This is a genomic window from Bartonella sp. AA74HLJMH (assembly GCF_042197045.1).
Classification (GTDB): Bacteria; Pseudomonadota; Alphaproteobacteria; order Rhizobiales; family Rhizobiaceae; genus Bartonella.
The window spans coordinates 115343-173013 of record NZ_JBHIRJ010000003.1 but is presented as its reverse complement, the minus strand read 5'-3'; the positions used below and the strand labels follow the sequence as shown (position 1 = coordinate 173013).

Sequence of the window (57671 nt, the reverse complement as noted above, 5' to 3'; positions counted from 1 at the left end):
ACCTGGCTTGATTATGGCGGCACAAAGAAATGCTGATCGTGGTTTTTCCGATCTTGCTTTGTTTGAAGTTTCAAGTATTTATGAGGGCGACACCCCTGATAAACAACACCGTGTTGTTAGTGGAATTCGTCGCGGAACAGAGCAATTTAAAGGGGCTGGGCGTTTTTGGAATGGAAATGCAACCGTCGTTGATATTTTTGATGCCAAAGCAGATGCTTTAGCTATTTTAGAAGCATGCGATATGGATGTTGGGAAAGTGCAGATTGAAGTTGGAGCACCGGATTGGTATCATCCTGGTCGTTCAGGTGTCATAAAACTTGGATCAAAGATTATTCTTGGTTTTTTTGGTGTTTTTCATCCTGCTACATTAGAAAAGTTAGATGTCAGTGGACCTTTATGCGGCTTTGAAATTTTTCTAGATCGAATTCCAGAATCAAAGAAAAAAACGACCAAAAGCCGTCCTCCTTTGAAACTCTTACCTTTTCAAATGGTGCGGCGTGATTTTGCCTTTATAGCGGATAAAACTGTTGCCTCTTCTCTTATTATTCGGGCGGCAAGTGGAGCCGATAAAAAACTTATTCATTCAGTGCAGGTTTTTGATATTTTTGAAGATATAAGCTTTGGTGAAGATAAAAAATCTGTTGCAATTGAAGTAACTATTCAGCCCATAGAACGGACTCTAACAGATGAAGATTTAGAAAAGCTTGCCTCAAAGATCGTGGATAATGTTACCAAAATGACAGGTGCATATTTGCGCTACTGAGTATACTCATTTTTTATGAGATATTTTACATGAAGTGGGAGCATCTTTGCGTGCTCCCTTTTTGTTTGGCATTCAAGAGCTATAGAACTTCTTGAAAGGGGACCTCCTTACCAAAACAAGCTGCTTAAATCATCAATTTTTTCAATATGAAAAAACTGTTTTTAAACATCTTGAAAAGTTATTTTTTCTCTTAATCCTTCATTGCAAATGTAAAAGATAACTGCTATTGCTAAATGATAATGCAAATTATTTGCAATAAAAAGAAGGCATATAAAGGAAAGAGAGAATCAATGAACGTAAGAACGTTTTTCACCATAGTTTTTGGAAGTGTTATTTTTTTTACACCCAATTTTGCTTTGTGTGCTGGTAAATTTAAAGCTGTTACGACATTCACTATCATTGCTGATATGGCACGCAATGTAGCAGGAGATGCCGCTGATGTTGAATCCATTACAAAACCAGGTGCGGAAATTCATGAATACCAACCCACCCCACGCGATCTTATGCGTGCTCAGGGAGCTAACCTTGTATTGTGGAATGGTTTAGAGTTAGAGCTTTGGTTTGAAAAGTTTTTTCAAAATATCAAGGATGTTCCAAGTGTTGTTGTTTCAAAAGGTATTGTACCCATTAAAATTGGTGAGGGCCCCTTTAGCGGTAAACCCAATCCTCATGCGTGGATGTCACCGACCTCTGCTTTGATTTACGTTGATAATATTCGCGATGCTTTTGTAAAATATGATCCTGAACATGCTGAAATTTATAAACAGAATGCTGAAATTTATAAACAGAAAATTCGTGCAACGATTGATCCAATTAGGGCTGAATTAGAAGCTGTACCGCAAGATAAACGTTGGCTTGTGACCAGTGAGGGGGCTTTTAGTTATTTGGCGCGTGATTTTGATCTAAAAGAACTTTATTTATGGCCCATCAATGCTGACCAACAAGGAACACCACAGCAGGTCAAGCATGTTATTGATATGGTTCGCAAATACAATATTCATGCAGTTTTTTCTGAAAGCACTATTTCCCCTGCGCCTGCTAAGCAGGTTGCCAGAGAAACAGGAGCTAAATACGGTGGTGTTCTTTATGTTGATTCTTTAAGTGAGAAAAATGGTGAGGTACCCACTTATATTGATTTATTACGTGTCACGAGTGGGCGTATTAGCAATGCTTTAGTAGAGGGAGTAAAAAACCAATGACGGAATGTGGAATTTTTGCCCAAGGAGTAACGGTAACATATCGTAATGGACATACAGCTTTACACGAAGTGAATTTTGAAAGTCCAAAGGGTTCTATTACGGCATTGGTTGGTGTTAATGGATCCGGTAAGTCAACGTTATTTAAAGCGATTATGGGGTTTGTACGCCCCTCAAAGGGAAAAATTCGCATGTTTGATTTGCCCGTTGATGTAGCTTTGAAAAAAAATCTTATTGCTTATGTTCCTCAAAGTGAAGATGTTGATTGGAATTTTCCTGTCTTGGTTGAAGATGTTGTATTGATGGGGCGGTACGGTCATATGAATTTCTTTCGCTATGCCCGTACACAAGATTATGAAGCCGTTCGTATTGCCTTAGAACGTGTTGATATGCTGGCTTTTGCCAAGCGCCAAATTGGAGAACTTTCTGGTGGACAGAAAAAGCGTGTTTTTCTAGCACGCGCTCTTGCACAGAAAGCAAAAGCTATTTTATTAGATGAGCCGTTTACAGGGGTTGACGTTACAACAGAAGATAAAATCATTGCTTTGTTACAAGATCTTCGTAAAGAAGGAGCTGTGATCTTGGTTTCAACTCACAATTTGGGTTCTGTTCGTGAATTTTGTGATCATACGGTTTTAATAAAAGGAACAGTGTTAGCTTCCGGATTAACTGAAAAAATCTTTACAAAGCAAAATCTGGAAAAAACTTTTGGAGGATCTTTGCATCACCATATTTTTGATCTTCAAACCACAAAAAAAAATGATGTTTTCATGGGAAGAAAGCAGTCTGCAGTTTGTGAAGATATTGAAAGAGTGGAGCACGTTGCATGATTTCTTGGTTGCTTGAGCCACTGAGCTATCAATATATGGTGAATGCAATGTGGGTTTCTGGGTTAGTTGGGTGTGTTTGTGCCTTTCTTTCAGCTTTTTTGATGTTAAAAGGTTGGTCATTGATTGGTGATGCACTTTCCCATTCGATTGTTCCTGGTGTAGCAGGAGCTTACCTTTTAGGGTTACCTTTTTCACTCGGCGCTTTTTTTTCTGGTGGTCTTGCAGCAGCAGCAATGCTCTTTTTTAACCACCGGACAAAGCTTAAAGAAGATACCATTATTGGGCTCATTTTTTCTTCCTTTTTTGCCTTTGGGTTGTTTCTCAAATCATTAAAACCAATGGCTGTTAATATTGATACGATTGTTTTGGGAAATATTTTAGCAGTGAGTTCAACAGATATTCTACAATTGGCTTTTATCGGCTTTGTTTCGTTGCTTATATTGCTTTTGAAATGGAAAGATCTTCTTGTTTCGTTATTTGATGAAACGCATGCGCATGCCATTGGATTAAACGTAAAATTTTTAAAGATTCTCTTTTTCACATTGCTTGCCGCTTGTACCGTTGCTGCGATGCAAACCGTTGGAGCGTTCTTAGTCATTTGTCTTGTTGTGACACCTGGGGCAACGGCCTATCTTTTAAGTGATCGTTTCGTAAACATCTTGGTTATTGCAGTTGTAATTGGAACCTTCACAAGTGTCTTGGGTGTTTATGTGAGTTATTTTTTGAATGCACAAACGGGGGGGGTTGTAGTGCTTTTTCAAGCATCTTTATTTGTTTTGGTTTTTATTTTTGCTCCTAAACATGGGTTTATTGCTGCGCGCTTACGCATAAATGCGGCAAAAAAGGGTGTAATATTATCATGATCGATCAATTACTGCTTCCGTTTCAGTTTTCTTTTATGCTTAAGGGTATGCTTATTGTCATGATTCTTTCTATTCCCATGGCGATGCTTTCCTGTTTTCTTATTTTGAAAGGATGGGCGCTGTTAGGCGATGCCATTTCTCATGCAGTTTTTCCAGGTGTTGTTGTTGGTTATATGACAACACCATGGGTAATCGCATTTTTAACTTCTTTGCCATTTGCTTGGTTTCAGCATATGCGTCCAGAGAATATTACAATGACTTTGATTACTTGCGGTGCTTTTGTTGCAGGAATGGTGTGTGCACTATTAACGGGTTTTTTAGGGAGCAATAGCCGTATCAAACAGGACACGGTGATGGGTGTGGTCTTTTCTTCAATGTTTGGTTTGGGGCTTGTTTTAGCCACGTCTATTTATAGTAGCTTAGATTTGAATCATATTCTATTTGGTAATCTCTTGGGTGTTAACTGGCTTGATATAACGCAGACGGCAATCATTTCTGCTGTTGTCACTTTTATTTTAGCAGCAAAATGGCGCGACTTTATGCTGTATATTTTTGACACAGTTCAAGGACGTGCAATGGGGTTACCAATATCTCTACTCCACTATACCCTGCTAACGATGATTTCTCTTACAATTGTTGCGGCTTTGAAAGCTGTAGGTATCGTACTCGTTATTTCTTTACTGATAGCACCAGGAGCAATTGCCTATCTTGTCACAAAGCGGTTTTCTTTTATGTTAATGATCGCGATACTTGTTGCAGCTTTTTCTGGTTTTTTAGGGATTTATCTCAGCTTATTTATCGGCTCTGATTCTGCTTCCACAATTGTGTTGATCTTGACGTTGATTTTTATGGCTATTTTCATGATGATTTTCTTTCGTCGAAACACAGTTCAAGAGACTTGAAAGTGTTAAAATTCATGCATATCAGCCATGCATTTTTATATATTGTTTCTCATTTTTATTTTAATTAGAGTTCGGGGTGCTAGATTATTTTTCCTCCTAATATCTAGCAGGTGAATGCAGTAAATTTTCTCCCCCCCAACACTGCATTTTAATTAAGAGGCTGCATTGATTTATTCTGCAGCCTTTTTATTTTTTTCTAAAACTTTTTCTCATTTCTTGAAATCATTTAAAATGATTATAATATTGTATAAGCTATTCGGTATTTTCAAGGAACTTATAACAGCAAAGACACTTACGCATGAAGGGATAGAGCGTAATTGTACACTCAGACATGTAAACAGAAAAAAACAGATACAATGTTTTTGTATAGGGTTTTGCGTAGAGGAAAATAGTACGAGAAAATGAAAAAAGATTTGAAGATATCGCACCCTTTACGTATCTGCTATTATATAGCAGGGTGGACGATGGTTATATTAGGTATTATCGGTGTCGTATTACCTATTATGCCAACTGTGCCTTTTTTATTGGTTGCCTCATGGTGTTTTACGCGTTCTTCTCCACGTTTTCATCAATGGTTGAATAATCATCGTATTTTTGGTCCCCCTATTAAGCGATGGGAAGAAAAAAAAGCAATCTCTCCATTCGTTAAAGTTTTTGCAATGATGAGTATGACAGGAGGATTTTTATCCTTTTTTGTAATGCTACACCCTCCTTTGTGGATTTCTTTACTTGTTGCGGTTATATTATTGCTGATTGCCATTTATATTGTAACACGTCCATCTTCCTAATGATAAAAAAGGCTTTATGGGATACTCTTTTTAGCTTCAACTTATTTGTAAAAACTATGAGAACTTTTAAGTTTTGAATATAAGCTCTCCATTTCCAAAATGCATATGAAATAGCAAGCTTTTTGAACGCAATTAATTAATAATATGTTTGTGAAATAATTTTTATGAACACTCAAAATGTTCTCACTTGGTAAACAATGATAAATCACATTCATGGAAGAGAGTCATTATTTTTGTAAAGCATGTTTGTATGAATCTCTACATATACATCATTAAAAAGTCATTGATATGATAGTTATTTCTTTCTAAAAGACATTTCGTTTGTTTTCATATCTCTTAATGAGGATATAATACACAGCTTACTAAACACCATCATTTTTATACTTATACAGTTAAGAAGCCGGTCTATTATATCAATCTTTAATGTTACATCTGTTATTAACTTAAGAATAATTCATAAGAAACAACAGAGTTTTTCAAATGGTTTTATATATACACGCATTCTTATTATAATATGCGAATAAATAATTTCTCTGTCTTTGTATAAAGCTTATTCGAAATAAAAATATTATTGCATTCTCTGTTTTTTAATAAAGTCATGCCCCTCACGTAAAACAAAAGGTCTCCCAAATCATGTTATTTACACATTTATTTTAATGAAACATCTCTCAACGCTTTACTCATTTCATAATAGCAGACCATACATGGATAAAGTAAAATCTCCTGTAAAGTGTATAAAATTCATTTGAGCACCATCATCCTTGCCTTACAAAATGCACACCGATAGTCACCGTGCTATTTGCCATCCTCCAATGTTGCCTTAGCAATTCCTAATGTTACAACTGTAGCTTTTCATTGGGTTTTGTATATTTTTACACTAGATTTTGTACCAATTTATTTTTTTTCAAAGAGTTTTAAAGATGTTCTCAAAGGGGGGAAAAGCCTTTTCTCATTTTTACTATGGAAACGCATTTTTTTCTGATTTTCGGTAATTTTTGCAATTTTAGGCGTCAAAATCTATTTTGATAAAACGCGCATTTAATGGTCAAAATTGTACATAAAAACAACAAATTACCACGTATTCCTACTTAATCCTATCTCTTCCCACTTAGTACAAACCTACTGTCGAGCTACAACAATAACCCTTAAAACTTGAAAACCTTCATACATGTAAGGAGATGAGTGTGCTTGATTTAAAAGGGTTGAAATGAAAAAAATTTATGATATTCACGCACGCTCTTTCAACATGCAAAACAACAGTATCTTGTTGTGCCGTATAACACCGTTATTTATGACAATGATATAAGGAAGCCTCCTTGGCTAAACTTCCCTAGCAAGTTAAGTATTTTTTTAATGCGTAGTGAATATTTTTAAGTCTGATCTGTCGAATCCTTATGTAAGTGAAGCGTATGCGTGGTAGGCCAAGTAGAATCTGCTCAAAAAACAACCGAACTATTTACAGACCAGCAAAGGTTAAGAACCCTCATCCTTAGGGCAGGACAAAAATCAATCTTATAAACAATATGATGAGTCAATATACTCGTTTAAAGAACCGGAAACTACGTCTTTATAGGTCTAGCAATTCGCTTTTTATTACCAAAAAAATTGAGATAACGTTGTACTTCTTTTGAATCACCGATCGTTTTTTCAGGATTATCTGAAAGCTTTACGGCTGGTCGACCATTGGCATAGGTCACCTTACAAACAAGGGAAAGAGCATCAAGAGTTTCGATTTCCTGAGGTGCACAGCCTGTAAAGTCATTGGTAAGATCCGTGCCCCATCCAAAACTCATGCGCACTCTGCCATGGAAATGATGATAGGTTTTTTCAATTGTATTGACATCAAGAGCATCAGAAAAAATTAAAAGTTTTTCGCGTGGATCTTTTCCTTTTTCTTTCCACCATTGAATAATACGTTCGCCACCTTCAATAGGGGGCGCACTATCGGGTCTGAAACCTGTCCAATCAGCGACCCAATCTGGTGCATTGCGTAAAAATGCTTCTGTACCAAAGGTATCAGGTAAAACAATGAGAAGATTTCCACCATAATAACGGTTCCAATCTTGCAAGACTTGATATGGAGCTCTGCGTAATTCATCATCGTTGTTGCTGAGAGCCGCAATAACCATGGGCAATTCGTGTGCATTGGTTCCAAGAGCTTCTAAATCCGTATCCATGGCAAGAAGAACATTAGAAGTTCCAGTAAAAGAATTACCAATGCCTTCTTTTAATGCTTCCACACACCAGCGCTGCCATAAAAAAGAATGGCGACGCCTTGTCCCAAAGTCAGATATTTTAATATCAGGCAATTTTTTGAGACGTTCAACTTTACTCCACATTTTTGCTTTAGCACGCGCATAAAGTACATCAAGAGCAAAACGATCTAGTTTTTTGAGAGCTGCACGTGAACGTAATTCACTGATAATAGCAAGGGCTGGAATTTCCCACATAGAGCTATGAGCCCACGAACCATAAAAATGAAGCATATATTGGCCATCTTTGCGGGTTAGTTCATATTCTGGGAGTTGAAAATTCTCAAGCCACTGAAGAAAATCCGGTTCAAAAATTTGTTTGCGTCCATAAAATGTATTACCAGCAAGCCAGATCATTTCTTTTTTTGTAAAGCGCAAACTAAGAGCATGATCAAGTTGAGCACGTAATTCACTCTCATCAATATCATCGGCAAGACGTATTGTTTTAGAGCGATTTATGAGGGAAAAAGTAACATTAACATTAGGATACAACCCCCAAATCATCTGCACCATTAGAAGCTTATAAAAATCCGTATCAAGAAGTGACCGAATAATGGGATCAAGTTTCCAAGTGTGATTGTAAACACGTCTAGCAATATCCGGATGATTCATAACCTTTTTCTTTCATTTTCATAAAATCTAAAATATTATGCACCAACACGGCTAATATAGGCGGTGCAATATAACAACTCTACAGTTTTGGACAAGAATAAAAAGTCTGCTCTCTTTTTTCATCTTTAATCTTTAAGATTTGACAATACGTATAATTTCATGCTGACCTGTTTTTTGTAACTTTATCCCTATATGAACTTCGGTATATTCTTTGCTATTAATATAGAGCATATTTTTAGGTCCCCATTTTACTTTAATGCAATAAACGGCATCATAAAACTTCATTGTTGCTTCATATTTTGGCCAAATAGAGGGTAAATGTGGCTGCAAAAACAATAGGTCTCCCTGACGCTGTATTCCAAGAATAGCTTGTGTTGCGGCGCGATAAAACCAACCGGCTGAACCTGTATACCAAGTCCAACCGCCTTGACCACATCGTGGTTCAACAGCATAAATATCTGCGACCATTACATAAGGTTCAACACGATAAATTTCAGGATCTTGTCCATGGGTAATTGGGTTTATCATAGAAAATAAAGCATAAGCTTTATCGTTTTGTTCCATTTCAGCCAACGCAAAAATACTCCAAATGGCACCATGCGTATATTGACCACCATTTTCTCGAATTCCTGGAGGATAACCTTTTATATAACCAGGCTCGAGCGTACTTTTATCAAAAGGCGGCCAAAAAAGGCGAATGAGTCCGCCTTTTTTATCATAGAGATGTTCCAACATTGATGTCATTGCTTGTTTTTGACGTTCAGGCGATGCCATTTGAGAAATGATAGCCCAAGATTGAGCAATGGTATCAATTTGACATTCATCATTGATTTTAGAGCCAAGAGGTGTTCCATCATCAAAATAACCACGTCGATACCAAGCACCATCCCAACCATTTTTCTCTAGGCATTTTGTTAAATGTTCAAGGTACGTACTCCATATTTGCATATGGCTATTGTCACCACGTTTTTTGGCTAAAGAGATAAATGCTTGTAATGTGTACCCAAGAAACCATCCTAACCAAATGCTTTCGCCTTTTCCTTCCACACCGACCAAATTCATGCCATCATTCCAATCCCCACCTAAAATAAGAGGGAGACCATGTGGTCCGCAGCGTTTAATGGCAAGGTCTAAAGCTAAAACACAATGTTCATAAACTGTTGCAACCTTTGGGGATTGGGTGGGTTGAAAATAAGCATCCTGTTGCCCACTTTTGAGAACATCACCTTCAATAAAAGGAATGAGCGTATCAAGAAAAGCGTCATCACCAGTGGTAGTGACATAAAGAGCTGTTGCATATGCAAGCCAAACGATATCATCAGAAATGTATGTACGAACACCAGCATTTGTGTCAGGCAACCACCAATGTTGCACATCACCTTCAAGAAATTGGTGCGCTGCTGCATTTAACAATTGTTCACGTGCTAATTGTGGTTCCAGCAATAACAAAGACAAGCTATCTTGTAACTGGTCACGAAAACCAAATGCACCACTCGCTTGGTAAAAGCCTGCGCGTGCCATGATGCGGCATGCGTAGATTTGATAAGGAAGCCAATGGTTGACCATAAGATTAAAAGAAGCATCAGGTGTTTTGACTTGGAAAGGAGAAACAAAATCACTCCATTGCTGTTTTTGTTTTGTGAGCTGAATTTCAAAATCACTTGCACGTACTTGATTGAGTAATTTTTCAGCTTCTTGCCTATTTTCAGCACTGCCAAGATAGAAGATGATTTCTTTTGTTTGCCCTGGTTGAAGATCAATATCATAGGCGAATGCTGAACAAGGATCACATCCTGCTTCAATGGTATTTGAAAGAGCAGCGGCTTTACGGATCGCATTTGGACGTGTTACGGTTCCCGTTGCACCAATAAATTCAGCGCGATTGGTCGTCGTGCTGGTTGGCATTTCGGATGCTGATAAAAATGTAACTTGTTGAGATTTCTCGATGTGATAGGGATTTTGAATAAAATGTGCACCCCATCTGGTCTCATAAGAGGAAACAATAAAGGGGGCATATTTTGTACGGACATTTCCCAAAACCCATTCAACATAATTATAAAGGCGTAAACTGCGTGGTTTTTTCCCTTCATTCGTAAGGATAAGACGTGAAAAGCGAATAGGTTTTTCGGGATCAAGTGTATGAGTCAGTTCTAATGCGATTTCTGAATGTGTTGATTTAAAAGTTGAGAATCCAAACCCATGACACGCCTCATAGACAATATTTTCGTCACATTCAACAGTAGAAACGGGTGAGAAACGTTTTAAAGACTGGCGATCAACCAGATAAAGAGCTTCTCCTGGTCGGTTAGACGTTGGATCATTCGCCCAAGGAGTTAGTTGATAATCGCGGCTATTGTTAGCCCAAGTAAAAATTGCACCTTCAGCAGAGACATGAAAACCAAATCTGTGATTAGCAATGACATTAATCCACGGATGCGGTGTAGTGGTACGTCCATGAAGACGTATTACATAATGATTGTGCTGATTAAAACCACCGTAACCATTCCAATATCTTAGATCTTCTCCATTTGGGAGAAAAGAGGATGGTTTTTGTTGGCTAATAAGACCAATGGAAGAAAAAAGATTTTGTTCAGTTTGTGTTGTAAATTGCTGTCCTTCGTTATATCTTGGCAAGTCTAATTGATCATAAGGTTCTTGATAATTTTTACGAACTGTGAGATTAAAATCATTCTCATCAAGTCGTTTAAGTTGTTCAGATAAAGAGCCATTTTGGGCATCAAGAACGATACGCGCTGATGCAAGAAGCGTTTTAAAACTCTGTTCACTCATTTGATCGCGTCGAAGCATGAAAATATGTTGGCGTTCATCTGCTTTTTGCGTGTGGTGATAATAAGATTCACAGACCCACTCAAGAGCGCGTTGTGTACTTTGTATATAAGAAAATGTTTGTTCATTAAGAATGACCAAATCAACAATGAGTCCACGCATACGCCAATATTCATGTGCTTTAAGGAGCTCGCGCAGTACAGTTATATTTCCCTCGTTATTTAATCTAAGAAGACAGAGTGGATTGTCTCCTGAGATAGACATGGGCCAAAGATTAGACTGTTTTCCTAGCGTTTTTGCTAATATTTCAGAAGGAAGACGCCACGTTCTTTCTGGATAAATAAGCGGTGTTGCATATTTTTGATAGACAATAGCTTCTTTAAGCTGGGTTCCGCTCTGATACAGTGCGACTTGTGAGCGCGTCCATGCCATTGAAAGTTCTTTTTGAAACATATCAGGTTGTCGATAATGTTTAATATGATTATTTAGCGCTTCTTTTGTATGAGCAGCAAAAGTCCAAAAAATAAGTTCTGCTTTTTCATGGGCTGAAATTTTTATACGGCATCGCAATGACATAACAGGGTCAAGAACACAACCTTGACTGTTACTGAAACGAGCATTTTGGTCAAATGCAGCGGGTCGATGAATGGATCGCCCCCGACCAATAAACAGAGAGCGATCTGTTTCAGCTTCTGTCTCTTGGAGAATATCTGTTGTACTAGAAACAAAATGGGTAACATAGATTTCAGGATCACTAGGCGAGCGTTTGCGCCTTTTGGCAAAAATTGTTTTACCTTCTTCAGTAATTTCTGTCTCTATAAACATACGGGAAAAAACAGGATGAACTTGGTCTGTATCCATCGTGGCAAGCGCTAATTCACCATAAGAAGTCACTTCAATGAGTCGGTCTTTATTTGTCGTATTCATCAGTTGAATACGTCTCCCTTCGCCACATCCTTCAGATGTAATAAGACATTCAAGTGTTGATTTAATACCATCAACCATTTTTGTATATTCAGCCTTTTCATCTGTAAAAATGCTGACAGCTTCTTCTTCAATAACACGTGTTGGCTCACCAGTAACAGACCACCACCGTCCACTATGCGTATCACGTAAGAAGAATAAAGTACCTTGTTGATCTTCTGTTGCATCAGGAATAAAGCGCGTAATCGCATAATCGTGCCAACGGCTGTAACCAGAACCGTTCGCTGTTAACATGGTAGAATAAAAGCCATTAGACAAAAGTAAAGTTGCTCGTGGTTTGAGTAACGGGTTTGTAATAATGCGCAAAGGGGCTGCGTCAAATGCTTGAGACTTATTGCGCATACGATTAACAGCTTTGGTATGAATAATAGGAATGAGATGAGGCGCTCTTTCCTGTAAGAGCAATTGTGTTGCTTCAATAACGGGATCACGGTGAAAACGATCACGCATTCGCCCTTGAAAAATAACATTGTTAAGAGCAAGGATAGACATGCCATGATGGTGCGCATAATAATTGCGTATAATGGCGTATTTTTCCCCTGTTTTCACGCGTGTTGGAGTAAAATCAACAGAGTCATAATAACCATATGTTCCTAAAGCTCCAAGATCACGGAGTCGTTTTAAATTAGCGACAGCGCAAGCAGGAGCATATTGTGCCGCTAGAAGGCTGGCATAGGGAGCAATGACAGCATTGCGTGAAAGACCACGTTGGAGTCCGAGGTTTGGAACACCAAAATGAGCGTATTGGTAATTCATTAAATGATCGCGAGCATTAAATGCGGCTTCTGAAATACCCCATGGCAATTCCCGTTTATGGGCATATTGTATTTGACAACGAATAATCAATCGATTTGTTTGATCTAGGAGAGATCCTAAAGGTTCATGCATTACGAGAGATGGCATAAGATATTCGAACATTGATCCAGACCATGATAGGAGTGCACCTTTCCCACCTATGGGTACGAGAAGTCGACCAAGACGAAACCAATGTTTAAGTTTTATATCTCCTTTTGCGATGGCAAAAAAGCTTGCAAGACGTGCTTCTGAAGCAAGCAGGTCATAACAATTTTCATCGAGTTTGTTTTCTTGAACACGATATCCAATGGATAAGAGATGCCGTTTAGGCTGTTCTAAAAAGTCAAATTTCATATCAAAGGCTATTTGCCTTGCCATTATAGCCAGCCTGTTTAGTTTTTTACGTAATTTTTCAGTATCACAATGAGCAGTCGCATCATTATGATGAGCGTTACAGGTGTCGATAAGGCATTTAGCCCAAGAAAGCGCACGAGCAGATTCTATCGTTTGAATTTTGTGGTCAAGTTCACCGACTAAGTGCACAATATCATGGGCTGCAAGTGAAAGATCTATGATGTGAGAAGGAATCGTATTTTCTTGTTCTATAAAAGTGAAGATAGAATCATGAAAACGAGTGATGTTTTCTTCGATTTTTTGGCGTAAAGAGCGTAAACTGGGTTGATGATCTGGAATTTCTCTGACAGTTTCTTCAAGAATAGCAAGAACATCCGATAAGCCTTCTCGATCACTTTGAAAAAAAACATGAGGTTTTTCAGCCCATTCACTTAAGGCAGAAGAGAGTGTTACCAAATGACCGGCAAGATTTCCTGAATCAACGGTTGATACATAAGTAGGCAAAAGAGGCCTGAGTGTATCCGTTTCATACCAATTATAGAGATGACCGCGGAACTTTTCCATTTTTGCAAGAGAGCGTAATGTACATTCAATACGGGTAATGGTCTCTTCAAAACCAATCCAACCAAAATCACGTGCAGCAATAATAGAAAGGAGATAAACCCCAATATTCGTAGGCGATGTACGTTGAGCAACAAGAGGTTCAGGATCTTCTTGAAAATTATCGGGAGGCAAATAGTTGTTTTGTGCATTGACAAAGGTTGCATAATAAAGCCATGTCCGCCGTGCAATAGAACGGAGTTTTTTTTCATCTTTTGAAGAAAGATAAAGGCTATCTTGAAAGGTTGAAGGTTGACTCACAATCCAAGCAATGAAGGGTGAAAAAAACCATGCTATCCCAAAAGGCAAAGCAACCAAGCTTGCAAAACTATCAGAAAAAAGAGGGAGTGCTATAGTAAGAATACCAATAAGCGATGCTGGTGCCATTGTAAAAACATAGAAACGCAAACTATTGGGTATTGATTTTGTTGCGGCAGAAGTTTTCCATTCAAGAAGATGCTGTTTTGAAATCGTCATACGATAGAGTGTACGAATAATCGCATCGGTCATAAAATACGCCGAATAAGCAAGAAACGTCGTTTTAAGAAATATATCAGCGCTTGTAAAAGCAATTTTGTTCCAAATTAATTGAAAATGTCCACGCAAAGAATGATCTATATTGGATGAGACAAGCGTTTTTAATACACATAGAATGGGTGAAATGAAGGAGCTAAACAACAAGAATAGTTGCCAGACGATTGCACTCTTTAAAGACAAAAAAGCCCATCCTGCAAATGCTGCGATTAACCACATAAGTGGAGTGAGAGAACGACGTAAATTATCCTGCATTTTCCAACGCGTCACGGAACTTATTTGACGGTGGGGAAAAAGATAAGGCAAAAGCTGCCAATCACCGCGGACCCAACGATGATAACGCATAACATCAATATTATAAGCAGTTGGATAGTCTTCAATGACTTCTATGCTACTTACCAGAGCAGTACGAGCATAACCTCCCTCTAAGAGATCATGGCTAAGAATAGTATTTTCTTTAATTTTGCCATCAAGCGCTTGTTCAAATGCATCAATATTATAAAGACCTTTACCGATAAAGGTGCCTTCTCCTAAAAGATCTTGATAAGTATCAGAAACAGCAAAAACATAAGGATCAATGCCACGGTTTATAGAAAAAACCCGTTGGAGAATTGATGTTTTTTTTCCTGTTGTAAGAGAAGGAATAATGCGTGGTTGTAAAATGCTATAGCCCTTTACAACCTTTCCACTTTGTGGATCAAAAACGGGATAATTGAGTGGATGGTTAAGCTTTCCAACAAGTTTCGCGACGCTCTCTGGAGTAAGACGTGTATCACAATCCAGCGTCATAACAAAACGGCAATCCATGGGAAGATGTGGATTGGGAGGATAAAAGCTTGTATTTTTATCGCCTCTTAAGAGCCGATTAAGTTCATGAAGTTTTCCTCGCTTTCGTTCCCATCCCATCCAACATTTTTCGCTTGTATTATAAAGGCGTCGGCGATGTAAAAGGAAGAAAAGCGGAAGTTCATCACGATGATAACGACTATTGAGTTTATCAATACTCTTTTGCGCATAGTGCAATAAATCAAGATCATCTTGCGTTTCTCTCAATGGAGCATCCACCCAATCTGTAATGAGTGCAAAATGAATGGCACCTTTAGGATTGGAAAGATAGTGCACTTCAAGATTGCGCACTTGTTCATCAATGTCAGCGCGTGATGTCATCAAAGTAGGTACAACAACCATTGTCCGTGCATGTTTTGGAATACCTTCTTTATATTCATAACCAATGAGTTGTTTTGATGGGACAAACCACGAAACAACAGTGTTAAATAAAGCAAAAGCAGCATCGATAGCAGGAAAAAGCGCCAATCCAGTAAAGCAAAAAGACATCCATTGTGTCATGCCAGATAGCTGTAAAAGGGCGTAAATTACCAGCAAAAGAGCAAGCGTCAGAAGAGAGACAGGAACGGCGATGACTCTCAATTTTGAGCAACAGGAAGCGCGTGTCCATTTTATGAGAAAGGGCGGAATATACCCACAAGCCTTTTCAAATATGCCACGACCATCATCAACAAGGTACCACCCCACACAAGAATGATGAGGCATATCTTTAGAAGTGGAATTTGCCATTTCTACAACTTTATGTGCAACTTCCAGTTCACTAAGAGGCGAAAAGCGAGAAACTTTTTCAATGACTTGTCGATAAATATTGCGTGAGTGAGCATCAATTTCAGAAAAATCACTATTTTTACGCAAAATAGAATCGACACAACTCACTGTTTCAAACCATGCTGTCCAATCAACATCATCTATAGCTTTAAGAGAACAGATAATATTTCCCATGGTCACACCATCTGCTGCTTGTCGGGTATGTTCATCAGCTGTTGCAATCTCTAAGCTACTGCCTTGGCTTTTCAATTGCTTTTCAAGCCAAGTTAATGCTACGGTTGAATCGACAGATGCACTGCGCAGGCGATAGAATAAATGTGCTGAAAAAGTTGGATCAACAGTAAATGGTTTATACTGCGTAAAAAGAGAGTGTAGATTTGTTTTATTTTCTACAAGAGAAATTTTATCAGCTACTTGACTAGCAAGATGGCGCATATGTCGCGCTTTTTCGATACGTACTGAAAGACGACGGACATTTTCAATGAGCAGCATTTGCATAACTGAAGGAAGAGCCCACAATTCACCAATTGTGAGCGCACAAATTTCTTGAAATCCGTTGGTCATAGCAGTGAGTGTTTCTTGTGAAAAGCTGCTATCGGTATGCGCAATATAAAGCCAAGTTAAAGCAAAAATTCGTGGTATTCCGGCTTTGTGTGTAGAAAGAGGAAGTTGCTTTATGAAGGACTTGGGTAGATTACGACGTAGCTTTTGTATGGTTTTATCAATGGTGTAATGATTATCAATGAGCCATTGAGCAGATGGTGCGATGGTTTCATCATTTCGGGCAGCAAAATCACTGGTATGAAAGGCATGAAGAATAAGTTTAGCATTTTCATTCAATCTCTTGCGAAAATCTCCTACTCCTTCATATTCAGGGAGTAAAATTTCTTTACCAGAAGCTATATCATGCCCTAAGTTATAAAGATCTTCCTGTACCTTATAAATTGCACGAAGAGGAAAATCCGTATTAATAAAATGATCTTTTTTCTCTTTTTGAGAAAAAAAGCACTTTATGAAAGGTATTATGCACGTCATAGTGTCCCATTGTTATTCAATTACATTGTTTTTTATTTAAATTTTAAGCATTTTATCTGAATAGTGAACCGTTGTTAGACAAAAAACAAACTTTTTGTTTTTATTTGCAAGCATTTATAATTTTTGTTTCAATAATTTAAAAATAAGCAGACAATTTTTTTATAAAATAAAAAGGTCACTCCTAATGAGTGACCTTAATAATAAAACCAACTTTAATGATTGATGATTAATCTTGTTCTTGTTTTTTCAAAGCTGCACCCAGAATATCACCAAGAGAAGCACCTGAATCTGTAGAACCATATTGTGCAACAGCTTCTTTTTCCTCTGCAATTTCTAAAGCTTTAATCGATACTGAAATTTTACGTGTTTTTTTATCAAATGCTGTGATGCGAGCATCAACCTTTTGCCCAATTGCGAAACGCTCAGGACGTTGCTCATCACGATCACGCGCAAGATCAGCACGCCGAATGGTTGTCTCAAGGTTGTGGTCAATCAATTTCACACCAATGTCATTGTCGTTAACAGCAATCACTTCGCATGTTACAACTGCACCTTTTCGCAATTCGCCAGAAGCAGCTGCTTCTCCAACTTTATCGCTGGAAAGCTGCTTAATTCCAAGAGAAATGCGCTCTTTTTCAATGTCAACATCAAGGACCACAGCCTTAACGATATCGCCTTTATTATAAGTATCAATAACTTGTTCACCAGGACGGTTCCAATCAAGATCAGACAAATGAACCATACCGTCAACATCGCCTTCAAGCCCAATAAACAGACCAAATTCTGTTTTATTTTTAACCTCTCCTTCAATTTGCGAATTGACAGGAAATTTATTGGCAAAAGCTTCCCATGGATTTTCAAATGTTTGTTTTAAGCCAAGAGAAATACGCCGTTTAGAAGGATCAATCTCAAGAACAACCACTTCTACTTCTTGTGATGTAGACAGAATTTTTCCAGGATGAACATTTTTCTTTGTCCAGCTCATTTCAGAAACATGGATCAGCCCTTCGATTCCTGGTTCAATTTCAACAAAACCACCGTAATCAGTAATGTTGGTAACAGCACCCGTAATTTTTTTACCAATCGGATACCGGACACTGATGCTTTCCCAAGGATCACTTTCAAGCTGTTTCATTCCAAGAGAAATACGGTGCGTATCTTGATTAATGCGAATAATCTGCACTTTAATCGTTTGGCCAATTGTGAGCACTTCAGATGGGTGATTAACACGCCGCCATGCCATATCTGTAACGTGCAAGAGACCATCAATCCCACCAAGATCAACAAAGGCACCATAATCTGTAATATTTTTCACCACACCTTCAACGATTTGATTTTCTTCAAGATTTTGTACGATTTCTGAACGTTGCTCAGCGCGACTTTCTTCTAAAACAGTGCGGCGTGAGACCACAATATTGCCACGACGACGATCCATCTTCAAAATTTCAAAGGACTGTGAATTATGCATGAGGGGTGAAACATCACGAATGGGACGAATATCAACTTGGCTGCGAGGCAAGAAAGCAACGGCACCATCAAGATCAACTGTAAAACCACCTTTTACTTGGCTAAAGATCACTCCATCAACGCGTGCACCAGCATTGAATTTTTCCTCCAAACGGACCCAACTTTCTTCGCGCCGTGCTTTTTCACGCGATAAAACAGCTTCACCCATCGCATTTTCAATGCGTTCAATGTAAACCTCAACTTCATCGCCAACTTGCAAAGAACCATCTTTTGCTTTAGCTCCAAATTCTTTGAGAGGAATACGTCCTTCGACTTTAAGACCAGCATCAATAATGGCCATGTCTTTTTCGATTGCAATAACACGACCTTTAACAACAGATCCTTCATTAAGATCATTAGTTTGAAAAGATTCTGTTAAAAGGGCTTCAAAATCCGCTGTTGTGGGATTGTATTGTGACATAAGAACTCCTAATATATACCTTGTATTATAAGGTATGAGCGCTAGGTTAGTGTTAACATAAGTAACTCCCTAGCCTTTTCCTTGAATAAAGGAAAAAAGTTAGCGCTAGGCTGGAAGTTACCTTAACGAATTTATCCAATTATATGCATTTTTATGATTGGATCAACAAAACTGCATGCAATTTCAAATGTTGCTTCTATACTCAATTCTGACGTATCAAGCAAGTGGGCGTTTTTTGCTGGTTTTAGTGGACTTTGTTTGCGCGTTATATCGCGACTGTCGCGCTGTTCAAGTTGAGCTAGGATTTCATGATAATTTGCTTGAACACCTTTTTTTAAAATCTCTTGGTAGCGGCGTTTGGCGCGTGTTTGAACATTGGCTAGAATATAAAACTTGATATCGGCATCAGGACAAACAATCGTTCCGATATCACGCCCATCAAGCACACAGCCGGGCAAAACTTTAGCAAAGTTGCGTTGTTTTTCGACAAGAATTTTGCGTACAGCAGGGTTAATTGCTATTTTTGAAGCCGCTTCACCAAGTTCATGAGAAGAAAGAAGAGAAGGATTTAAGGTATTAAAATCAAGTTCTTTAGCATAAATAATAGCATTTTTTTCATCATTAAGAGCTAAATTTTGTTGTAAAAGCGTATGAGCAACACTACGATAAGTAAGACCAGTATCGAGATGACGAAGGCGATAATGTGCAGCAATTTTGCGTGCTAAGGTTCCTTTGCCTGAGGCTGCAGGTCCATCAATGGCGATAACAAAAGGCTTCAAGCGATTTTTCCCCCAAGTTGTTTTATAAAAGGAATAAATTCTGGAAAGCTCGTAGCGATCATTCGTTTATCATCAATGGTAACAGGTTTTTCTGACACAAGCCCAAAAATGAGAAAACACATAGCAATTCGATGATCAAGATGTGTGGCAACATACCCACCCCCCAAACCTTTGGCAGAACCTTTTCCATAAACAATAAGAAAATCTTGACCTTCTTCACAGTCTACGCAATTAATTTTTAATCCTTGAGCAACAGCAGACAATCGATCCGATTCTTTTACACGCAATTCTTCAATTCCTAGCATAACTGTTTTGCCTTCTGCAAAGGCAGCTGCTACTGCCAAAGCAGGATATTCATCTATCATCGATGGAGCACGTTCTTTGGGCACCGTAACGCCTCTAAGGACCGATGATTTTATCCGTAGATCAGCAACATCCTCTCCACCTGTTTGACGTCGGTTCAAAAATTCAATTTGAGCACCCATTTCCCACAATGTTTCGATAAGTCCTATTCGAGAGTTATTTATCAAAACATTTTCAATGGTGATATCAGAGTCTTCTATAAGAAGGGCTGCGATAATTGGAAAAGCAGCAGAAGAAGGATCACCCGGAATATGAATCGTTTGTCCAGTAAGATGGGGTTGACCATTAAGATGAATCAAACGCGCACCTTCGTTATCTTTTTCTATTTCAAGTTGCGCACCGAATGCTTTTAACATTTTTTCCGTATGATCTCGTGTCAGAACTGGTTCAATAACAGTTGTAGTGCCGGCGGTATTGAGTCCAGCAAGCAGGATTGCTGATTTAATTTGGGAGGAAGCTATTGGAACACGGTAACGAATCGGATTAGCCATTTTCGGACCATAAAGCGTTAAAGGAAGGTGATCGTCGCGCGTTGCCTCAATTTCAACCCCCATGAGACGCAGTGGATCAAGGATACGTCCCATTGGACGTTTAGAGAGAGAAGCATCACCAATAAAGGTTGTTTTCATATGATACGGACCAACCATTCCCATAACCAAACGAGCACCTGTTCCAGCGTTTCCAAAGTCTAAAGGTTTTTGTGCAGCTAAAAGGCAACCATTCCCTGTTCCTCGTATGATCCAGAAGTCTTCTTTTTTAATAATACAGGCACCCATAGCTTGCATAGCAGCAGCTGTATTGAGTACATCAGCGCTTTCAAGTAATCCATGAATATATGTCTCACCACTTGCTAATCCTCCCAATATAAGAGAGCGATGAGAGATTGATTTATCTCCTGGTATTTGAATTTTTCCAGAGAGACTACTCGATTTATAGGTGGTTATAGGGATTGCTTTTTGCATGGAAATTCTATTTAATTCTATCTAACTTTTATGAAATTGTGCATCCTTTAGCACATGCTTTAAAAGACGTCATGAAAAAATCACTGTGGAACAGTGTATTTATCTTTGACAAAGGTATTATTTTTCGATTAAGCACCATAAAATTTATCTTTTAATGGAATAATAGTTAATCAAAGAGGCACGGTTTATGGCAAAACAAGAACTTGGAACTAAACGTGTTGATCCAGAAACAGGAAAAAAATTTTACGATCTAAATCGCGATCCTATTGTGTCGCCCTATACAGGGATTTCTTATCCGCGTTCTTACTTTGAAGTTGCAGCAGCGGAAGCAAATAATGAAGAAGAAGTTGATACTGAAGAGCTTGATACAGCACTTGAAAAATCTGCTTTTATGCTTCTTGAAGATGATGATGTGGATTCTAAAGATGACGATCTTCCTGATTTAGAAGATAGTGATGTAGATCTTGGTGATGATGATGATACATTTTTGTCTCATGATGGTGACGATGAAGATGATGACGTTACTGATATTCTCGGAGGCGGTGTTTCTAATGATGACGATGCTTAAAAGAAGTAAAAGAGGACATCTTTTCTATTGAATGTAAATTCTTCTTGATCTTCAATTTTGATCGTTCTAGAAAAGCTGGAATTGTATACTGTCTTTTTGGGACAATTTGTTTTTATAGGGGCTATAGCTCAGCTGGGAGAGCGCTTGCATGGCATGCAAGAGGTCAGCGGTTCGATCCCGCTTAGCTCCACCAAAAAGACCAACTGTTCTATCAAGGGAATCAATTATAATAAAAGATGTGTGCATCAATTTAAAAGGTTTATGTGCTATTTAATTATCATTCCAATAGCGCCTGTTCCTTGCATCTTAATGATATTATAATACATTTTTAATCATTTGTTGGATTATAAAATTTACTGTCGCAACCGTGAAAGTAGATAATTTTTTATGCTTTGCACAGAAATAGAAAATGAGCTGTTTAACCTGCGCCTTGTCTTAAAGGACAAAATTTGAATTTCCTTTACCACAATATTTCCACAAATATCATAATATGTTGGTTACCGGTATCTTTTTTAAAGATATGAAGTACTTAAACAAAGAGTAGAGAATAAAATATTAAAATATACTTCTCAATTATTGCGAATCAGAACTTTTTTCGAGTATTTTTAGCCTGATCAGATGTTCTGCCAATTAAAAATTATCCACCTTGAGTAGCGTATACCTGCTCAATACTAAGGTATATTAACACTTAAATAATATATTGAATCAATTAATTTTTTTCCTTGCACGTCATAAACAAGGTCGAGGTGTAAGAGCAAAGTGGTGCTATCATTATATGTGCTAATTCCCAATGTTACGGATAATTCTTACATTTGAGAATGTATGTTCATAAAAAAATATTTTTAGTCTTTTCTTTCACAGTTTTTATCCACATACCCATTGTGCTTGTTATCTGCAAGCCAATGGTTTTATTGATTCAACCTCAAGAGATCTGAAACGATAAAACCCTACGCCATTCGAGATTCTTACTTTAATATAAATAACGATATATTATCTTTATAAATCAATATGCTTAAACCATTTAAGAAAAAGAATAAAAATGCTTCTCATAAATATTCTCAAATGCAAAAGCTATCACAACATTGGAGACTGACTTGTTACTTCATAGGCGTTACAAATCTTTCTCTGAATATTCATTGTGTGTAAAGTTGCATATACCTTATCATCCTATAAACGGGAGTGTTTTTACAATACAATAAGATAACTTTTTTCAATTAAGATGGACTGGATGGACGAATATGTTTTATTTCATACAATACTAAATACACCTAGTTCTTTTGAAGACTGTAGCGCCCTCTTTATACAAAATAACGTTTTTTCGTTTAATGCATTTCTCGTTTTTTTATATTGAATATTTTACCCTTTTTATGATGCCCGAATTGCATTTGTTTTAATTGCTATTTTATACGCTTAACAAAGAAAATATTCATATAATAATCAGCCAGTAATACGCATAATGAAAATAAAAAATGATATTATATTTTAAAATTTTTCTTCAATAATCTCTGGCACTTAGCCCAATGCGAAATGCCAGCGCTAAATAGAAGATAGTTTCTATTATAAATTTTTTTAACAAAGGAGGTAAAAATGTCAAGAGTATCTTCAAATCTATTGTGTATTGCAAAAACTTTCTGTTGCTTGAGTTTATTCTAAAAAATAACAATTTATTTCATTGAACGATCGGAAAAACGACACTATTTTATCATATTATGCCGAATTTTGCTTTCGAATAATTTTATCCCATCAATTCCCTGATTGAGATTTTCAAAAATCTTCCCTAATGCCATCCACATCTTTTTAATTGCTGTTCATAGAGCCTCGATATCCTTGCCATGCGCTGTGCTGTCTGTGAAAGCGCAGCACTGACATGCCCACCACTACGTGCATAAGCACCATGCCCCATATGATAATTTAAATAAAGGCTATATGCATCATCAAACCTCACCCCATTGCGTTGAACACTTTGGCGATGATACCAAGCAACAAAATCAGCAGCATCTGCGAAATTCGTACGCCATGCAAAAGACTTTCCTGTAGAGCGAAGATACATTGCCCATGTACTATCAAGCGCTTGAGCATAACCATAAGCTGTCGACCGACGCTTCCATGGAATAAAACCAAGTAGTTTTTTGCGTGGAGGACGTGCATTGTGACGAAAGCTCGATTCCATCTTAATGGTTGCAAGAATAATAGGCATAGGAATTCCATAGCGCATTTCCGCTCTTTGAGACACCTTACCCCAATTGTCAAAAAAACCATTTTTTTGTGCTAAAATAGCACAAGCATTATTTGTGTGGATGGGAGTGGTTGTTGCGCATCCCTCTAGCAAAAACACCAGTGCCCCTAAAAACAAAAGGTGTCGCATATTCCTATTCCTCTCGTTTAAGAAATAAAACAAGATAGAGATACTAAAAAATGATTACCAATCAATAAAGAACATGATCTAACTTGTAATATCTAAGAAGCTTGCTTTGCTTTATTCCTCATCAGCAAAACGCAATGTTTGCGACTGAGCCAATGTTGTCATTTTTGTTGGTTCAGAGTAATTTTCTTTTAATTCGACAGTTTCAATGCGATTTGCCCGTTTCATGATTTTGGAGGACGATATCAAAATTCCCTCTATATCTTCACCTGCTTTATGAAAGTGCTTCTGTAGTGCGCGAACACGCGTATCCATTCGTCCAAAATCTTCCATCAATTTTGCTACTTCTGATTGAATTAAATGCGCTTGTTCACGCATACGCGCATCTTTCATAATGGTTTGTACCACTTGGACAGAGAGCATCAACAAAGATGGTGAAACAATAATCACATGGGCTCTATTGGATTTTTGTACCAATGCCTCAAAGTCCTCATAAATTGTTGCGAAAATCGATTCAGATGGCACAAAAAGGAAAGCAGTGTCATGGGTTTCTCCAGGAATCAAATATTTTTGTGCAATATCACGAATATGAACTTCCATATCGGTACGAAATTGGCGTTCTGCCTCTTGACGCTCTTGCGCTGATTCTGCCTTACGCATAGCATTCCAAGCTTCCAGAGGAAATTTAGCATCAACAACAAGAGAAGGAGCTTTATTGGGCATATGAATGAGACAATCTGGGCGCTTTCCATTGGAAAGAACAGCCTGAAAAGCATAAGCGTTTGTTGGTAAGGCATCGGCAATAATTGCTTCCATCCGCCCTTGACCGAAAGTACCACGCGTCTGCTTATTGCTTAAAATGGACTGCAACTGAACAACTTGTCCCGTAAGCGATTGAATATTATTTTGTGCTGCATCAATCACTGCTAAACGCTCTTGCAAACGATTCAAATTTTCATAAGTGGATTTGGTCTGTACCTGAAGTGTTTGGCCTAAGCTTGTTGTCATCCCATTGAGTTGCTCACTGAGTGATTTATTCAATTCAGCCTGCCGTTGACCAAAAATTTCCGCCATCGTTTGCATTCGCCCTTGCATTTCAGCTTGTGTTTTCAGCAAGGTAGCCATCTGCATTTGTGCCTCACGTGCGCGTTCAGCAATTTCATTTTCCAAAAATGCTTTTTTTCGATGAGAATGTATCAACATAAAAAATGCCAAACAGACAAGTATAAATAAAAGCAAAAGCATTAGTTTAGAAAAAAAATCACCAGCGAGTATGGAAAAAAACGAATCAAACATAAATTGTAATATAACGCTCTTATTGTAAAAAAACGCAAGAATCCGTTATTCAATATTGACCAATAACAAACCATTGATTAATCTCTACTTATGCCAATGAGATCTTTAGTTACTTTACCTGATCCGATTTTACGGGAAGTGTCCAAACCTGTTGAGCAGGTCGATTCAGCTCTCCAAAAACTTGCGGATGACATGTTGGAAACCATGTATAATGCTAAAGGCGTTGGTCTTGCTGCTATTCAAATTGGTATACCGCTACGTATGTTGGTTATAGATGTCTCTGGAAATTCTGAAGATGAGCAGAAAAAACCACTTGTTATTATCAACCCTGAAATTTTATGGCTTTCAGATGAGCGTAATATTTACAAAGAAGGTTGTCTTTCTATTCCTGATTATTTTGCAGAGGTTGAACGTCCTAAACGCCTTCGTGTTCGCTATCAGAACCGTGAAGGAAAACAAACAGAAATTGAAGCAGACGATCTCTTAGCAACTTGCTTGCAGCATGAAATTGATCATTTAGATGGGCGCCTTTTTATTGATTACATTTCAAAGATCAAACGCGATATGGTGATACGAAAATTTAAAAAACGCGCAAAAGAAAAAAACATGCAGGAAGCAGTTTTGTAATGGCTTTACGATTAAGTTTTATGGGAACACCAGATTTTTCTGTTCCTATTTTACATGCTTTATTGGATGCAGGTCATGATGTTGTTGCTGTTTATAGTCAACCCCCTCGTCCAGCAGGACGTCGAGGACTTAAATTAATCCCCTCCGCTGTTCACACCGTAGCAAAAGAAAAATCCATTCCTGTCTTCACGCCTCAAACACTCAAAACAATCGAACAACAGGAGCAATTTGCAGCACTTTCTGTTGATGCTGCTATTGTGGTGGCTTATGGACTCCTTTTACCCAAAGCTATTCTCGAAACGCCACGTTTTGGTTGTTTTAATGCCCACGCTTCACTCTTACCACGTTGGCGTGGTGCTGCGCCTATTCAACGAGCAATTATGGCTGGTGATAAAGAAACAGGTATCATGATCATGAAAATGGATGAAGGACTTGATACGGGGCCTATCGCTCTTTCTCGCTCCATCCCCATTACTGATAACACCACCACTGCTGAGCTTTCAAACAGACTTTCACATATTGGCGCAGAACTTATGGTAGAGACTTTATCCACTCTTGAAAAAGGACAACTTAAACTGACCCCACAATCAGAAGAAGGCATCACCTATGCCGCCAAAATTAGAAAAGAAGAGACCCGCATTGATTGGACAAAACCTGCAGAGTTTATTCATAGGCATATTCGCGCGCTCTCTCCCTCTCCTAGTTGCTGGTGCAATATGAATATCGGTGGACGAGAAGAACGTGTAAAAATTCTTGATAGTCGTTTAACAACAGGTCCTTCTCTTGAAATTGGACGGATAGAACCAGATTCTTTGATTATCCATTGTGGGCAAGGACGGATAGAAATAACCTCTCTCCAAAGATCTGGCGGTAAAATTCTTGAGTGCGCAACCTTTTTGCGAGGTGCTCATATTTCTGCTGTTTTTTAAGATGCCACGTTTTAAACTCACTCTTGAATATGATGGTTCAAATTATGCTGGTTGGCAGCGTCAAGCAAAACTTCACACGATACAAGGAGCTCTTGAACAAGCAATTTTTTGCTTTAGTGGACAACAATTGACCATAACAACAGCAGGAAGAACCGATGCGGGCGTACATGCTACGGGACAAGTTGCGCATGTTGATTTTGAAAAAAACTGGCTCTCCCATACTGTGCGTGACGCGCTCAATGCTCTTTTACGTAAACAGGGAGAGGCGATTTCAATCTTAAATGTAGAAAATGTCCCTGATGACTTTGATGCACGATTTTCCGCTGTAAAACGCCATTATCTTTTTAAAATACTTAATCGTCGCTCTCCACCAGCTTTAAATGCCAAACGCGTGTGGTGGATACCAAAACCTCTTCATGCTGAAGCCATGCATGAAGCTGCGCAAAAGCTTGTAGGACAACATGATTTTACAACTTTCCGTTCAGCACATTGCCAAGCCAAAAGCCCTATTCGCACCCTTGAACGTCTCGATATTCAAAGAGAAGGTGAAGAAATTTTCCTTTATGCACAAGCTCGTTCTTTTCTTCATCATCAAATCCGTTCATTCGCAGGAAGCCTCATGGAAGTGGGTATTGGACGTTGGACAGCTCAAGATCTCGAAACAGCTCTTCATGCTAAAGATCGTAAACGTTGTGGTGTTGTTGCCCCCCCCTCAGGACTTTATTTAACCAAAGTAGAGTATTAATTATCCTTCAAGAGTGAGCATCTCAAAAGTCGTTAAGGCAGTTTATAAAAAGAACGAATTTCTTCAAAAGCTTCTGCTGCTGTATTAACAAATTTCACAAAATTAATATCAGTAGGAGAAATTGTACCTTGTGCAGACAGATACTCAAAATTGACAGTATTGCTCCAAAATTCTTTGCCAAACAATAAAATTGGTACCTGTTTCATACGCCCCGTCTGTACTAAAGTTAACGTCTCAAACAGTTCATCCAGAGTTCCAAATCCGCCAGGGAAAATGGCTAGGGCTTTCGCTCGTACTAAAAAATGCATTTTGCGCATCCCCAAATAGTGGAAATTAAAACACAAATGCGGTGACACATACGAATTAGGCTCCTGCTCATGTGGTAAAATAATATTCAAGCCAATCGTTGGGGCACCAACATCACAAGCACCACGATTTCCCGCCTCCATGATTCCTGGTCCGCCCCCTGTAACAACCACAAATTCACGATATTGTGTCGTAGCAGAATAAAGTGAGCACAAACGTGCAAACTCTCTTGCTTCATCGTAATAATGTGACATAGCATGCAAATTTTTCTTTTGTATTTCATTCTTTGCAGCCCACGCTGCTTGCCCAGGTTCAGGAATACGCGCACCACCAAATAAAACAACTGTTGATTGAATATCATATTCTTTAAGGGTTATTTCCGGCTTTAAAAATTCAAGACTAATACGTTGTGAACGCAGCTCTGGACGCATCATAAAATCTTGATCGATATAGGCTAAACGATAAGTAGACGAACGCACCTGTGCTGAATTAGAGACTTTATGGATCTGTTGTAGAGCATCCTTCGTATGGAGAAGTGGCGTCCAGTTTTCTTGCTCCCTTTTTCTTTTTTCTTTACAGCTTTTTTTCATGCACCTGTCCTACTTCCTCATCGTTTTATTGACTGAACACATTTCTTCGCGTAGTTCATAGAGAATAAATCTTGAAGCTTTCAACTTGTTTAACGGAACTCTCGTCATGACCCATATCACACAACTTGAAATTATTATCGAACAAGCTTTTGACGATCGCGATTCTATCGATACTACCACAAAAGGCGAAATACGTGAGAGTATTGAACATGCATTGAACCTTCTTGATAAAGGTGAAATCCGTGTTGCAGAACGACAAAAAAATGGACAATGGCATGTTCATCAATGGTTGAAAAAAGCGGTTTTACTCTCTTTTCGGCTTAATCCTATGCAAATTATTACTGGTGGAATCAATGGGACACATTGGTGGGATAAAGTTCCTTCAAAATTCTCTGGTTGGCAAGAGGCAGATTTTAAAAGTGCTGATTTCCGTTCCGTTCCTGGAGCCATTGTACGTCATTCTGCTTACATTGCACCCAATGTTATATTGATGCCATCCTTTGTCAATCTTGGTGCTTTTATCGATGAGGGCACAATGGTTGATACATGGACCACCGTTGGTTCTTGTGCACAAATTGGTAAACATGTCCATCTTTCTGGCGGTGTTGGTATTGGAGGTGTTTTGGAACCACTGCAAGCAAATCCAACAATCATTGAAGATCATTGCTTTATCGGTGCTCGCTCTGAAATTGTTGAAGGCTGTATTATCCGTGAAGGTGCTGTTTTGGGAATGGGAGTCTTTATTGGAAAATCAACAAAGATTATTGATCGTACAACAGGTGAAATTTTTATTGGTGAAGTACCAGCCTATTCAGTGGTTGTACCAGGTTCTCTCCCTGGAAAACCTTTACCAAATGGTGAAGCAGGCCCAAACCTTTATTGTGCTGTTATTGTAAAACGCGTTGATCAAAAAACACGAGAAAAAACATCTATTAATGATCTTTTACGTTCTTAGACACAAGATTAATGCATAATAATATTGCCTCGTTTTTTAACTTGAATAATAACCTCGAATACAAGGATTCTCTCATTTCAAATCCTTTCATAGTGAATCAATCACTATCATTTCCTTGCTCGTTACAAACGCAGTTGGTATGTGGGCAAAAAATACTTTAAGAAATAGAGTGAAATACCTTTAATGAATTCTCTCAAGTGATAAGGACTGTCATAATATTTTGAGCTGAAAAAGAGTATAATGGGTGCGCTTTGCACCTTTCTGACGCGTAAAGGCGGTAATGCCAAATGAAGTTTATATCATTCACAGTGTATTTTACATTATATTTCGTTACAGTCCCCGTTGTGAAATGGAGTTTGATGTATTGAGAAATGTTTCTTTGAAACAAGTGCACAAATATGCAACACAAACGTATTTTGTTTAAAGCATTCTGTTTTACGTGAGAAAGTGATACCATTATGCAATACACAAGAACATGAAGCACGACGCAATTCTATTTAAAAGTGTTCTTTAAACACCTGAACCAATCGACAAAAGCAAAAGCGCAATCAATGAGAGAAAATACCCCTTTTTTCATTATTTGTTCATTTTGAGCGCTTGAATAAATGCCGATTGTGGAATTTCTACTTTTCCAAATTGGCGCATCCGCTTTTTGCCTTCTTTTTGCTTTTCCAAAAGTTTGCGCTTACGCGTAACATCACCCCCGTAACATTTCGCTGTTACATCTTTACGCAAAGCACGAATCGTTTCGCGCGCTATAACTTTACCACCAATAGCCGCTTGAACTGGAATCTGAAACATATGCTGAGGAATAAGATCTTTCAGTTTTTCACACATTGAACGCCCGCGCTTTTCTGCAATCGTGCGGTGAACAAGCATCGATAATGCATCAATAGGCTCTCCATTCACCAAAATAGACATTTTAACTAAATCACCTTCTGCATAATCTGTCATTTGATAATCAAAAGAAGCATAACCCTTGGAGATTGATTTTAGCCGATCATAAAAATCAAAAACAACTTCATTCAGTGGTAAATCATACGTTACCATAGCACGGGTTCCAACATAGGATAACCCAACCTGTACCCCGCGCCGCTCTTGGCATAGTTCTAAAATTGACCCAAGATAATTATCAGGAGTCATGATTGTCGCCCGAATCCACGGTTCTTCTATGAAAGAAATTTTAACCACATCAGGCATATCCGCTGGATTGTGCAACTCTTTAACAGAACCATCATTCATATTCATGCGATAAACAACCGAAGGTGCTGTCGCGATTAAATCCAAATTAAACTCACGCTCTAATCGCTCTTGAATAATTTCAAGATGTAGAAGTCCCAAAAATCCACAGCGAAAACCAAACCCCAAAGCCGCAGATGTTTCCATTTCAAAAGAAAAACTCGCATCATTTAAGCGTAATTTGCCCATGGCTGCACGCAAATCATCAAAATCGGCAGCATCAATTGGAAAAAGTCCACAAAAGACAACCGGTTGCGCAGGCTTAAAACCAGGTAAAGCATTTTCACAAGGACGGCGCTCTTCAGTAATCGTATCCCCAACCCGTGTATCTGCTACCTCTTTGATAGAAGCAGTGATAAAACCAATCTCGCCCGGTCCTAATTCATCAACCTGTATCATTTTAGGTGTAAAAACCCCAACGCGCTCAACTGGATATTTTGCTCCTGTACCCATCATACGAATGGTTTGGCCTTTTTTTAAAATACCATCTATCACCCGTACCAAAACAATGACACCAAGATATGCATCATACCAGCTATCAACCAACATTGCTTTCAAGGGATTTGCAACATCGCCTGTATGTGGAGGTGGTAATTGTGCAACAATTGCCTCCAGAACATCAGGAACACCCAAACCTGTTTTTGCTGATATTTCTACTGCTTGAGATGTATCAATGCCTATTACATCTTCAATTTGTTCTTTAACACGCTCAGGTTCTGCTGCTGGAAGATCAACTTTATTGAGAACAACAACCAACTCATGGGAATTATCAATGGCTTGATAAACATTTGCTAACGTCTGCGCCTCTACGCCTTGGCTTGCATCCACCACCAACAGAGAGCCTTCACAAGCTGCCAATGAACGCGAAACCTCATAAGCAAAATCCACATGACCAGGTGTATCCATAAGATTTAAAATATAGGTCTCACCATTCTTGGCTTTATAGCGTAAACGTACCGTTTGTGCTTTAATAGTAATTCCACGTTCACGCTCAATATCCATGGAATCGAGTACTTGTTCTTTCATCTCACGTGTATCAAGCCCACCTGTTATTTGAATCAAACGATCAGCTAAAGTGGATTTGCCGTGATCAATATGCGCCACGATGGAAAAATTACGAATATAATTACGATCTACTGTCATATAAGGCGATTTAGCAAAGAATAATACAAAACGCAAAGACCAATTATGCTCCAGCTCCTTACAAAAGAATATAAACCAAAAAAGCTTCTCAAAACACAACTTCTCATAGCCTAAACAATAAGGCTTTTGTTTGCGAAATTAAATACAAAAGGTCCTAAAATGATCTTTTCACATCTTGTTTGATGACTCATATGCTGTAATAAGCCAGTACCATCACATACTTTGCTAATCTCCAATATTGCGACGATCCTTTACACTTGAAAAAGTTTATCAGAGATATACTTTTCTTGCACAGTCTTTACCCACATGCCCCCCACTCATTCACTTGTGACGTGTAAGCAAGTGATTTGGATTGATTTAACATGAAAATGATTTGACGTGAGAAAGTTTTACAGTATTCAAGGTTCTAATTCAATGTAAATAATGCTATATTATCATTATAAATCAATGTATTATCATATTTATATGATAGGCGTATATATCACTTAGGATTGCAATAAAATTCGTAAGAAATGCTTTTTTATTTGTACGCAATAATCTGCTTTTTTAGCAATCTTATATAAAATAACATGAATATCGAGAGAGTTTCTTCTCAATTTTTAAAACTTTAGAAATATGCTCTATTGAGTGATGTTTTATATACTTTTTATACAACTCCTTCCTTCATTAAATATAAAACACACCAATCCTCTTCGATTCATTGGATAACGCATTGATTTATAATGATCGTTTATTGTTTTGCAATTTAAATTAAAGCTCTGAATATCGCGAGCTTCTCTCATTTTAAATCTTCTCATAATGAATCAATAAATTTTTTGCTCCCCCATTATAAAACAGAGCTAGTGTATGGATAAAAACGTTTAAGAAATGAGTAAAAATACCTCTCTCTTTCAAATGCCAAAAACTATCGTAATATTGAGAACAGATAAAGAAAATGCTCGTGCCTTTTATTTTAAGTAAAATGATGATGCTCTGTGGTTTTTCTATACTTCATGCAAACCGTCAATGAATATGATGTATATTGAGAAAATTATCTTTTAAAAAACGCTTTAATGTACAACGTTATGGGGATACTTTGGGCGTTCTATTTTGCATGAGAAGCGTAACTCTATTAAAGGACAAAAGAAATAACGTGCGACAGTGCGTAATTTTCATTATTCAAAAACATTACCGTAGATGTTTTTGAAAGTTGTTAAAGCCAAATTTAAACATGATCGTTAATTTTTACCTTTATATCACCTCATGCTTTGGCTCAATGAAGGTTGTCTGCCCGGTTCAGAAATCAGACAAACAGATAGAAGCATACTATTTCTCCAATTTGGTATGCAAAAGCTGGAATAACTTATAGAACTTCTTAATCATCTGAATATTAAAAAAGCTCCAAAAATGAAAACTCTACAAGCAAAAAGCTCATGCAATAAAATCACAATAAAAAAATGTATAGCTAATCAATTTTTTTAATTGCTTTATTTTTTTTACGCCATTGTGAAGGTTGTAATTCAGCCACAATGATTCCAATCAGAATAAGCAAACCGCCCAATAAAGCTAAGGGAGATAAATGTTCTCCAGCCAAACGCCCAACAATACCAGCCCATACCGGTTCACCTGCGTAAATGAGTGTCGCACGCGTAGGGGAAATAGACTTTTGTGCCCAATTCATAGCTAATTGAATGATGGCACTCATTAATGCCAATCCTATACCAATATTAAACCAAACCCACGAAAATTCAGGGATGCTTTCACCCATCAACGGCATACAAGCAAATGAAAAAAAACCACTAAAAAATAACTGAATAATGGTTACACGCCGACTATCAACCTTGTTCGCAAAAATTCCGATGAGTATGACTTCTCCAGCAATCGCTAAAGCGCCTAACAAAGTTAAAATTTCGCCTTTTGAAAAATCAAAATTTCCCGGCTTTTGTCCTGAAATAAATACAAGCCCAATAAAAGCGAAAATAATGCCAATCCAACAAGCTAAACGGGGAGGTTTTTTAAAAGCAATCCATTGCAAAATTGGAACCATAGGTACATAAAGCGCTGTGATAAAAGCCGACTGACTACTAATAATCGTTTGAAGTCCAGCTGCTTGAAAAGCATAACCCAAAAACATGGCTAAACCAATCGCCATCCCAGCGAAAACTTCATAAACAGTTATCCCTTTTATAGAGCGCCAAAAAACTACCCCACATATAAGAGATGCAACAATAAAACGAAATCCAACAAAAAACAGAGGACCGCTATAGCGTACCGCAATGTGAATGACTAAAAATGTAATGCCCCACAATATTGTCGCAGTAAATATTGCCAATTCTGGCTTACTTAATAAAGGATATTTAAACTGTTTTAGATTCACCATGAAAAACTTTCTCTTCCAATTTTCCCCACAATTTATGAAACAATAAGCGTTCCAACTCCCTGTTCGGTAAACAGCTCTAGTAAAACAGAATGAGGAGTTTTACCATTTAAAATGACAACACCTTCCACACCATTTTGAAGGGCTTTTATGCAAGTCTCTACTTTTGGAATCATGCCTCCTGAAATTGTCCCATTTTTAATAAATTTCTCAGCTTCAGAAACTGTCAATTCTTTTAAAAGTTTACCCTGTTTATCCAAAACACCAGGAACATCAGTGAGAAATAAAAGGCGTTTAGCCTCTAATGCACCAGCAATAGCTCCAGCAAAAATATCAGCATTAATATTATAAGTTTTACCATCGCGTCCTGGAGCCACAGGAGCAAGAACCGGTATCATTTCAGAACATGCTAAAAGATCTAGCAACGTGCGGTCAACTTCAACAGGCTCACCAACAAACCCCAAATCTAAAACACGTTCAATATGCGAATCAGGATCAATAACAGTTTTATAAGCCTTTTCGGCAAAAACCATATTGCCATCCTTGCCGCATAATCCTATTGCCCATTCTCCCTCAGCATTGATGAGAGCAACAATTTCTTTATTTATGGAACCCGCTAAAACCATTTCAACCACTTCAACGATCCGCTCATCGGTTACCCGTAATCCGTTTTCAAATCGCGATTCAATCCCCATTTTCATTAAAATTTCAGCAATTTGAGGCCCACCACCATGAACAACAACAGGATTGATCCCCGATTGCTTTAATAGAGCAACATCACGCGCAAATGCTCGCCCCAAAGCAGGATCACCCATAGCATGGCCGCCATATTTTACCACGACCGTTTCATTTTCATATTTTTGCATATAGGGTAAAGCAGACGATAAAAATGCTGCTTGTTTTTCCAAAACATCTACATCACCGTTTTTAGCATCATCCATCAATAGAGCCTCCTCATCACTTTTTACCATCTCTTAATGAAATTTAGGAAAAGTGAAAACAATAAAACCAAACTTTACTCTATCCCCCCCCTGAAAATCGTGAATTTTCCTCTAAATTACGAAAAAGGAATAGCGAAATGAAATACAAAAACTTCCTTTAAAAATTGACAGCGAAAAATTAAACAAAATAGGCGTAAAAAAACGTCATTATTTTATGATCTTATATATAAAATTGAAAAGCAAAATTTTGAAGCTACGCTGCACATTCAACTCATTAGTTTATCCCTATGGATACTTAACAATGAATAGGAATATATACAACCATTGATTTTTTAAGATAAAAATAAAGTTTCTTATAATAATAAAATTAACATATTCCTAAGATAAGAAATCACTCAACTGCTTTATAGCTTATCCCAATAAACTATAACTTTGGTTTTAAAAATTTGACTTTTTCTCAATCATAAAACATGAGGAAATGTCAACTGAACGCTCCTTATGGAGAATCATAATAAGTTGATTTATAATAATAATTTATCTTTTTATATCGTAAAATCGAAAAAAGGCTTTGCAACATTATCCATATATTGTGATAGCTCTTCAAAAGCATCTTCGTAAAAGCATTTAATTGTTTAGATTACTCTCTTCGTAAGATTTGATAAAATTTCTCATTTTTCATGATCTGTCATTAAGTTTTTCTTTTTGCATAGCAATAATGCTTGAATTATTCAATGTTTTTTAGAATTTTTAATTCTTTTAATTATGTTATTTTATGAAAAAAGATTCATTTCGTATACTTCTCTTTCCATATCACCAATCAATTTCAACAATATATCGTGCTGTTTTCTAAGCATATTGTGCTATTTTTTTATTGTATTTGTTTTTTCTTTTTAAAGGTAACTTCCTCTATCTTCCCACCAACTTTTTATTATGCCAATAAATTCAATTAAGTGAATTCCATCGAATCTGTTTCCCCACAAGAGAGATACATCGAATACCTCAAAAAGTGTTTTGTTATGTCTTCTTTAGCATTCAACACACATTATCTCATTCCACAATTTCTTTGGAACAAAATAAACTTGATTATAGTGTTTTTATTATCTGGAAGAACTATTTATGACATCAGAAATACAAAACTAAATCCGCATCTAAAAAGACATGATTACTGCTAAAAGCTAAGATGAGGCATGTAAAAGCTATTCCGAACAAAATAATCCTTATTTTAAAGGAAGCAGTGATTAAAACTATGAAAAATGCCAAAAATAAAATCGGTTATAAGAAGTTGATACTTTATTTGAAAAAGATGGATTGCCTAACAGCTTATTTAGCGTTTCTTGGCAAGCCGCTACCTATTTTATAGTTTTATTATAGAGCCTTTAAAAAGAAATTTTGAGTGAAAAAATAAACACCAAAAATACTGAATGCATAAAGGCAGTTATCATGACACTGGCAATATTTATTATCAATCACTCAATTGCGTTCTTATATGGATAAGCCCTTTTTAAAATGTCATAGACACTCAAAAATAAGACTTATCCATAAAACTCATGAAATATAAAAACTATCAGCAGCAGGAATTTATCCTAAATTAGCTGTCTCTCTCTTTTCTTTTCAAGAAAAAATGCTTTTCAAAGATAATGAGACAATAGAAAGCTTAATGAAAATAACTTTCCCACAGTTCTCTCTAATTATTCTGAGAACATTCACATAATTTTAACCAGAAATATTTTCAAAAAATTCTTTCATACGTGAAAAAAAACCATGTGATTGCGGTGAATTTTCATGATTTGAGAGTTTCTCAAATTTTTGCAACAATTCACGTTGTTCTTGCGTTAATTTCTGCGGTGTCTCAATCGTGATATGGATGTAAAGATCACCCCTTGCTTGCTGATGGCGCAACATGGGCATACCTTTGCCTCTAAGGCGGAATTGACGTCCATTTTGTGTCCCTTCTGGAATCTTAACGCGTGCTTTAACACCATCAAGGTCGGAAACTTCAAACTCTCCTCCTAAAGCAGCTGTTACCATTGAAATAGGAACGCGACAGTGAAGATCTGCTCCTTCTCGCTGAAAAAACTCATGCGGTTTAATGGAAAGGAAAATATAAAGATCACCATTGGGGCCACCACGAATACCAGCATCACCCTCACCAGAAAGGCGAATACGCGTTCCATCTTCAATACCAGCTGGAACATTTACGCTTAATGAACGTTTTTTCTCTATACGCCGTGTCCCCTGACATTTGGGGCATGGATCCGTAATAGTTTCACCACGTCCATGACATGTAGGACATGTCCGCTCAATAGAAAAGAAACCCTGTGCAGCACGCACACGACCAGATCCATGACATGTTCCACAAACTTGCGGCTTAGAGCCTTTTCTCGCTCCTGATCCTTCACAAACATCACACGTAACGGAACTGGGAATATTAATTTCTGCAGTTTTTCCTGAAAATGCCTCTTCTAAAGTCACTTCCATATTATAACTCAAATCTGCGCCACGTTCGCGACTATCACCACGCTTACGGTGTGTCCCTCCCATAATCTCACCAAAAAAGTCTTCGAAAATATCCGCAAATCCACCACCAGCAGCAAAACCACCAAAGGGATTTGCTCCCCCTTGACCACCGCTATTTTCAAAGGCCGCATGGCCAAATCGATCATAAGCAGCACGCTTCTGGGGATCTTTAAGAACTTCATAGGCTTCGCCAATTTCTTTGAATTTTCGCTCTGCTTCTTTATCCCCCGCGTTGCGATCAGGATGATATTGCATTGCCAACTTACGAAAAGCAGATTTCAACTTTTTATCATCACATTCGCGAGTCACGCCAAGAATTTCATAATAGTCAACCTTCATCATGTATTCCTGATAATTTTTCTGTCATCCATCTTTATGGATAATATTGCTTTTAATTTATATTTTTAGCAACAAAGTTGCAACTTATCTCAAATAATAAAGCCCAGCCTTATATTTCAAAGGCCGGGTTTATCAATTAATCAACACATATGCTGACACTATTTCTTCTTATCATTAACTTCTTCAAAATCAGCATCAACAACATCATCATTCTTTGCCTCTGTTTCAGTGTCAGCGCTCGCTGCTTGTGAGGCTTCGTACATAGCCTGTCCAAGTTTCATACTGACTTCTGCTAATTTTTGCATCTTTGTTGTTACTTCTTCCGTATCACTGCCTTCAAGCGCAGATTTCAAATCAGATATTGCTGTTTCAATCTGTCCCTTTTCTTCAGCTGATACTTTATCGCCATATTCATTGAGCGACTTTTCAGTTGAATGAATAAGAGCCTCCGCTTGATTTCTAGCTTCAACACCTTCACGGCGTTTTTTATCCTCAGCCGCGTGCTCTTCTGCATCCTTTACCATTTTTTCAATATCAGCATCACTTAAACCACCTGATGCCTGAATACGAATTTGATGCTCTTTACCTGTTCCCTTATCTTTGGCCGAAACATTAACAATACCATTCGCATCGATATCAAAAGTAACTTCAATTTGAGGTATACCACGTGGTGCTGGAGGAATACCAACAAGATCAAATTGAGCCAATAACTTATTATCACTTGCCATTTCCCGTTCACCTTGGAAAACACGAATCGTCACAGCACTCTGGTTATCATCAGCTGTCGAAAAAACTTGCGATTTTTTTGTTGGGATAGTGGTATTGCGCTCAATAAGGCGTGTGAAAACCCCACCCAAGGTTTCAATACCCAAAGATAAAGGCGTTACATCTAGCAACAACACGTCTTTGACATCGCCTTGCAATACACCTCCTTGGATGGCAGCACCCATTGCGACCACTTCATCAGGATTAACGCCTTTGTGTGGATCCTTACCAAAGAAGCTCTGCACAACTTGCTGAATCTTGGGCATACGTGTCATTCCACCCACTAAAACAACTTCGTCAATCTCACCGGCCTTTAATCCAGCATCTTTCAACGCAGCTTTACAAGGTTCAATGGTACGCTGCACTAAATCGTCAACGAGAGATTCAAATTTTGCCCGAGTCAATTTCATTGTTAAGTGCTTAGGACCTGATTGATCTGCCGTGATAAATGGTAAATTGATTTCTGTTTGCTGTGACGAAGAAAGCTCAATTTTTGCTTTTTCTGCCGCTTCTTTTAAGCGCTGTAAAGCGAGTTTATCATTTTTCAGATCAATTCCTTGTTCTTTTTTGAATTCATCGGCAAAATAACCGACCAAGCGCATATCAAAGTCTTCACCCCCTAAAAACGTATCCCCATTGGTTGACTTAACTTCAAAAACGCCATCTCCAATTTCAAGGACTGAAATATCAAATGTACCACCACCAAGGTCGTAAACAGCAATTGTTTTTCCGTCCTTTTTGTCCAAACCATAAGCTAAAGCAGCAGCAGTTGGCTCATTAATAATCCGTAAAACTTCAAGTCCAGCAATTTTACCTGCATCTTTCGTGGCTTGACGTTGCGCATCATTAAAATAAGCAGGAACAGTAATAACGGCTTGTTCAACTTTTTCACCAAGATAAGATTCTGCTGTTTCCTTCATCTTTTGCAAAATCATAGCTGAAATTTGTGACGGAGAATATTTCTTTCCCGCCTCTTCAACCCATGCATCACCATTGTCACCTTTAACAATTTTATAAGGAACAAGCGCTTTATCTTTTTCAACCATAGGGTCATCAAAACGGCGCCCTATCAAACGTTTAACTGCAAAAACTGTCCCTTCAGGATTTGTCACCGCCTGCCGTTTAGCAGGCTGCCCAACAAGCCGCTCCCCCCCATCAGTAAAGGCAACAACGGAAGGTGTTGTTCGCGCTCCTTCTGAGTTTTCAATAACTTTTGCGTTTTTGCCATCCATAACAGCCACACAAGAGTTCGTTGTCCCCAAATCAATACCAATTACTTTTGCCATATTATAATCTCCATTCAGCAAGCTACCTCAACCTTCATAAAGCATCTTTTTAAGATAGCTCCTCATAACACCTAAAGCCCGTATATTGCTTCAAGCAATATAAATAATAATAAACTGCAAGTCGCAACAAGCCTTGCTGCCTCGTATATAAGAACAGGCTTTTATTGCTACAAGAGAATAATGAGAGAAACATCTCCAAAATAAAAAATTTATTTTAAAATAGGCACTCTAATGACCCATAAATACCATATTTATGAGAGACTTGAGAGCATAATATATTTTTCTTGCAATTCTCAAAAAATATATCTTTCTATAAAAATTAAAAAATAAAAGAATGATTGCACTCTCGCTCTTGATCTTCTCATCATTGATAAAATCATACTCACGTAAAAGCTTTTTAAAAGGCGAATAATTTATATCACAAATATTATAAATTTTCCTTGGACTAAAATAGTCATCATATCTAATGCTTATATCAGTAAAGGTATTATCTATAGATCTCCTTTCAAAAATTCTCCTTCTAACGGTCTCATTGTTTGCGGCTATTTGAAATCTGTGCTTTAAATTCATCTAAAGCGTTTTTTCTTAACTGTATAATTTTGAACTTTGAAAATATATAAAAATACCTCTGTATAAACGCTTTAAAATGCCAAGAGCTGTCATAATATTAAAAATTGGTAAAGTGGTTGATGATTGTTCTGTATTATATCTTCATTAAGTAAAACAGTAGTGCATCATAGATTTTATACCATTTGCAAATACTATTTATGAGATGAACACGGAAGCGTTAAGAGGTGTGTTGTCATTGTAAATCTTACTGTCTTCTTTTAAATTTCAAGAATTCTATGATTTTTATATTCAAATCAATTTCATTTTAGCATTTCTTTCTTTTATTTTAAATAAAAGCTCTGCTAAAATAAAAATATTCAAAGTGTGAATCTTATGACGGAGGGTAAATCAATGATGACATCTATTATTAAGAAAATAACAAATCTCATCTTTAAGAATATAATACATACACAATATCCATACAAAAAGGTTATCATAAATATCGTGTGTGCTCTTCTCTTTGCTGGTATAACCCTGCCAGCAGGTGCTCAGCAATATAAACTTGGCGACATAGAAATTCTCAATCCTTGGACACGCGAAACACCTAGAGGTATAAGAGTTGGTAGCGGTTATCTCTACATTATCAATCACAGTAATACCCCAGACCGTTTGGTTTCTATTTCCACAAACGGAGTAAAAACAACAGAGATACACTCTATGGCTGTCGTTAATGATATTATGAAAATGGAAAAAATGCACAATGGCATTGAAATTCCGGGAAATGGCGAAATCACGCTTAAGCCTGGCGGTGATCATATTATGTTCATGGGGCTTTCACAACCATTTAAGTTAGGTGATAAAATTAGCGCAAAATTAACATTTGAGAAAGCAGGAACCATTGATGTTGATTTCTCTGTAAACGCTATGAAAGTACCATCACCTTCTAAATCCTCTCCTGTTCACTAAGCTCCTTTTATTATAAATACACACTTTATAAAATGAAGAAGCGTGAAATTTTTTACGCTTCTTCATTTTTTGTTTAATGCCATCAGTAAAAAATTATCCCCTTTGATGAATTAACTATGGTCAATTTCAGGAATACGTAAAACTTGTCCAGGATAAATTTTATCGGGAGATTTTAGCATTGGCTTATTGGCTTCAAAAATAAATGTGTTTTTATTACCTTGCCCTTTTCCATAAACCTCTTCAGCAATTTTCCAAAGATTATCACCAGATTTAACCTCATAAAAGCGAGAAGTTTTTCTAGGCGTTGTATCTATAACCTTTAATTGATTAACATCTACAGAAGAGATACCTTGTGAATTGCCAACAACCAGCAGTGCTTTTTCAAGTGTTTCCCTATCTGGAACTTCCCCGCTTAAAATAGCTTTACCGTCTTCAACTTGAATATTGACTTTTTCTGTACCGAGTTGAAAATGATCAAATGCTCTCTTAAAATCCTTTTCTTTTGGTTCATGGTCCCCAATACCTAACTTTTCCCCTACAGTTTTAATAAAATTAAAAAATCCCATTACGACCTCCTTTCGTGTAGCAGAAACAAATTTTTGTGCATATATTGCCACATTCTTTTCTTTGCTCTTAAAACACATAGGCAGATTTTCTAAACTTCAACAATCAAAACTACATCTGTTCAATTATGAGACAAATACAATAATAAACTTTGTAATAAACCTTGATAAAAAAAGCCTTTATGAAAATTTTCTCTCAAATGAAGGGATCTTAATAGACGTAGAAACATTATAAATTATGAAAGCAAAACAAGATTTTACAGTAATGACAAAAGGTTTTTTACTTTGCTACAATTTGTATCATATTTGTTTTGCAAAAAAAATATGAACTCCCATATAAATAAGTGTGGGTAATTTGCTACCACAGCAATAGAAAGGTCTAAGAAACCATGAAAGATACACCAACAATCACGCAAACGATTGTACTTGTTGATGATGATCGCAATATTTTGACATCTTTATCTTTTGCGCTTGAGACAGAAGGATATCGGGTTGAAAGCTATACAGATGGAGCATCTGCACTCAAGGGTCTCACACTTCACCCTCCACACTTAGCTATTTTTGATATTAAAATGCCCCGAATGGATGGGATGGAACTTTTGCGTCGTTTGCGTCAAAAATCTGATCTTCCAGTTATTTTTCTTACCTCTAAAGATGATGAAATTGATGAATTATTTGGTCTCAAAATGGGAGCTGATGATTTTATTACTAAACCTTTCTCCCAACGTCTTCTTATTGAACGCGTGAAAGCTATTTTACGCCGTTCTAATGCACGTAACCAACCGCTTTCTACAGGAACTTCTTCCACCTCTTCTCTCAAACGCGGAGATCTTGTGATGGATCAAGAACGCCACACCTGTACATGGAAAGATAAACCTGTTATTTTAACCGTTACGGAATTTTTGATTCTGCAAACCTTAGCACAAAGACCAGGAGTTGTAAAAAGTCGTGATGCTTTAATGGATGCTGCTTATAGTGATCAAGTCTACGTAGATGATCGCACCATTGATAGTCACATTAAACGTCTGCGTAAAAAGTTTAAACAAGTGGATGATGATTTTGCAATGATTGAAACACTTTATGGTGTAGGTTATCGTTTCCACGAGGTATAAAACTACTTTGTCGCAAAAATTTGAATGGCAATCAAATCGATGACAGACAATTCTCAACTGGAAACTTTACAAAAAACAACCGTTAATGGTACATCCCCAACGCCATTTCTTATGTTCGCTCGTTTGCATCTTCGAACACAACGTCTCTTTAGACAATTGCTTTTTTCCAGCCTCACACGTCGCATTGTTATATTAAACATTGCTGCCCTTGCCGTTTTAGTTACAGGCATTTTATACCTTAACCAATTTCGCGATGGTTTAATTGAAGCAAAAATCAAAAGTTTATGTACCCAAGGAAAAATTATTGCTGGGGCTATTGCTGCTTCTGCAACAGTAGATACAAATTCTATCCTCATTGACCCTCAAAAACTCTTAGAGTTACAGACTGGTGAAAGCGTTACACCCGCTCCTCAATCAACCGATTCTTGGGATTTTCCTATTAACCCTGAGCAAGTTGCCCCTCTTTTACGGCGTCTTATTACACCTAAAACGACAAGAGCACGTATCTATGATCGTGATGCTACTCTCCTTCTTGATTCGCGCGTTCTTTATTCTAGTGGAGAAGTTTTTAGTTATGATTTACCCCCACTTAAAACAGAACAAAACATGTGGGATCGCCTTACTTCATGGTATTCAAGCGCATTTTATGGCAAAGGTATTGCTCTTGACAGAGAACAAACAAAAACCAGTGGTATTGCTTATCCAGAAGTGTACCGCGCATTAAACGGATCTCTTGCTACGGCTAAAAGACGCAACAGACAAGGGCAATTAATTGTTTCTGTTGCCGTTCCTGTTCAACGCTATCGCGCAGTGGTTGGAGCTCTTCTTCTTTCGACCACTGGTTCCGATATTGATAACATTGTAAAAGGCGAAAGACTGGTTATCTTTAAAGTTTTTGCCGTTGTAGGTAGCGTACTTTTGGTTCTTTCTCTCTTTTTGGCCCATACGATTGCCCATCCATTAAGTAAATTATCTGCCTCGGCTAATCGAGTGCGTAATGGTAATAATCAGCGTGTAGAAATTCCTGATTTTTCAATGCGTGAAGATGAAATTGGTCACCTTTCAACTTCTATTCGTGATATGACTAATGCCCTTTATATGCGTATTGAAGCCATTGAACGCTTTGCTGCTGATGTAAGCCACGAATTAAAAAATCCTCTCACCTCTCTACGCAGTGCTGTTGAAACGCTCCCTCTGGCTAAAAATGAAGAAGCACAAGAGAAATTGCTGGAAATTATTCAACATGATGTGCGCCGCCTTGATCGGTTGATTACAGATATTTCTGATGCATCGCGACTCGATGCAGAGCTTGCACGAGAAACCGCAGAGATTGTTGATATGACACCGCTTTTGGAAAGTCTTGTTCATGCTGTTCAGGAAGTGTATCGTAATACGCAAACTATTGATATAAGCCTTAATATTGTCCCACGTCCTCATGGAAAAGCTTATCTTGTATTGGGACATGAACTTCGTTTAGGACAAGTGATTTCAAATCTTCTTGAAAATGCGCGTTCTTTTATTCCTCGGAATCGTGGCAAAATTTGCATTACTATGAAAAGCCATGCTTCAACCCTTATTTTAACCATTGAAGATAATGGCCCAGGTATTCGTTCAGAAAATATTGAACGCATTTTTGAACGTTTTTACACAGATCGACCAAATGAAGATGCTTTTGGACAAAACTCTGGACTTGGCCTTTCTATTAGTCGGCAAATCATCGAGGCTCATAATGGGACAATTACAGCCGAAAATATTATCGATCCTACACTTGGGAAGTGTAAAACTGGTGCACGTTTTACTATTATGCTTCCGCTTGCTAAATAAATCTTTTATCCAAAGTAAAAGGCATGAAAACAAAATGTGAAATACTCCACGCAAATTGCCTTCAACTGGGGGGCAAGGGGCTGTTAATTATAGGTCCATCCGGATCAGGAAAATCAACCATCACCCTTTCTTTGCTTGACCGCGCTGAGTGGTCAAAACGTGAAGCGAAGCTTATCAGTGATGATTATACAATGTTGCGTGCGGAAAATGGAAAGCTTCACGGATACACTCCCGATAATTTAGAGGGCGGCATCGAGATTCGTGGCGTTGGTCTTTATATGATAGAATTCAAAAAGCACACAACTATCGATTGTGTTATTTTTCTCGGTCCGGAATATGAACGTTTTTCCACAAATAAAACTTTTCAATTTGAAAATTTGCACATTCCTCTTTTAAAACTTCCCTCTCTTCGTGAAGCCGATTGTACAGCCATTTGTCAAGCTATTGAAGCATTTTTGTTTAGAAAAATATGGCAAAAATCTGTCTAATTTTTTTCTAAAGATAAAAAAATCACAATTTTTGCCTTTTTTTTGCAAATTTTTCTTGGCAGCAAGATAAAGCCTTGTACAATGTCTTTCCCACCAACTATGGTTGGGTCTTATTAGTTAACAGGAGTTTGCGTAAATGATTGGACTCGTGCTTGTAACGCACGGTGAGCTGGCTGTCGAATTTTTACATGCCGTGGAACATGTTGTTGGAGTACAAGAAAAGTTCGCAACAATATGCGTTTATCCCGATGACGATATAGATCAGCGCCGAGGTGATATTATAGCCGCAGTAACCGATACAGATACGGATCATGGCGTCATCATATTAACAGATGTGTTCGGTGGAACACCATCAAATATAGCTATTCCTGCTATTGAAAAAGGACGCGTTGAAATGATTGCGGGTGTTAATTTGCCCATGCTTATTAAACTGATTTCTATTCGCAAATGTCCTGATATTTCATTATCAGACGCGTTAAGAATAGCACAAGAAGCAGGGCGTAAATATATTAATGTACCAAGTATGATTTTATAGCGGATAATAAAATACCAATGTTTTCCAAAGATACCCTCCCATGTATAAGTCGTCATTTCAATATCTGTAATAAACGTGGGTTGCATGCACGTGCTTCTGCAAAATTTGTACAAACTGTTGACAATTTTAATGTTACTGTTGAAGTTGAAAAGGACGGGAAAATTGTTGGCGGATCATCAATTATGGGACTTATGATGCTAGCGGCTTCATCCGGTTGCAACCTCACCATTCGTGTTTCAGGACCAGAAGCAACAGATGCTCTTAATGCTCTTGAAAAGCTCATCAATAACAACTTTGGAGAGGAAAACTAGTGCTTTTTCATCATAAACAAAGATGATAATTCTTAGAAAATAGGAACTTTCGATCATTATTTTGAATTTTAATTTCTCTTCCCGCTTTTATACCAATATTCATATCCATTATAGATTGGCATAATTATCATAAATGTAAAAGCTTATAGTAATTTTGTTATGCTCGATTTTTTTCTTCCTTTCCTAACATTATTTGACCAATTTGAATAGTTTTGCGTATTATGGCTATTCCCCGACTTAATCATATAATTAAATTTTTACAGAAAAGAGAACTCTTCACCTTGTATTAAAGTATGCTTTATTTTAGGCTAAAGATAAATGTCAAAATAATTTCGCACATCAAAAATCTATCAACTTTTCTTATTTTCTGCTAACTTTGTAGCCTTTATAATACACAAGTAATCTTCCATTGCACATCATTGTGATACAGATCCTGAAAACGCAATTCTTATCAATATCATAACCATTTTCTTAAAACGAATAAGCTTTGTACGCTCATAATTATAGTAAGCATTTTTTAGACATTCTTTTTCTATACTATTGCCTTGTTTTCTGTGGTACGTGCCCCGCCCTTATTATCTATATTGCGCTTGGGATAGCATCTTTCATTATAAGGAGATAATATCATGGGTCGTCTATTTAGTGCTCTTCAGATTCCTCAACAAACAACAAAAGCCCTCGTATCATTGCAAAATGGCTTACCAAAAGCGCAATGGATCAACCCGCAAAATTTTCATGTCACCTTATCTTTTTTTGGCGAAGTTGAAAGCTCCTTAGCAGATGAAATTATGCATACCTTTAACACTATAGAACTTCCTTCTTTTACGCTACAGATAAAAGGTTTTGAAGTTTTGGGTTCAGAAAATGCTCCTCATTCTCTTGTGGTTCGCATTGAACCTTGTGAAAAGCTTACTCTTTTACATGAAAAGATGCAATATATTCGGAATAAATTAGAGTTAAAGCCTGATGAAAGACTGTTCATTCCGCATATCACTCTTGCACGAATATTTGATATTAATCTTAAAGATCTTTCTTCTTATCTATCTTTTCAAGATGATTTTTTTGTCCCTCCTTTTGAAGTTGATCATTTTGTTTTATTGTTATCGGCCTCTCCCTTAAATAAGGCTCCCTATATTGTAAAAGGAAGTTGGGCGCTTCAAAGATAAAAGGGTGTTTATAACACCCTTTAAAAACCCTTTAAGAAAAGACTTCATATATGTGTAATTGCAGGGAATACTGCATTTTATGTTGGAGATTTATTATTGATGTGTTTTAAGCCGAATCAGCTTCAACAGAAGCTTCTTTTGCTCCTCCTTTAGCTACACCCACTATAGCTGGACGTAGTACCCTTTCCCCGATAATATAACCTGCCTGAACCACTTGTTGAACAGTATTATCTGGAACATCAGCATTGGGAATTTCAAACATCGCTTGATGAAAGTGAGGATCAAATTTTTGCCCCTCTGGATGAATTTTTTGCACCCCATGACGTTCTAATGCTGCCATCATGGCACGTTCAGTCATTTCAACGCCTTCTGCCAATGATTTCAAACCAGCATCACTCTCCCGTGCACCTTCTGGAATAGCTTCCAAAGCACGATTGAGATTGTCAGAAACCGATAACATATCCCGTGCAAAATTAGCAATGGAATAAGCTCTTGCATCCGCCACATCTCGCATAGTACGGCGTCGAAGATTTTCCATATCTGCAACAAGACGTAAAAGCTGATCTTTCAGTTCTTTATTTTCATCCTGCAAAGACGCTAAAAGATCACTAACCTCATTGCTTTCTGTTTCAACGACTTCGTGTTCCTCTGTTTTATGTGTTTTTAAAAATTCATCGGCTGCCTGTTTAAGTGTATTACGATCAGCTGGATTTTTTAAATCACAATTTTCAAATGAAGCGTCAGTAAATTTGTTTTTTTCATCAGACATAAAAATTTTATTCCTTCATAAGATTCGTTATTCTCGATATCGAAATTCTACAGACAAAAATCAAGGGGTAGCAATGTATATAATACAATGAGCTTTTATAGTACAAATACTTACTTGCATCGTTTTAACGCAATAACTGTGACACAAGTTGAGCTGTATAATCAACCATGGGCACGATCCTTGCATAATTAAGCCGTGTAGGACCAATAACACCTAAAGCACCAATGACTCTTTGTTGTGAATCACGATAAGGTGCTACAACTAAAGAAGAACCAGAAAGAGAAAATAACTTATTTTCTGAACCAATAAAAATTCTAACCCCAGAACCTTCATCCGTTAAATCGAGAAGCTGTGCCATACTCTCGCGCGTTTCAAGATCATCAAACAAATGGCGTAACCGTTCTAAATCTTCTTCTGCTTTCACATCTTCAAGTAAATTGCTACGCCCGCGAACAATGAGGTGTATTTTATGATCAGCATCTTCTCCTCCCCAAAGAGCTAATCCCGTTTCAACAAGATGATGTGATAAATCATCAAGTGCCGCCCTTGTTTCTGCGCATAAGCGGGCAATTTCACCTTTAGCTTCACTCAATGTACGCCCTTGAATATGGGCATTGAGAAAATTCGTTGCTTCCGTCAATTGTGCATGGGTAACCCCTTCTGGTAAATGAACAATACGATTTTCAACTTCACCTTGTTGAGTCACCAAAACGGCAAGAGCGTGCTCCCTATCAAGGCGCACAAATTCAATATGTTTCAATGTTCCTTCTTGTTTTGTTGCTAAAACAAGCCCTGCCCCACGTGAAAGATCTGAAAGAACTCGGCTTGCTTGAACAAGAAAATGTTCAACCGATTGTGCATGACCAGCCTCTTTGACTTGCATTTCAATATTTTCTCGCTCTTCGTTTGGCAAATCACCCGCTTCCATAAATGCATCAACAAAAAAGCGTAAACCTGATTGTGTCGGCATTCGACCCGCAGAAACATGTGGTGCATAAATCAAACCGAGATGTTCAAGATCACTCATCACATTGCGAATCGTCGCAGGCGATAATGTCTGTTGTAAAAGCCGCGAAAGATTACGTGATCCTACAGGTTCACCATCATTAAGATAAGCTTCAACAATATGGCGAAAAATATCACGCGAACGTTCATCAAGATATTTTAGTTCATTATCAATAGTTTTGTGCTTCATCACAATTGTTTCACTACTTTTAAAATCCTCATCTCTTATATAAGTTTTGCCAAGGTTTGGTCAAATAGTCTAAAGTAGTATAAAAACATATTATCCTATTGAGCTGTAAAATACTACCTTTCAGAGTGATGCTTGATAAATTACGCAGGAAATATTTTTGTTAGAGTGTGTGAGAAATATTTAAGATTAAGAATTGATCTGTAAAGTGGTCTGCTGTAGGGACTTGTCAAGAGAATCTAGATTGATTAAAAACCGCTGTAAATAGAAAATTTCACCCTTTAGAGCAAGCAGAAAATTGGAAGTTTACCATAAAATGCTATCATAAAAAAGACATGTCTTTCCTATCTTTGCAAGGTTATCTTCGTGCAAGATAAAAAATTTTATTGGAATAAAATATCATAAAACGTGTAAAATAATCATATTATGTGAAATTAAGCAGAATGTGTGTGTATGAGCATTTAAACCGTTTTTAGCACAAAAATAATTCCCCTTTCATTTTTGGAGAAATCTATATGAGAAGCATAGCAGATAAAAAACTTGTCATTGCTACACATAACACCGGAAAATTGCATGAAATCACTACTTTAATTACGCCTTTCGGTTTAATAATACAATCGGCAAAAGAACTGGGCTTGCCAGAACCAAAAGAAACGGGAAAAACATTTGAAGAAAATGCTTATATTAAAGCTTTTTCAGCAGCAAAAAAAACAGGACTTCCTGCCCTCTCTGATGATTCAGGCTTAGAGGTAGATGCATTGGAGGGTGCGCCAGGCGTTTATACCGCTGATTGGGCAATTCAAGCCGATGGTACACGTAATTTTCCAAAAGCTATGAAAAAAATAGAAAATGAACTCCAAAAAGTCGGAGCACGAGAAAAAAGTCAACGGAAATGCCGTTTTATATCCGTCATTTGCATTGCATGGCCTGATGCTCATGCAGATTACTTCCGTGGATGCGTTGAAGGAACGTTCATTTGGCCTCCACGGGGAGATAAAGGCTTTGGTTTTGATCCTATTTTTTTACCCGATGGATATGAAAATACCTTTGGAGAAATGTCAACAGAGCAAAAACACAACTGGAAACGTAATGATCTTCCCCCTCTTTCACATCGCGCACGTGCTTTCAAACTTTTGGCAGAAAACCTTTTAGCATTCTCATGAATGAACCTTTTGGCATTTACATTCATTGGCCCTTTTGTGTAGCTAAATGTCCTTATTGTGACTTTAATTCGCATGTTCGCATCCATGGTGTTGATCAACCACGTTTTGTCACCGCCTTTAAGCGCGAAATAGAAACGCAATACCACAAAATAGGCCCACGCCATATTACAAGTATTTTTATTGGTGGAGGAACCCCCTCTCTTATGGAGCCACAGACTGTCGATGCCCTATTGCAAGCACTTGCAAAAAAATGGGTAGTCGATGATAAAGTTGAAATTACATTAGAAGCCAATCCATCCAGTGTGGAAGCAGAGCGCTTTCGTGGATACCGTGCGGCAGGTGTTAATCGCTTATCTCTAGGGATACAAGCGCTCAATGATAAAGCATTGCGCAAACTTGGCCGACTCCACAATGTGGAACAAGCTCTTTGCGCTATTACTTTAGCACGGCAAATTTTTCCACGTTTATCTTTTGATCTCATTTATGCCCGCCCCGAACAAACCCTTGAACAATGGAAATCTGAACTTGTACAAGCAATTGATTTAGCAGCGGACCATCTTTCTCTTTATCAATTGACAATCGAAGAAGGAACTGCCTTTAAACGGCTTCATGATGCAGGAAGACTTATCCTTCCCCCATCAGAGCTAGCAGCAGATCTGTATCATCTTACTCAAGAAATAACGGCACTACATGGACTTCCTGCCTATGAAATCTCAAACCATGCAATGCCCGGTGCCGAATCAGCACACAATCTTCTTTATTGGCGTTATCACCAATATGCAGGCTTTGGTCCAGGAGCACATGGACGTTTCATTGAGCATACACCGAATCATTCCTCTTTCTGTTCAAAAACATTGTCATCACACCTTGAAAACCGCGAACGTTATGTCACAATAAATGAAAAGCATCCCGAACAGTGGCTTAATTTGGTAGAAACAACAGGACATGGCTGTATTGAAACAGAACATTTAACCACTGAACAACAGGCAAATGAAATGCTCCTTATGGGATTACGCCTTTGCGAAGGCTTAGAACTTATACGCTATGAAACCTTAAGCCCTAAACGCATTCCAATGGAAAAACTGATCGATTTACAACACCAAGAATTGATAGAAATGGTGGATAACCAACGCTTAAAAGCAACAACCAAAGGACGTATTGTTCTTGATCACATCATCAGCCAACTCGCAAACTAAAGTTTTTATAACAACATACTTATTTTAATCATAATTATCATTTTTCACAGCAAAGGTGAGATTAGAATATCGTGAGATTCTCTCATTTCAAAACTATTTATAGCAAGTTAGTTACCGCCATTTGCTTACACCTTAAAAAGGGAGAAGCATGTGGATAAAAACTATAAAAAAGGAGTAAAAAGGCCTCTGATGAACACTCTTAAATGCTAAAAGCTATTGCAATATTTTGAGCTAGAAAATGTATGGTGCTCTAACTTTATTTTTCATAAACATAAAGATGAGGAGGCATTATAGATTTTATATTACAACATTCATAAGCACCGTAGTAGCACAAATGTGATAAACATTGAGAAAATTTCTTTAAAACAAGTATGTGAATGCATAATACGATAATGTATTGTTCTTTATGAAATCGTGGCACCATTTAAAGAACCAGAGAAATAAGCATGAAGCCATGCATCAGTCTCTGATTATTAAAAAAGATATTACTCTAGTTACTTTTGAAAACCGTAAAGCCGAATAAAAAAAAGTAAAAAAGCACGCTGATTTTCACCTTTATACCTTTTATATTTTCCCTCAATCAGGTTGTGGTTGTATGTCTGTTTCAGAGATTATAAAAAATAGATATACACAATGCTTTTATCCCATTTTGGCATATAAAAGCTGTTGTCGCAAAAAATACTGAACCAATATTTATTTGAGATACGCGGCTGTATGATCGGTATTAATTTATAGGTAACAGCAACATCATGAGCTTTACTAAACAAATAATGCGCTCAAATGGCAAATATACTAAATATGAATCGGTATTGCTTTGTTAGCGAGCGAAACGATGTTAATCTCATATGATCTTACTTGTATGCGTATATGCTTATAAGTGTCTGTACCCGTCCTTTAAAGTTATTTAATTAAAAATTGAGAATAATACTAGGATAATCTTTGGTTAAAGAAATCAACCTGCTGCTACAAAAAATTCTGTGTATCTTTATCATAACCAAGATTAAAGCTGATTAAATAAGCTCACCTTCTATCTCGTAATGATTTGCAACGGAAGTTCTTGGGGACAAAAAAGCAGAGCAAAATATATGAAATAAAACAAACTTAAAGCGCTTTTCCTATAGGCTTTATTCTAAGAGAGTCTAATTGGAACAAGAAGTACCTTTTATGCGAGTGCAGAAAACATATAAAAACATGAGCTGTGAATGAGCGCATTTATGTTGTACGAACTTTTTACAATAGCAGCATGTTTTTGTGTGTCTTCATGGCTTCAACCTGTCACTACACAATGATGATATAATATTCATTGTTTTCCATATATGATTGCACCGCCTTTCTACACCTTAAAGAACGAATACTTTCAATCCAATATGGTCTAAACAGTTCTGCTTCTTCAAGCAGGTCTCTTTTGGCTTTTCAATTATGTAATTCACTTAACTTAAAGACTCTACAGGCAAGAATCCCAACTTAAGAATATTCATTACTTACTCTAAGACTACTTAATATATTAAGTTTTACGAGTCTCGTATCACCACACCATAAATGGCAATATCTTATGGCACAACAAGATAAAGGTATTTTTGAACCAGCAACCTTTTCTTTATGCAAAAAATTCAATAATAAAACGCTCATAAATAGTAGTAAGTGTTTCCATTGCATCAAGGGCTATACACTCATCTACCATATGCATCGTTTGCCCTGGTAAGCCAAATTCAACCACTGGGCAATAATCCTTAATAAATCGCGCATCTGAAGTACCACCAGAAGTGGAACATTCTGGTATATTCCCTGTTACACTTTTAATAGCATTGGATAAAGTTTGAATGAGTTTATCATTTTTGGTCAAAAAAACATCTCCTAAACTTGGAATCCATTCAAGCTGATAAGAGGGATATTGGTCACCATTGTTTTTTGATTGCACCAAAGCAAGACGCTTTTCAATTTCCTTCATCAGTGTTTCTTTTGTCCACAGATCATTGTAGCGTATATTAAAATGAACTGTTGTCTGCGCTGGGATAACATTGACCGCTAAATTACCGGTATCGATGCTTGTTAGCTCTAAATTACTGGGTTGAAAATTTTCTGTCCCTTTATCTAAAACGGTTTGTGTCAATGCTTGAATAAGCTTACTTGCCAAAGGCAAGGGATTGGCAGCCCTCTCTGGAAAAGCAACATGACCTTGACGACCCTTCACGGTAATGACACCAGAAATCGATCCGCGGCGACCAATTTTGATAATATCACCAACAGTCTTTACGCTTGTTGGTTCTCCCACAAGAGCCGCAGTCCATTTTTCGCCTTTTTTTTCTGCCCATTTGAGAAGTTTTACCGTACCATTAACAGCAGGCCCCTCTTCGTCACCAGTAATTAAAAGGCTTACCCTTCCTTTAATGGGTCGTTTCTCAAGAACTCGCGCTAGAGCCGCAATAAAACAAGCGATACCACCCTTCATATCAACAGCACCCCGCCCATATAATTTCCCCTGATCTATAACAGCTTCAAAAGGTGGGTAAGTCCAATCTTCCAATGCACCTGGCGGTACGACATCCGTATGACCCGCAAACATAAGATGGGGTCCTTCACTCCCCATTTTTGCATAAAGATTTTCAACATTATCTGTATTTTTATCCGTAAAAACAGGGCGATCGACGTGAAATCCCATTTTTTTCAAAAATTGTTCCAAAGTTGATAAAGCCCCTGCTTCCTGAGGTGTAACAGAAGGACAACGAATAAGTGCCTGTAATAGCTGAAGTGGATCTGTAAGAACAGACATAAAAAACCTTCCCATTTTTTTATAAGTCATCGGAACTTAGGGTTATTACGCTGAATTACAAAAAAGATAAAGCAAAACATTGAAGACACTCAGCAAACCAAGCAGGGGAGAACAATCGTGCTGAGAGCTTCAATGGCTTCCTCATTATACATGAGCAAGCACACACTCAACAAAACACTCAACAAAAAGTTCCGTTAAATATTGCCTTCATTTGAAAGTTTTTTACGCCTCTAAATTATATGAATCAAAATTAATTGCATGCAGTCTAGGAGCATTTTCTTTCAACCAAGCACGATATGTTTTACTATCAGGACATAGCTCTTCACAAAGAGCCCAAAATCTTGGCCCATGATTCATTTCAACAAGATGAGCAACTTCATGGGCAACAACATACTCAACAACTTCTTTTGGTGCCATAATAAGGCGCCAAGAAAAAGAAAGACGCTTATCGATTGAACAAGAGCCCCAACGACTTCTCGTATCTTTATAACAAATGGATTTGACTTTACGCTCTACCTGATGAGCATAATGTGCCACCAAAGGCGTTATAATAAGCGCCGCTTGTTTTTTCAAAACGTCAGCAATGCGTCTTGGGAGATATTCTAATTGACCATAAACAATAATTTCAGGCCCTTGCTCCGCATCTGCTGTAATGATTTCTGTTACCCCACGTCCCTCTCTATGCTTTATGGTATGAGAAACACCCAATAAGGGAATTGTCGCCCCCTCTTTGAGATAAGCATTTTTATGAGAGATTTGTACATGAGCAAGACGTGCCTCAATCCAAGATCGATGCTTTTCAATAAAATTTTCAACCGCATAGAGATTTATTGCTGGTGGTGTTGTTACACAAATCTCCTGACTTCTGGCATCAATACGTAAGGTAAGACGGCGCGCATACTTATTTTCCCGCACCCGTACAGGTACAGAGCGCTCAGAAAAAATAAAATGCTGTTTAGAAATGCTCATATATTTTTATCTTCATCAATAAATGTACCCCTTACTTTGCATTAATCTGATTAATAAAAGATCTCAATACTGTTTCAAGGCAACCTAAATCTTGTGGACGAGAAAAGCGATGATCCGCATCACGAACAAGTGTCAATGTTACATCATGGAGAGGTAAATGATCAAGTAAAGTCAATGTATGCTGATAGGGGATATCTTCATCTTCCATCCCTTGTAGAATATGGACTGGACATCCAACATCAATGCATCCTTTCATAACACAATTTTCGCGCCCATCTTCAATCAATGTTTTTGTAAAGGGCATTGGCTCTGTATCATCAACTGCAGGTCGTTCAATATAGCCTTTCTCCTCCAAAATCTTCCATTCTTCTGGGCCTAATTTTGGTTCCACCAATGTTTGTGTAAAATCAGGTGCTGGAGCAATCAATATCATGCCAGCAAGCTTCTTATTTTTCTGTGCTAGTATCATTGCAAGCCTTAGCGCAATCCACCCCCCCATAGAGGAACCAATCAAAATTTGTGGACCCTCACAATAGGTTTCAAAAGTCGCTAAACTTTCCTTAACCCAACGCGAAATTGTTCCTTGAAAAAAATCACCTTCAGATTCTCCATGTCCAGAATAATCAAAACGTAAACAAGACAAATCATTCTTCTGAGCAAACTGATCAACTAACGTTGCCTTACTTCCTAACATATCGGATTGATAGCCAGGAAGCCAAACCAAACCTGGAGATTGGCGCCCCTTGCGATAGCGTACTGCAAGTGCGGTGTTCTCAAATGAAAAAAACTGACAAGGAATATTTTGATCCATGATTTTTTATCCTCTATAAAACAATTTCTGTAAATTAAGAGAAAAACTTTTATAATCTAAATCATTCCAAAAAGTAATAAATCAAATAATGAAAATAACACGAATTATAGTTGTTTTTAGGTACATAATTGTATATTAAATTAACTGTAGTTGAATCAAAATTTAAGGAGCATAAACCATTCGTAAACCGTTTAAAATGACACCTACCCAAAAAGACGGACCACGTTCAAATCAGGATATTCGGGTACCTCATGTTCAGCTTATCAATGATGAGGGACAACATCAGGGAGTTGTTGCGATACAAGAAGCTCTTGCTATGGCTGCAGATGCGGGACTTGATTTGGTTGAAATTGTACCAAATGCGGAGCCACCTGTATGTAAAATCATCGATTTGGGAAAATTAAAATATCAAACCCAAAAAAAAGCTGCTGAAACACGTAAGAAGCAAAAAGTCATCGAAATCAAAGAGATTAAGATGCGCCCAAATGTTGATGTCCATGATTATGGAGTTAAACTCAAGGCTGTTCATCGCTTTATTGATCATGGTGATAAAGTAAAGATTACTTTGCGTTTTCGTGGTCGTGAGATGGCTCACCAAGATCTTGGATTAAAGCTTCTTCAGCGTGTGAAAGAAGATACAAGTGAAATTGCCAAAATCGAATTGGAGCCAAAGCTTGAAGGCCGGCAAATGATGATGGTGATAGCACCTAAATAGTTTTGCATTGGAATAATATTCGCATGCAACGCATCAAAATGATGTGTATAGTATTATTTAGAAGCACCACATAGAATTTTTGTGGTGCTTTTAAGGTTTTATAAATGTGTATAAATCCTTTTAATAGTGCTTTCTCGATTTATAAGGAGAATTCGTTATTTTATATATTAAATGAGAGAACCCAAACATCTTAAGATCTTCTCGTTTCAAGCTCTTTCTATATGAATCCAACAAAATAATTCTGTTTGCACATCACAAACAGAGATAATGCATACATAAAATTATTAAAAAAAGCAGAAATGCCTTTTGTGAACCATTTCAAGTGCCAAAGGCTATTACAATATGGAAATTAGTAAATAATAATGATGGGACTCGCCCGTACTTTTTATTTAACTAAAGATAGTGATAAACAACACCTTTTCGTTCTACCTTTCACAGAGATTTTGCACTGTATTTCTTTACGCTCGCCGTCGTGAAATTGATGGATGAACCTTGAAAGAAAAGGCTATTTTTGTACAAAAGATTAATGGATTTTTTTAATTAAGAGTGCTTCAATCTTGCATAAAACAACAAGAAAATATAGAAGCACTTTATGGACAAAAAACAAATTTCCTCTTTTGATAAACATCTTATTATCCGTCTTTTGCGAGAAAATTTTCATAAACATG

At 37.5% G+C, this 57671-nt stretch carries 41 protein-coding genes and 1 tRNA gene (2 of these 42 running past the window's edge); 23 read left to right on the top strand and 19 right to left on the bottom strand.

Annotation, left to right across the window (positions count from 1 at the left end):
* The 6 genes from pheT to ACFINH_RS03340 all read left to right on the top strand — a co-directional run.
* On the top strand, positions 1 to 763 hold the final stretch of the coding sequence (pheT, locus tag ACFINH_RS03365) for a phenylalanine--tRNA ligase subunit beta (protein WP_375632147.1). The gene continues 1652 nt to the left of window position 1, outside the view; 763 of the gene's 2415 nt are visible here — the last part of the coding sequence; the start codon falls outside the window, past its left edge; it ends in the stop codon at positions 761 to 763.
* Positions 764 to 1053: 290 nt separating this feature from the next.
* Positions 1054 to 1962: a metal ABC transporter substrate-binding protein gene (locus tag ACFINH_RS03360; RefSeq protein WP_375611408.1), complete on the top strand. Its 909-nt coding sequence runs from the start codon at positions 1054 to 1056 to the stop codon at positions 1960 to 1962.
* Positions 1959 to 2789 carry a manganese/iron ABC transporter ATP-binding protein gene (locus tag ACFINH_RS03355; protein WP_375632146.1) on the top strand — a complete coding sequence of 277 codons (831 nt, stop codon included), beginning with the start codon at positions 1959 to 1961 and terminating at the stop codon, positions 2787 to 2789. The genes ACFINH_RS03360 and ACFINH_RS03355 overlap by 4 nt, the downstream gene beginning before the upstream one ends.
* The gene (locus ACFINH_RS03350) at positions 2786 to 3652 is read left to right on the top strand and encodes a metal ABC transporter permease (protein ID WP_375632145.1); all 867 of its coding nucleotides are present in this window, start codon (positions 2786 to 2788) and stop codon (positions 3650 to 3652) included. Before ACFINH_RS03355 ends, ACFINH_RS03350 begins: the two co-directional genes overlap by 4 nt.
* The gene (locus ACFINH_RS03345; protein ID WP_273790250.1) at positions 3649 to 4554 is read left to right on the top strand and encodes a metal ABC transporter permease; all 906 of its coding nucleotides are present in this window, start codon (positions 3649 to 3651) and stop codon (positions 4552 to 4554) included. The genes ACFINH_RS03350 and ACFINH_RS03345 overlap by 4 nt, the downstream gene beginning before the upstream one ends.
* A gap of 401 nt (positions 4555 to 4955) precedes the next feature.
* Positions 4956 to 5342 (top strand): YbaN family protein, encoded by a 387-nt coding sequence (locus ACFINH_RS03340; protein ID WP_375632144.1) that lies wholly within the window; start codon positions 4956 to 4958, stop codon positions 5340 to 5342.
* A 1559-nt stretch (positions 5343 to 6901) separates the two neighbouring features.
* On the opposite strand, the gene pncB is transcribed toward ACFINH_RS03340, so the two are convergent.
* The 5 genes from pncB to aroA all read right to left on the bottom strand — a co-directional run bounded on the left by pncB (position 6902) and on the right by aroA (position 20940).
* Positions 6902 to 8206, bottom strand: a complete 1305-nt coding sequence (pncB, locus tag ACFINH_RS03335; RefSeq protein WP_375632143.1) for a nicotinate phosphoribosyltransferase — start codon at positions 8204 to 8206, stop codon at positions 6902 to 6904.
* A gap of 132 nt (positions 8207 to 8338) precedes the next feature.
* Positions 8339 to 16909 (bottom strand): GH36-type glycosyl hydrolase domain-containing protein, encoded by an 8571-nt coding sequence (locus tag ACFINH_RS03330; protein ID WP_375632142.1) that lies wholly within the window; start codon positions 16907 to 16909, stop codon positions 8339 to 8341.
* Positions 16910 to 17135: 226 nt separating this feature from the next.
* Entirely contained in the window at positions 17136 to 18836 is a 1701-nt protein-coding gene (rpsA, locus tag ACFINH_RS03325) for a 30S ribosomal protein S1 (protein ID WP_026500132.1), read from the bottom strand.
* A 131-nt stretch (positions 18837 to 18967) separates the two neighbouring features.
* Complete coding sequence (cmk, locus tag ACFINH_RS03320) at positions 18968 to 19615, bottom strand: (d)CMP kinase (protein WP_375611402.1); 648 nt, start codon at positions 19613 to 19615, stop codon at positions 18968 to 18970.
* Complete coding sequence (aroA, locus tag ACFINH_RS03315) at positions 19612 to 20940, bottom strand: 3-phosphoshikimate 1-carboxyvinyltransferase (protein ID WP_375611401.1); 1329 nt, start codon at positions 20938 to 20940, stop codon at positions 19612 to 19614. Before aroA ends, cmk begins: the two co-directional genes overlap by 4 nt.
* A 187-nt stretch (positions 20941 to 21127) precedes the next feature.
* Here aroA and ACFINH_RS03310 point away from each other — a divergent pair, with 187 nt between their 5' ends.
* Together ACFINH_RS03310 and ACFINH_RS03305 are read left to right on the top strand one after the other, a co-directional pair.
* Positions 21128 to 21508, top strand: a complete 381-nt coding sequence (locus tag ACFINH_RS03310; protein WP_375611400.1) for a TIGR02300 family protein — start codon at positions 21128 to 21130, stop codon at positions 21506 to 21508.
* 117 nt (positions 21509 to 21625) lie between these two features.
* Positions 21626 to 21701: transfer RNA gene (locus ACFINH_RS03305), tRNA-Ala, on the top strand.
* A gap of 1584 nt (positions 21702 to 23285) precedes the next feature.
* Here ACFINH_RS03305 and ACFINH_RS03300 read toward each other — a convergent pair.
* Entirely contained in the window at positions 23286 to 23873 is a 588-nt protein-coding gene (locus tag ACFINH_RS03300; RefSeq protein ID WP_375611399.1) for a hypothetical protein, read from the bottom strand.
* 111 nt (positions 23874 to 23984) lie between these two features.
* Complete coding sequence (locus ACFINH_RS03295) at positions 23985 to 25166, bottom strand: DNA recombination protein RmuC (protein ID WP_375612812.1); 1182 nt, start codon at positions 25164 to 25166, stop codon at positions 23985 to 23987.
* A 90-nt stretch (positions 25167 to 25256) separates the two neighbouring features.
* Between ACFINH_RS03295 and def the strand changes: the two genes are divergently transcribed.
* The 3 genes from def to truA are packed head-to-tail and all read left to right on the top strand — an operon-like array spanning position 25257 to position 27467.
* Positions 25257 to 25793 (top strand): peptide deformylase, encoded by a 537-nt coding sequence (gene def, locus ACFINH_RS03290; RefSeq protein WP_375620854.1) that lies wholly within the window; start codon positions 25257 to 25259, stop codon positions 25791 to 25793.
* Entirely contained in the window at positions 25793 to 26722 is a 930-nt protein-coding gene (gene fmt / locus ACFINH_RS03285) for a methionyl-tRNA formyltransferase (protein WP_375620855.1), read from the top strand. Before def ends, fmt begins: the two co-directional genes overlap by 1 nt.
* Before the next feature lies 1 nt (position 26723).
* Positions 26724 to 27467: a tRNA pseudouridine(38-40) synthase TruA gene (truA, locus tag ACFINH_RS03280; RefSeq protein ID WP_375612809.1), complete on the top strand. Its 744-nt coding sequence runs from the start codon at positions 26724 to 26726 to the stop codon at positions 27465 to 27467.
* A 32-nt stretch (positions 27468 to 27499) separates the two neighbouring features.
* Here the strand turns inward: truA and ACFINH_RS03275 are convergent, their stop codons facing one another.
* Positions 27500 to 28363, bottom strand: coding sequence for an LOG family protein (locus ACFINH_RS03275; RefSeq protein WP_375611394.1), 864 nt, complete (start codon positions 28361 to 28363; stop codon positions 27500 to 27502).
* Positions 28364 to 28469: 106 nt separating this feature from the next.
* Between ACFINH_RS03275 and dapD the strand changes: the two genes are divergently transcribed.
* Positions 28470 to 29318 carry a 2,3,4,5-tetrahydropyridine-2,6-dicarboxylate N-succinyltransferase gene (gene dapD, locus ACFINH_RS03270; protein ID WP_375632141.1) on the top strand — a complete coding sequence of 283 codons (849 nt, stop codon included), beginning with the start codon at positions 28470 to 28472 and terminating at the stop codon, positions 29316 to 29318.
* A gap of 576 nt (positions 29319 to 29894) precedes the next feature.
* Here dapD and lepA read toward each other — a convergent pair.
* The 5 genes from lepA to dnaK form a co-directional block, all read right to left on the bottom strand.
* Entirely contained in the window at positions 29895 to 31700 is a 1806-nt protein-coding gene (gene lepA / locus ACFINH_RS03265; RefSeq protein ID WP_375632171.1) for a translation elongation factor 4, read from the bottom strand.
* Between the two features lie 1444 nt (positions 31701 to 33144).
* Positions 33145 to 34059: a DMT family transporter gene (locus tag ACFINH_RS03260; protein WP_375632140.1), complete on the bottom strand. Its 915-nt coding sequence runs from the start codon at positions 34057 to 34059 to the stop codon at positions 33145 to 33147.
* A gap of 32 nt (positions 34060 to 34091) precedes the next feature.
* The gene (gene argB / locus ACFINH_RS03255; protein ID WP_375632139.1) at positions 34092 to 34997 is read right to left on the bottom strand and encodes an acetylglutamate kinase; all 906 of its coding nucleotides are present in this window, start codon (positions 34995 to 34997) and stop codon (positions 34092 to 34094) included.
* A gap of 1713 nt (positions 34998 to 36710) precedes the next feature.
* Entirely contained in the window at positions 36711 to 37853 is a 1143-nt protein-coding gene (dnaJ, locus tag ACFINH_RS03250; RefSeq protein ID WP_375632170.1) for a molecular chaperone DnaJ, read from the bottom strand.
* Between the two features lie 158 nt (positions 37854 to 38011).
* The gene (dnaK, locus tag ACFINH_RS03245; RefSeq protein WP_273790233.1) at positions 38012 to 39904 is read right to left on the bottom strand and encodes a molecular chaperone DnaK; all 1893 of its coding nucleotides are present in this window, start codon (positions 39902 to 39904) and stop codon (positions 38012 to 38014) included.
* A gap of 960 nt (positions 39905 to 40864) precedes the next feature.
* On the opposite strand from dnaK, the gene ACFINH_RS03240 reads away from it, so the two are divergent.
* Positions 40865 to 41419, top strand: a complete 555-nt coding sequence (locus tag ACFINH_RS03240; protein WP_375611390.1) for a copper chaperone PCu(A)C — start codon at positions 40865 to 40867, stop codon at positions 41417 to 41419.
* Positions 41420 to 41529: 110 nt separating this feature from the next.
* Here the strand turns inward: ACFINH_RS03240 and lysM are convergent, their stop codons facing one another.
* On the bottom strand, positions 41530 to 41985 hold the full coding sequence (gene lysM, locus ACFINH_RS03235; protein ID WP_375611389.1) for a peptidoglycan-binding protein LysM: 456 nt from the start codon (positions 41983 to 41985) through the stop codon (positions 41530 to 41532).
* A gap of 386 nt (positions 41986 to 42371) precedes the next feature.
* Here lysM and ACFINH_RS03230 point away from each other — a divergent pair, with 386 nt between their 5' ends.
* From ACFINH_RS03230 to thpR, 6 genes are all read left to right on the top strand, one after another.
* Complete coding sequence (locus tag ACFINH_RS03230) at positions 42372 to 43094, top strand: response regulator transcription factor (RefSeq protein ID WP_005774392.1); 723 nt, start codon at positions 42372 to 42374, stop codon at positions 43092 to 43094.
* A 39-nt stretch (positions 43095 to 43133) separates the two neighbouring features.
* Positions 43134 to 44918: a stimulus-sensing domain-containing protein gene (locus tag ACFINH_RS03225; RefSeq protein ID WP_375632138.1), complete on the top strand. Its 1785-nt coding sequence runs from the start codon at positions 43134 to 43136 to the stop codon at positions 44916 to 44918.
* Positions 44919 to 44941: 23 nt separating this feature from the next.
* On the top strand, positions 44942 to 45406 hold the full coding sequence (locus ACFINH_RS03220) for an HPr kinase/phosphatase C-terminal domain-containing protein (protein ID WP_375612806.1): 465 nt from the start codon (positions 44942 to 44944) through the stop codon (positions 45404 to 45406).
* A gap of 136 nt (positions 45407 to 45542) precedes the next feature.
* Positions 45543 to 45941 carry a PTS sugar transporter subunit IIA gene (locus tag ACFINH_RS03215; protein ID WP_375611386.1) on the top strand — a complete coding sequence of 133 codons (399 nt, stop codon included), beginning with the start codon at positions 45543 to 45545 and terminating at the stop codon, positions 45939 to 45941.
* A 17-nt stretch (positions 45942 to 45958) separates the two neighbouring features.
* Positions 45959 to 46252 (top strand): HPr family phosphocarrier protein, encoded by a 294-nt coding sequence (locus tag ACFINH_RS03210; protein WP_012754483.1) that lies wholly within the window; start codon positions 45959 to 45961, stop codon positions 46250 to 46252.
* A gap of 626 nt (positions 46253 to 46878) precedes the next feature.
* Positions 46879 to 47418 carry an RNA 2',3'-cyclic phosphodiesterase gene (thpR, locus tag ACFINH_RS03205; protein WP_375632137.1) on the top strand — a complete coding sequence of 180 codons (540 nt, stop codon included), beginning with the start codon at positions 46879 to 46881 and terminating at the stop codon, positions 47416 to 47418.
* 106 nt (positions 47419 to 47524) lie between these two features.
* On the opposite strand, the gene grpE is transcribed toward thpR, so the two are convergent.
* Together grpE and hrcA are read right to left on the bottom strand one after the other, a co-directional pair.
* A complete protein-coding gene (grpE, locus tag ACFINH_RS03200) occupies positions 47525 to 48187 on the bottom strand; it encodes a nucleotide exchange factor GrpE (protein WP_375611384.1) in 663 nt (220 codons plus the stop codon).
* 124 nt (positions 48188 to 48311) lie between these two features.
* Positions 48312 to 49382 (bottom strand): heat-inducible transcriptional repressor HrcA, encoded by a 1071-nt coding sequence (gene hrcA / locus ACFINH_RS03195; RefSeq protein ID WP_273790224.1) that lies wholly within the window; start codon positions 49380 to 49382, stop codon positions 48312 to 48314.
* 512 nt (positions 49383 to 49894) lie between these two features.
* Between hrcA and rdgB the strand changes: the two genes are divergently transcribed.
* Both rdgB and hemW read left to right on the top strand, forming a co-directional pair.
* A complete protein-coding gene (gene rdgB / locus ACFINH_RS03190; protein WP_375632136.1) occupies positions 49895 to 50542 on the top strand; it encodes an RdgB/HAM1 family non-canonical purine NTP pyrophosphatase in 648 nt (215 codons plus the stop codon).
* Positions 50539 to 51738, top strand: coding sequence for a radical SAM family heme chaperone HemW (gene hemW, locus ACFINH_RS03185; RefSeq protein ID WP_375612804.1), 1200 nt, complete (start codon positions 50539 to 50541; stop codon positions 51736 to 51738). The genes rdgB and hemW overlap by 4 nt, the downstream gene beginning before the upstream one ends.
* A 1597-nt stretch (positions 51739 to 53335) precedes the next feature.
* On the opposite strand, the gene dapE is transcribed toward hemW, so the two are convergent.
* The 3 genes from dapE to ACFINH_RS03170 form a co-directional block, all read right to left on the bottom strand.
* Positions 53336 to 54508 (bottom strand): succinyl-diaminopimelate desuccinylase, encoded by a 1173-nt coding sequence (dapE, locus tag ACFINH_RS03180; RefSeq protein WP_375632135.1) that lies wholly within the window; start codon positions 54506 to 54508, stop codon positions 53336 to 53338.
* A 222-nt stretch (positions 54509 to 54730) separates the two neighbouring features.
* Positions 54731 to 55477 (bottom strand): M48 family metallopeptidase, encoded by a 747-nt coding sequence (locus ACFINH_RS03175; RefSeq protein WP_375611379.1) that lies wholly within the window; start codon positions 55475 to 55477, stop codon positions 54731 to 54733.
* Between the two features lie 31 nt (positions 55478 to 55508).
* On the bottom strand, positions 55509 to 56288 hold the full coding sequence (locus tag ACFINH_RS03170; RefSeq protein ID WP_375632134.1) for an alpha/beta hydrolase: 780 nt from the start codon (positions 56286 to 56288) through the stop codon (positions 55509 to 55511).
* Between the two features lie 196 nt (positions 56289 to 56484).
* Between ACFINH_RS03170 and infC the strand changes: the two genes are divergently transcribed.
* Positions 56485 to 57003 carry a translation initiation factor IF-3 gene (gene infC, locus ACFINH_RS03165; RefSeq protein WP_026500140.1) on the top strand — a complete coding sequence of 173 codons (519 nt, stop codon included), beginning with the start codon at positions 56485 to 56487 and terminating at the stop codon, positions 57001 to 57003.
* Between the two features lie 592 nt (positions 57004 to 57595).
* Positions 57596 to 57671 carry the start of an ABC transporter ATP-binding protein gene (locus ACFINH_RS03160; RefSeq protein ID WP_375622020.1) on the top strand. It continues 1691 nt past the right edge of the window, so only the first 76 of its 1767 coding nucleotides appear in the window; its start codon is at positions 57596 to 57598; the stop codon falls past the right edge of the window.

Excerpts from the sequence above, each read along its gene's own strand:
- rpsA (WP_026500132.1), bottom strand. The coding sequence starts at position 18,836 with ATGTCACAATACAATCCCACAACAGCGGATTTTGAAGCCCTTTTAACA.
- pncB (WP_375632143.1), bottom strand. The coding sequence starts at position 8,206 with ATGAATCATCCGGATATTGCTAGACGTGTTTACAATCACACTTGGAAA.
- ACFINH_RS03225 (WP_375632138.1), top strand. The coding sequence starts at position 43,134 with ATGACAGACAATTCTCAACTGGAAACTTTACAAAAAACAACCGTTAAT.
- grpE (WP_375611384.1), bottom strand. The coding sequence starts at position 48,187 with ATGTCTGATGAAAAAAACAAATTTACTGACGCTTCATTTGAAAATTGT.
- ACFINH_RS03215 (WP_375611386.1), top strand. The coding sequence starts at position 45,543 with ATGATTGGACTCGTGCTTGTAACGCACGGTGAGCTGGCTGTCGAATTT.
- thpR (WP_375632137.1), top strand. The coding sequence starts at position 46,879 with ATGGGTCGTCTATTTAGTGCTCTTCAGATTCCTCAACAAACAACAAAA.
- hemW (WP_375612804.1), top strand. The coding sequence starts at position 50,539 with ATGAATGAACCTTTTGGCATTTACATTCATTGGCCCTTTTGTGTAGCT.
- dapD (WP_375632141.1), top strand. The coding sequence starts at position 28,470 with ATGACCCATATCACACAACTTGAAATTATTATCGAACAAGCTTTTGAC.
- ACFINH_RS03295 (WP_375612812.1), bottom strand. The coding sequence starts at position 25,166 with ATGTTTGATTCGTTTTTTTCCATACTCGCTGGTGATTTTTTTTCTAAA.
- ACFINH_RS03230 (WP_005774392.1), top strand. The coding sequence starts at position 42,372 with ATGAAAGATACACCAACAATCACGCAAACGATTGTACTTGTTGATGAT.
- truA (WP_375612809.1), top strand. The coding sequence starts at position 26,724 with ATGCCACGTTTTAAACTCACTCTTGAATATGATGGTTCAAATTATGCT.
- lysM (WP_375611389.1), bottom strand. The coding sequence starts at position 41,985 with ATGGGATTTTTTAATTTTATTAAAACTGTAGGGGAAAAGTTAGGTATT.
- ACFINH_RS03340 (WP_375632144.1), top strand. The coding sequence starts at position 4,956 with ATGAAAAAAGATTTGAAGATATCGCACCCTTTACGTATCTGCTATTAT.
- ACFINH_RS03210 (WP_012754483.1), top strand. The coding sequence starts at position 45,959 with ATGTTTTCCAAAGATACCCTCCCATGTATAAGTCGTCATTTCAATATC.
- ACFINH_RS03345 (WP_273790250.1), top strand. The coding sequence starts at position 3,649 with ATGATCGATCAATTACTGCTTCCGTTTCAGTTTTCTTTTATGCTTAAG.
- ACFINH_RS03170 (WP_375632134.1), bottom strand. The coding sequence starts at position 56,288 with ATGGATCAAAATATTCCTTGTCAGTTTTTTTCATTTGAGAACACCGCA.
- ACFINH_RS03330 (WP_375632142.1), bottom strand. The coding sequence starts at position 16,909 with ATGACGTGCATAATACCTTTCATAAAGTGCTTTTTTTCTCAAAAAGAG.
- ACFINH_RS03240 (WP_375611390.1), top strand. The coding sequence starts at position 40,865 with ATGATGACATCTATTATTAAGAAAATAACAAATCTCATCTTTAAGAAT.
- hrcA (WP_273790224.1), bottom strand. The coding sequence starts at position 49,382 with ATGAAGCACAAAACTATTGATAATGAACTAAAATATCTTGATGAACGT.
- dnaK (WP_273790233.1), bottom strand. The coding sequence starts at position 39,904 with ATGGCAAAAGTAATTGGTATTGATTTGGGGACAACGAACTCTTGTGTG.
- ACFINH_RS03175 (WP_375611379.1), bottom strand. The coding sequence starts at position 55,477 with ATGAGCATTTCTAAACAGCATTTTATTTTTTCTGAGCGCTCTGTACCT.
- aroA (WP_375611401.1), bottom strand. The coding sequence starts at position 20,940 with ATGCAAAAAGCAATCCCTATAACCACCTATAAATCGAGTAGTCTCTCT.
- ACFINH_RS03360 (WP_375611408.1), top strand. The coding sequence starts at position 1,054 with ATGAACGTAAGAACGTTTTTCACCATAGTTTTTGGAAGTGTTATTTTT.
- ACFINH_RS03355 (WP_375632146.1), top strand. The coding sequence starts at position 1,959 with ATGACGGAATGTGGAATTTTTGCCCAAGGAGTAACGGTAACATATCGT.
- ACFINH_RS03220 (WP_375612806.1), top strand. The coding sequence starts at position 44,942 with ATGAAAACAAAATGTGAAATACTCCACGCAAATTGCCTTCAACTGGGG.
- ACFINH_RS03350 (WP_375632145.1), top strand. The coding sequence starts at position 2,786 with ATGATTTCTTGGTTGCTTGAGCCACTGAGCTATCAATATATGGTGAAT.
- ACFINH_RS03300 (WP_375611399.1), bottom strand. The coding sequence starts at position 23,873 with ATGCGACACCTTTTGTTTTTAGGGGCACTGGTGTTTTTGCTAGAGGGA.
- dnaJ (WP_375632170.1), bottom strand. The coding sequence starts at position 37,853 with ATGAAGGTTGACTATTATGAAATTCTTGGCGTGACTCGCGAATGTGAT.
- ACFINH_RS03260 (WP_375632140.1), bottom strand. The coding sequence starts at position 34,059 with ATGGTGAATCTAAAACAGTTTAAATATCCTTTATTAAGTAAGCCAGAA.
- argB (WP_375632139.1), bottom strand. The coding sequence starts at position 34,997 with ATGGATGATGCTAAAAACGGTGATGTAGATGTTTTGGAAAAACAAGCA.
- fmt (WP_375620855.1), top strand. The coding sequence starts at position 25,793 with ATGGCTTTACGATTAAGTTTTATGGGAACACCAGATTTTTCTGTTCCT.
- def (WP_375620854.1), top strand. The coding sequence starts at position 25,257 with ATGCCAATGAGATCTTTAGTTACTTTACCTGATCCGATTTTACGGGAA.
- ACFINH_RS03275 (WP_375611394.1), bottom strand. The coding sequence starts at position 28,363 with ATGAAAAAAAGCTGTAAAGAAAAAAGAAAAAGGGAGCAAGAAAACTGG.
- ACFINH_RS03310 (WP_375611400.1), top strand. The coding sequence starts at position 21,128 with ATGGCAAAACAAGAACTTGGAACTAAACGTGTTGATCCAGAAACAGGA.
- dapE (WP_375632135.1), bottom strand. The coding sequence starts at position 54,508 with ATGTCTGTTCTTACAGATCCACTTCAGCTATTACAGGCACTTATTCGT.
- infC (WP_026500140.1), top strand. The coding sequence starts at position 56,485 with ATGACACCTACCCAAAAAGACGGACCACGTTCAAATCAGGATATTCGG.
- lepA (WP_375632171.1), bottom strand. The coding sequence starts at position 31,700 with ATGACAGTAGATCGTAATTATATTCGTAATTTTTCCATCGTGGCGCAT.
- rdgB (WP_375632136.1), top strand. The coding sequence starts at position 49,895 with ATGAGAAGCATAGCAGATAAAAAACTTGTCATTGCTACACATAACACC.